Source organism: Aquabacter sp. DMC10, assembly GCF_056314145.1.
The window spans coordinates 1-57,671 of the sequence record NZ_JBQUYX010000009.1 but is presented as its reverse complement, the minus strand read 5'-3'; the positions used below and the strand labels follow the sequence as shown (position 1 = coordinate 57,671).

The 57,671-nt window shown below is 68.1% G+C and carries 40 protein-coding genes and 1 tRNA gene; 16 read left to right on the top strand and 25 right to left on the bottom strand.

Going from position 1 to position 57,671, the window contains the following annotated elements; genetic code table 11:
• Positions 1-180: 180 nt before the first annotated feature.
• The 4 genes from ACT54L_RS21450 to ACT54L_RS21435 form a co-directional block, all read right to left on the bottom strand.
• Positions 181-257, bottom strand: a tRNA-His gene (locus tag ACT54L_RS21450).
• A 153-nt stretch (positions 258-410) separates the two neighbouring features.
• The gene (locus ACT54L_RS21445) at positions 411-812 is read right to left on the bottom strand and encodes a DUF1398 family protein (protein WP_476087674.1); all 402 of its coding nucleotides are present in this window, start codon (positions 810-812) and stop codon (positions 411-413) included.
• A gap of 17 nt (positions 813-829) precedes the next feature.
• Positions 830-1,309, bottom strand: a complete 480-nt coding sequence (locus ACT54L_RS21440) for a MarR family winged helix-turn-helix transcriptional regulator (protein WP_476087673.1) — start codon at positions 1,307-1,309, stop codon at positions 830-832.
• 271 nt (positions 1,310-1,580) lie between these two features.
• On the bottom strand, positions 1,581-2,201 hold the full coding sequence (locus ACT54L_RS21435; RefSeq protein WP_476087672.1) for a TetR/AcrR family transcriptional regulator: 621 nt from the start codon (positions 2,199-2,201) through the stop codon (positions 1,581-1,583).
• Between the two features lie 71 nt (positions 2,202-2,272).
• On the opposite strand from ACT54L_RS21435, the gene ACT54L_RS21430 reads away from it, so the two are divergent.
• Complete coding sequence (locus ACT54L_RS21430) at positions 2,273-3,187, top strand: oxidoreductase (protein WP_476087671.1); 915 nt, start codon at positions 2,273-2,275, stop codon at positions 3,185-3,187.
• Positions 3,188-3,358: 171 nt separating this feature from the next.
• Positions 3,359-4,312, top strand: coding sequence for an AEC family transporter (locus ACT54L_RS21425; protein WP_476087670.1), 954 nt, complete (start codon positions 3,359-3,361; stop codon positions 4,310-4,312).
• A 9-nt stretch (positions 4,313-4,321) separates the two neighbouring features.
• Here the strand turns inward: ACT54L_RS21425 and ACT54L_RS21420 are convergent, their stop codons facing one another.
• The 5 genes from ACT54L_RS21420 to msrB form a co-directional block, all read right to left on the bottom strand.
• Positions 4,322-7,201, bottom strand: coding sequence for a DUF4114 domain-containing protein (locus tag ACT54L_RS21420; RefSeq protein WP_476087669.1), 2,880 nt, complete (start codon positions 7,199-7,201; stop codon positions 4,322-4,324).
• A gap of 722 nt (positions 7,202-7,923) precedes the next feature.
• On the bottom strand, positions 7,924-10,824 hold the full coding sequence (locus tag ACT54L_RS21415; protein ID WP_476087668.1) for a hypothetical protein: 2,901 nt from the start codon (positions 10,822-10,824) through the stop codon (positions 7,924-7,926).
• A 493-nt stretch (positions 10,825-11,317) separates the two neighbouring features.
• Positions 11,318-14,176 (bottom strand): hypothetical protein, encoded by a 2,859-nt coding sequence (locus tag ACT54L_RS21410; protein WP_476087667.1) that lies wholly within the window; start codon positions 14,174-14,176, stop codon positions 11,318-11,320.
• Positions 14,177-14,377: 201 nt separating this feature from the next.
• Positions 14,378-16,489, bottom strand: a complete 2,112-nt coding sequence (locus ACT54L_RS21405; protein ID WP_476087666.1) for a S9 family peptidase — start codon at positions 16,487-16,489, stop codon at positions 14,378-14,380.
• The gene (gene msrB / locus ACT54L_RS21400) at positions 16,482-16,907 is read right to left on the bottom strand and encodes a peptide-methionine (R)-S-oxide reductase MsrB (RefSeq protein ID WP_476087665.1); all 426 of its coding nucleotides are present in this window, start codon (positions 16,905-16,907) and stop codon (positions 16,482-16,484) included. The genes ACT54L_RS21405 and msrB overlap by 8 nt, the downstream gene beginning before the upstream one ends.
• A gap of 523 nt (positions 16,908-17,430) precedes the next feature.
• Between msrB and ACT54L_RS21395 the strand changes: the two genes are divergently transcribed.
• Positions 17,431-17,847 carry a Ros/MucR family transcriptional regulator gene (locus ACT54L_RS21395; RefSeq protein WP_209102498.1) on the top strand — a complete coding sequence of 139 codons (417 nt, stop codon included), beginning with the start codon at positions 17,431-17,433 and terminating at the stop codon, positions 17,845-17,847.
• A gap of 706 nt (positions 17,848-18,553) precedes the next feature.
• Positions 18,554-19,159, top strand: a complete 606-nt coding sequence (locus tag ACT54L_RS21390; protein WP_476087664.1) for a DUF6456 domain-containing protein — start codon at positions 18,554-18,556, stop codon at positions 19,157-19,159.
• Positions 19,160-19,202: 43 nt separating this feature from the next.
• On the opposite strand, the gene ACT54L_RS21385 is transcribed toward ACT54L_RS21390, so the two are convergent.
• The 5 genes from ACT54L_RS21385 to ACT54L_RS21365 form a co-directional block, all read right to left on the bottom strand.
• Positions 19,203-20,498 carry a four-carbon acid sugar kinase family protein gene (locus tag ACT54L_RS21385; RefSeq protein ID WP_476087663.1) on the bottom strand — a complete coding sequence of 432 codons (1,296 nt, stop codon included), beginning with the start codon at positions 20,496-20,498 and terminating at the stop codon, positions 19,203-19,205.
• Complete coding sequence (locus ACT54L_RS21380) at positions 20,498-21,802, bottom strand: ribulose-bisphosphate carboxylase large subunit family protein (protein ID WP_476087662.1); 1,305 nt, start codon at positions 21,800-21,802, stop codon at positions 20,498-20,500. Before ACT54L_RS21380 ends, ACT54L_RS21385 begins: the two co-directional genes overlap by 1 nt.
• A 9-nt stretch (positions 21,803-21,811) precedes the next feature.
• Positions 21,812-22,351, bottom strand: coding sequence for a VOC family protein (locus tag ACT54L_RS21375; RefSeq protein ID WP_476087661.1), 540 nt, complete (start codon positions 22,349-22,351; stop codon positions 21,812-21,814).
• Positions 22,352-22,370: 19 nt separating this feature from the next.
• Complete coding sequence (locus tag ACT54L_RS21370; RefSeq protein WP_476087660.1) at positions 22,371-24,254, bottom strand: TRAP transporter large permease; 1,884 nt, start codon at positions 24,252-24,254, stop codon at positions 22,371-22,373.
• 267 nt (positions 24,255-24,521) lie between these two features.
• On the bottom strand, positions 24,522-25,535 hold the full coding sequence (locus ACT54L_RS21365) for a TRAP transporter substrate-binding protein (protein WP_476087659.1): 1,014 nt from the start codon (positions 25,533-25,535) through the stop codon (positions 24,522-24,524).
• A gap of 174 nt (positions 25,536-25,709) precedes the next feature.
• Here ACT54L_RS21365 and ACT54L_RS21360 point away from each other — a divergent pair, with 174 nt between their 5' ends.
• The gene (locus ACT54L_RS21360) at positions 25,710-26,732 is read left to right on the top strand and encodes a LacI family DNA-binding transcriptional regulator (protein WP_476087658.1); all 1,023 of its coding nucleotides are present in this window, start codon (positions 25,710-25,712) and stop codon (positions 26,730-26,732) included.
• Between the two features lie 87 nt (positions 26,733-26,819).
• Positions 26,820-27,287: a YbaK/EbsC family protein gene (locus ACT54L_RS21355; protein ID WP_476087657.1), complete on the top strand. Its 468-nt coding sequence runs from the start codon at positions 26,820-26,822 to the stop codon at positions 27,285-27,287.
• 7 nt (positions 27,288-27,294) lie between these two features.
• Here the strand turns inward: ACT54L_RS21355 and ACT54L_RS21350 are convergent, their stop codons facing one another.
• A complete protein-coding gene (locus ACT54L_RS21350; RefSeq protein ID WP_476087656.1) occupies positions 27,295-27,789 on the bottom strand; it encodes an RrF2 family transcriptional regulator in 495 nt (164 codons plus the stop codon).
• A gap of 93 nt (positions 27,790-27,882) precedes the next feature.
• Here ACT54L_RS21350 and ACT54L_RS21345 point away from each other — a divergent pair, with 93 nt between their 5' ends.
• On the top strand, positions 27,883-28,335 hold the full coding sequence (locus ACT54L_RS21345; protein ID WP_476087655.1) for a carboxymuconolactone decarboxylase family protein: 453 nt from the start codon (positions 27,883-27,885) through the stop codon (positions 28,333-28,335).
• A gap of 11 nt (positions 28,336-28,346) precedes the next feature.
• On the opposite strand, the gene ACT54L_RS21340 is transcribed toward ACT54L_RS21345, so the two are convergent.
• Positions 28,347-29,576 carry an MFS transporter gene (locus ACT54L_RS21340; protein WP_476087654.1) on the bottom strand — a complete coding sequence of 410 codons (1,230 nt, stop codon included), beginning with the start codon at positions 29,574-29,576 and terminating at the stop codon, positions 28,347-28,349.
• Between the two features lie 71 nt (positions 29,577-29,647).
• On the opposite strand from ACT54L_RS21340, the gene ACT54L_RS21335 reads away from it, so the two are divergent.
• Positions 29,648-30,064, top strand: a complete 417-nt coding sequence (locus ACT54L_RS21335; protein ID WP_476087653.1) for a helix-turn-helix domain-containing protein — start codon at positions 29,648-29,650, stop codon at positions 30,062-30,064.
• Here ACT54L_RS21335 and solA read toward each other — a convergent pair.
• Positions 30,061-31,245 (bottom strand): N-methyl-L-tryptophan oxidase, encoded by a 1,185-nt coding sequence (gene solA, locus ACT54L_RS21330; RefSeq protein ID WP_476087652.1) that lies wholly within the window; start codon positions 31,243-31,245, stop codon positions 30,061-30,063. The genes ACT54L_RS21335 and solA overlap by 4 nt on opposite strands.
• Positions 31,246-31,785: 540 nt before the next feature.
• Here solA and ACT54L_RS21325 point away from each other — a divergent pair.
• Positions 31,786-42,090 (top strand): hypothetical protein, encoded by a 10,305-nt coding sequence (locus ACT54L_RS21325; RefSeq protein ID WP_476087651.1) that lies wholly within the window; start codon positions 31,786-31,788, stop codon positions 42,088-42,090.
• A 184-nt stretch (positions 42,091-42,274) separates the two neighbouring features.
• Here ACT54L_RS21325 and ACT54L_RS21320 read toward each other — a convergent pair whose 3' ends face one another.
• The gene (locus ACT54L_RS21320) at positions 42,275-43,135 is read right to left on the bottom strand and encodes a DMT family transporter (protein WP_476087650.1); all 861 of its coding nucleotides are present in this window, start codon (positions 43,133-43,135) and stop codon (positions 42,275-42,277) included.
• A gap of 119 nt (positions 43,136-43,254) precedes the next feature.
• Here ACT54L_RS21320 and ACT54L_RS21315 point away from each other — a divergent pair, with 119 nt between their 5' ends.
• Positions 43,255-44,658: an aminotransferase-like domain-containing protein gene (locus tag ACT54L_RS21315; protein ID WP_476087649.1), complete on the top strand. Its 1,404-nt coding sequence runs from the start codon at positions 43,255-43,257 to the stop codon at positions 44,656-44,658.
• Between the two features lie 6 nt (positions 44,659-44,664).
• On the opposite strand, the gene miaA is transcribed toward ACT54L_RS21315, so the two are convergent.
• The gene (miaA, locus tag ACT54L_RS21310) at positions 44,665-45,582 is read right to left on the bottom strand and encodes a tRNA (adenosine(37)-N6)-dimethylallyltransferase MiaA (RefSeq protein ID WP_476087648.1); all 918 of its coding nucleotides are present in this window, start codon (positions 45,580-45,582) and stop codon (positions 44,665-44,667) included.
• 21 nt (positions 45,583-45,603) lie between these two features.
• Here miaA and serB point away from each other — a divergent pair, with 21 nt between their 5' ends.
• The gene (serB, locus tag ACT54L_RS21305; protein WP_476087647.1) at positions 45,604-46,503 is read left to right on the top strand and encodes a phosphoserine phosphatase SerB; all 900 of its coding nucleotides are present in this window, start codon (positions 45,604-45,606) and stop codon (positions 46,501-46,503) included.
• A gap of 78 nt (positions 46,504-46,581) precedes the next feature.
• Here serB and ACT54L_RS21300 read toward each other — a convergent pair whose 3' ends face one another.
• The 6 genes from ACT54L_RS21300 to ACT54L_RS21275 all read right to left on the bottom strand — a co-directional run bounded on the left by ACT54L_RS21300 (position 46,582) and on the right by ACT54L_RS21275 (position 51,136).
• Positions 46,582-48,063: a DegQ family serine endoprotease gene (locus ACT54L_RS21300; RefSeq protein ID WP_476087646.1), complete on the bottom strand. Its 1,482-nt coding sequence runs from the start codon at positions 48,061-48,063 to the stop codon at positions 46,582-46,584.
• Positions 48,064-48,205: 142 nt separating this feature from the next.
• Complete coding sequence (locus ACT54L_RS21295; protein ID WP_476087645.1) at positions 48,206-48,394, bottom strand: DUF2065 domain-containing protein; 189 nt, start codon at positions 48,392-48,394, stop codon at positions 48,206-48,208.
• 7 nt (positions 48,395-48,401) lie between these two features.
• A complete protein-coding gene (gene hflC / locus ACT54L_RS21290) occupies positions 48,402-49,385 on the bottom strand; it encodes a protease modulator HflC (protein WP_476087644.1) in 984 nt (327 codons plus the stop codon).
• On the bottom strand, positions 49,382-50,512 hold the full coding sequence (hflK, locus tag ACT54L_RS21285; RefSeq protein WP_476087643.1) for an FtsH protease activity modulator HflK: 1,131 nt from the start codon (positions 50,510-50,512) through the stop codon (positions 49,382-49,384). The genes hflC and hflK overlap by 4 nt, the downstream gene beginning before the upstream one ends.
• Before the next feature lie 163 nt (positions 50,513-50,675).
• Positions 50,676-50,951 (bottom strand): ribbon-helix-helix domain-containing protein, encoded by a 276-nt coding sequence (locus ACT54L_RS21280; RefSeq protein WP_476087642.1) that lies wholly within the window; start codon positions 50,949-50,951, stop codon positions 50,676-50,678.
• Positions 50,948-51,136, bottom strand: coding sequence for a DUF4169 family protein (locus ACT54L_RS21275; RefSeq protein ID WP_476087641.1), 189 nt, complete (start codon positions 51,134-51,136; stop codon positions 50,948-50,950). Before ACT54L_RS21275 ends, ACT54L_RS21280 begins: the two co-directional genes overlap by 4 nt.
• Before the next feature lie 265 nt (positions 51,137-51,401).
• Between ACT54L_RS21275 and fumC the strand changes: the two genes are divergently transcribed.
• From fumC to fusA, 5 genes are all read left to right on the top strand, one after another.
• Positions 51,402-52,793 carry a class II fumarate hydratase gene (fumC, locus tag ACT54L_RS21270; protein ID WP_476087639.1) on the top strand — a complete coding sequence of 464 codons (1,392 nt, stop codon included), beginning with the start codon at positions 51,402-51,404 and terminating at the stop codon, positions 52,791-52,793.
• A gap of 228 nt (positions 52,794-53,021) precedes the next feature.
• Complete coding sequence (locus ACT54L_RS21265; RefSeq protein WP_209102460.1) at positions 53,022-54,005, top strand: malate dehydrogenase; 984 nt, start codon at positions 53,022-53,024, stop codon at positions 54,003-54,005.
• Positions 54,006-54,592: 587 nt separating this feature from the next.
• The gene (rpsL, locus tag ACT54L_RS21260; RefSeq protein ID WP_012171083.1) at positions 54,593-54,964 is read left to right on the top strand and encodes a 30S ribosomal protein S12; all 372 of its coding nucleotides are present in this window, start codon (positions 54,593-54,595) and stop codon (positions 54,962-54,964) included.
• Between the two features lie 17 nt (positions 54,965-54,981).
• Entirely contained in the window at positions 54,982-55,452 is a 471-nt protein-coding gene (gene rpsG / locus ACT54L_RS21255) for a 30S ribosomal protein S7 (RefSeq protein ID WP_209102458.1), read from the top strand.
• 20 nt (positions 55,453-55,472) lie between these two features.
• The gene (gene fusA, locus ACT54L_RS21250; protein ID WP_476087638.1) at positions 55,473-57,548 is read left to right on the top strand and encodes an elongation factor G; all 2,076 of its coding nucleotides are present in this window, start codon (positions 55,473-55,475) and stop codon (positions 57,546-57,548) included.
• Positions 57,549-57,671 lie beyond the last annotated feature (123 nt).

Below are 57,671 nucleotides of genomic sequence, written 5' to 3'. Positions count from 1 at the left end.
GTCGGTATCAACCGGGAAGGGCCGGCGGAGCGGGAGGTCCGGCGCCGGGCGGGATGAGTCTTATACAACACCCGCCGCCCGGCGCGAGCCTGTTGCGGGCGCGCGGGGCGGCTGCGGGCGCGGCGGATGGGCGCGCGCGGGAGGGCGATGGTCATTCAACGAGGGGAGGGGGAAATCCAATGGTACAGCTGGGTGGGCTCGAACCACCGACCTCCGGTTCCACAGACCGGCGCTCTAACCAACTGAGCTACAGCTGCACAGCGCGGCACCGCAAGGGGTGCCGGCGAGGACGCGGAACCTACGCTGAGCGCCCCAAGGTTTCAAGGGGGGCGGCGTCGATGTCTGCGCGGGGCTGTTGATAGTGGGGCGCGGGGCGCCTTGCAAGGGGCTGGAGGCAGGTCTGGCCCCACTCAACTGGGGAAGAGTTCCACATGGCTCTCGCCCGTGCGGCCCATATAGACCGCCCGCCGGCCGAGGAACGACACCAGATAGGAGGCGCAGCCCGCCGCAGCCACGGTGCGGCAGAAGCCCTGATAGCTGTAGCCTGGCGCCTTCCTCTGCGCCGCCTGGATGGCGGCCTGGATGGGGCCCACGTCGAATCTGTCGGCAACAGGGGTGTGGAACGCATGGGTCGGCAGGTCGAGCGTGCTGCCGTCGGGCCGGTAATAGGTGGCGCGGCCGGCGCGGAAATCCACCGCATACCCCTCGAATCCCGCCTCCATGAGGGCGCCGACCATCTCAGGGAAAGTCAGGGTGTCAGCCTGAGCGGCGGCAAGGCAGGCGCGGGCGGTCTCGATGTGCTTGGGGTCCATGGGGGCTTCCTGAAAGGTCATTCCACTGGCGTGGCGGTGATCCGGCAATGGGCGGCGATGCGGGCGAGCAGGTGTTCCAGGCTTGTCCGTTCCGCCGGGGTGAGGAGGCCGAAGCAATCGGCATCGTTGCGGTCGGCAAGCGCCGCGAGGTGCGGCACCAGGGCGAGGCCGGCGGGGGTCAAGGCGAGGGTCTGGGCGCGCTTGTCTTCGGCATGGGCGGCGCGGGTGAGGAGCGCCTTGGCGATGAGCCGGTCCGCCAGCTTGGTGATGGCGCCGCGCGTCAGGCCAAGACGCGCCGCCACCTGGCTCGGCGGGGTGGGCGGCGTGCCATAGAGGGCGCGCAGCACCACCCATTCGGCGGTGGTCACCCCCTGGCCCGCCAGCTTCGCGGCGAAGGCCTGGGACACATGGTTGGAAACCGCGCGCAGCCGGAAGCCCAGATGCGCATCAAGGTCGGACACCGGGGGAGGGGGGACGGGGGACACCGGAAGCCTCATCTGATTTACTAGGAAACTATCTGGATATGATTTCCTAGTCAACAATATCGAGCCGCCTGCCGGGGTGATCGCCGCCCTCGGAGGGCTTCCGGGACCCTGACGCGCGGTGGCGCCTCCCCGTGCGGATCGGCTGTGGGCGAGCAAGGCGGCGCGAGACCTCCGGCGGCACGAGCGGCCCGGCGCGGCCCGGCGTCCGGGGGGCGGGGCACACCGGGCCGCGGGGGGCGCGGCCTCCGACAAGGTGCGGGTGCCCAAAGGCGCCGGCGCCGGGCTAGGGATGAAGGCGCATTTCCTTGGCGGCGCTGCCGAAGATGTCTTCAAGAAGTTCGCGTATGGGCCGCGCGCCCTTCTCCTGGGAGAAGATATCGGACGCAAGGCGGAATGCCCCAACCGAGATCATCGCGACGGTGCGCAATGCGGTTGAGCGTTCCGGCTCAGGCCACCGCTCCTTGAGCGCGGCGTAGATTTCACTTTCCTGTTGCACGTAGAAGGCCTGCTTGCGGGCCTGAACGCTCGCGCTCGTCCGCATCAGCCGGTCCAGCTCAATCATGTCGTTGGCTGGAAGAGCGTCACAAACCCTGATGACGGCATCGCGCACCGCTTCGATGGGTGTAGAGCCTGCGGGAGCGTTTTTCACCGCATCACTCAGCTGCTCTCCCATCCCGCTGAGGAGGGAGAGCAGAATGTCGTCCTTCGAGGTGAAGTAATAGAAGAAGGTTCTGCGCGAAATGCCGGCCGCAGACGCAATGTCTTCGAGCGTTGTCTGCTCGATGCCGTGCTGAAGGAAAAGGGCGATGCCCGTCTCCGTGATGCGCCGCTTCGTGTCGCGCTTCTTCCGCTCCCGGAGGCCACCGCCTGCTTTGTCGACACGGTCGGACACCTTCAGCGCCACCCTCTTGAAAAATTACACTCGGTGTAATAATCATTTTACACCACGTGCAAAAATTCGCAAAGAGGCGCCAGATGACCCAGTGGACCGCCGCCGACATCCCCGATCAGCAGGGGCGCACCGCTATCGTGACCGGAACCGGCGGATTGGGGTTGGAGACGGCCCTCGCGCTCGCCGGGGCCGGATGTGACGTGACCATCGCCGGTCGCGACCCTCAGAAGGGGGACGAGGCGGTATCCCGCATCAAACAGGCGGTTCGCGGCGCGCGTGTTCAGTTCGGAAAGCTTGATCTGGCCGATCTGTCCTCGGTTGCCTCATTCGCGCGGCAAATGGAGAGCGAGAGGGCGAGCCTTGACCTTCTGGTGAACAATGCCGGGGTCATGCTCCCCCCGAAGCGGCGGGAGACCCGGGACGGCTTCGAGCTCCAGCTGGGAACCAACCATCTCGGCCACTTCGCCTTGACGGCGCGTCTGAAGGGGCTTCTGTCCAAAGGCAGGGACGCCCGCGTCGTTACGCTCTCCAGTCTGGCGGCCAATGGTGGACAGATTGATTTCGACGACATCAATCTTGCGAAGACCTATCGCCCGATGGCGGGCTACAGCCAGTCGAAGCTCGCATGCTTGATGTTCGCCCTCGAGCTTGATCGCCGCAGCCGCGCGGGGGGATGGGGCTTTTCGGGCCTGGCGGCCCATCCCGGCATCTCGCGGACCGATCTCATTCACAACACGCTGGGTCCGCGCAGCGTTGAGGGCGTGGCGCGGACATTTTTGTGGTTCCTGTTCCAGCCCGCAGCCCAAGGCGCGCTGCCCTCCCTCTATGCGGCGACGTCCGCCGAGGCGGAGGGGGGTGGCTATTACGGCCCCGACCGGCTTTTTGAAACCCGTGGGCATCCGCGTCCCGCGCGTCTTCCGGCGCAGGCGCTCGATCTTGAGGCTCGGCAAAGGCTCTGGGCCATTTCGGAAGTCATGACGGACGTGACGCTGTCCTGACATTCCGTCCCATCGGTCGTGTGCACGTGCGCCGGATGGCCCCTGCCGCGACGCGCCTTGCCGCCAGCGCATCGGCTTGGCCGCGTCCATGCCGGCGCGAGGGTTCTCCCGTGGCGGCGCTGCCGCTACCAATGGCGTCCCGCCCCGCCTGCGCCCGCCCCACAGGTTTCCATGTCGGACATTATCGGCCTTGCCTTGCCCTTCTTCGGGCTCATCTTTCTCGGCTATGGCTGCGGGCGGTTCGTGCGCCTGCCGGAAGAGGGGCTGGCCTGGCTCACCTTCTTCATCATCTATCTGGCGCTGCCGGCCCTGTTCTATCGCATCGTGGCGCAGACGCCCTTTTCCGAGCTGGTCAATCCGCGCTTCATCCTGGCGGTGGTGGTCTCCACCTCCCTGTGCGCGTTCCTGGCGCTGGGCATCGGGCTGTGGTTGCGGCGGGGCAATGTGGGGGAGGCGGCCATCGCCGCCACCGTCGGCGGCTATGCCAATGTGGGCTATATGGGCCCAGGCCTGACGCTGGCGGCGCTGGGCCAGGATGCGGCCACTCCCGCCGCCCTCATCTTCGCCTGCGACAGCCTGTTCTTCTTCACCCTCGTGCCGCTGCTCATGGCGGTGCAGCGGCGGGAAGGGCATATCGGCGCCACTTTGCTGCTGGTGGTGCGCCGCGTGCTCACCCATCCCTTCAACGTGGCGACGCTGCTCGGCATCGTCTCGGCCGCCTTCGAGTTCCGCGCGCCCGGCGCTGTGGAGCGGATGCTGGACTTCCTGAAGAATGCCGCCGCCCCCTGCGCCCTGTTCGCGCTGGGTGTCACGGTGGCGCTGCGCCCGCTTGGCCATGTGCCACGCGAATTGCCGCCGCTGCTGGCCCTCAAGCTGCTGGTGCATCCGGCCATCGCTTTGGTGGTGATGACCAGCCTCGGCACCTTCCTCGTGCCCTGGGTGCAGACGGCGGTGCTCATGGCGTCCCTGCCGCCGGCGCTCAACTGCTTCGTGCTGGCGCGCCAATACCGCATCTATGTGGAGGAAGCCTCCGCCGCCGTGCTGCTGGGCACGGCGGCCTCGGTGGTGACGGTGACCGGGGCGCTCTACCTCATCAAGAGCGGCCACCTGCCGCTCCTGCCCTGAGAGCGACCCTCACACCAGCCAGTCGTGGCCGGTGGCGGAGGTGAAGTCGAGCTGCACCACCAGGTCGTTGTAATCGTGGTCGCCGCCGCCATAGAGGTCTTCCCACCCGAAGGTGTTGAGGCCGTAGCTCCACAGATGGCCAACCGACTGCCCGTTCACCTGCTCATTGGCCTGGGAGAAGGCCCAATAGGTGTGGCCCGCTGACGTCAGCGACATGGCGATGATGTCGCCATGGTCGACGCCGGTGATCTCGCTCTGGCTGTATTGGCCATAGCCCGCGCCGGTGATGGAGGTGGTGCCGGTGTCGGTGTGATAGGCGCGCGAAGCCGCAGCCGCCGCATAGCCGGCCTGGCCGGGGGCGAGGCCACCGATGGTGCCGGAGAAATCGTCCACCTTGTAGAAGGTGACGGAACTCTCGTTCATGCCGTTCTGGCGCAGGCGCACCACCACGTCCATGTCATCCGCCGCGCCGGCGGTGAAGGCCACGGCCACCGGTCGGGCCACCTCCACCGCGCCATTGGCATTGGCAAACTCCATGAAGCCGTAGTCGGAGGTCAGCGCCGCCTGATAGGCGCTGGCCGCCGTGCCGCCGATGGAGACCGACACGTCCGTGCCGACAGCCACATGGGTCTGGTAGAGCGTGCCCTGGGCCTGGTGGTCGAACATGGTGACGAGCTCGGCCGAGAAGTCCGACTGCAGGCTCTGCTGGGCGAGTTGGCTGGTCCAGGCATAGGCGGCGGAGGCCGTATTGGAGGAGGTGTTGGGGATCTTGGTGAAATTGAGCGAGATTTCCTCGTCCCCCAGGCCCGTGGACTGGAACAGGAGGCTCTGCGAGGCGGAGGACACCCAATCGCTGCCCGAGGCCTCCAGCACCGGGGTGGGGTCGAAATACATCTGGGTGTGGGCGATGGCGGTGAGCGCGCGGGCGAGCAGCAGGCCGTTGGGCGTGCCAAGTCCCGAGATGAGGTCGAAGCCGGCGCTGGCCTCATAGCCATAGCCGGTGGGCGTGATCTGGGAGCCGGCGGATTCGTAGGCGCCGCCCATGTAGAAGCTGGACGTGTTGTTGCCCATGGTGATGTCGTTGAAGGCACCGGGCGCGATGGCCGAGGCCAGATAGACCAGGTCGTTCATGTAGCCGAGGTTCGGCAGGCCCTGGTCGGCGAAGATGGTGTTGAACTGGGTGATGAGCGAGGCCCAGACCGGGGTCGCCGCGCTGGTGCCGCCCTCGCCGGTGAGGCCGGTCATGTCGCCCTTCGGCGTCCAGTAGAACATGTTGCCGCCGGCATTGGCGGACACGTCGGAGACGGCGCGGCCGGGCAGGCCGCTCACCAGATCGGTGGAATTGAGGCCATAGTCGGTCTGGTAGCCGGGCTGCGGCTGGGTGGTGTCCACGCCGCCGGAGCTGGCATTATTGTCCAGATAGCCGCCATCCAGGATCTTGTTGGCGGTGGTCACGGTATATTCGTTCCACACCGTCTCGACGAAGGTGCTGACGCCGGAAAGGTCGGAATAGGGCGCCTTCAGCCCGCCCTGCACCAATTGCCAGATGGTCGCCATGTTCCCGGACTGGGCCGAGGCCAGGAGAGAGGCGAGGGTGGGGTCGTCGACGGCCGTCGCGGGGGTGGAGACCGAGGTGCCGCCCACCACCAGCGTGAAGGGGCTGGAGGCATTGGCTTCCACATTGGTGACGCCGTTGGCGGTCTCATTGCCCGATCCGCCGTCGCCCAGCGCGATCACCACCGTCTGGTTCTGCAGCGCCGCGTCGATGTAAAGCTGCCAATAGGCCCAGTAGAAGGGCGAGTTCGGCGACTGGATGTTCTCATCACCCCAGGATGAGGACACCACCTGCGGAAGCGTTCCGGCGGGAAGGCCCGTGGCGGTTTGCCAGAAGGCGCTCTGATAGGCTGTGTATGTGCCAGCCTCCGCCCAGCCATTATAGCCCGACCCCACATAGAGGGCGAGGTCGCTGTTGGGATTGATGGCGGTGGCGATGCCCACGTCCAGGGACCGCTCGCCGCTGCTGGTGGCGGGGGTCGCCCCCACCTCGCCCTGCGCATAGGCGGTCCCCGTGCCCGTGACGCCCACCGCGGCCCGATACTGCTCCAGCAGATCCTGGAAGCTGGTGGTGCCCGGCACGGAGGTGCCGATGCCCGGCTCGATGAAACCGATGAGCCCGGTCTGCACCGTCTCGCCGTTCAGCGGGAAATTATAGATGCCGGCGGCCACGTCCTGCGGGTCCACATTGGTGTCCGCCGTGGTGGAATTGCCGATGCTCTGCGGCCCCACCGGCAAGGTGGTGGAGGCGCCGCCCGACAGGTCCTGCGCGGTGGGCGGCCAGCTGCCATTGTCCGCCCACAGGCCGGCAATGCCGGGGGCGATGTTGGAGGGCAAGCTCAGATTGCCGTTCCAGAACAGGAAGTCATAGCCGCTGGAGTCGACCCCCGCCTTCATCAGCTGGGTGCCGAAGAGATTCTGGAACTCGGTGGCGTTCAGCGACAGCCAGATGGTCCGCGATTCCTGCGAGGTGACATAGTCGCCGGTGGTGGCCGCGTGGCTGCCGAGCACGTGGTAGTTCTGGCCCTGCAGCCACTGAAGCGCATTGCTATAAGTGGTCTGGTCCGCCCCATAGGTGCTCCAGAGCTGCTGCGGCGTCATGGAGGCCAGCGTCTTCTGGCGGGTGCCCCAGTCGCTTTCCAGCAGGGCGGTGGGATCGTTCGCGCGATCGAAGATCAGGGCGATATTGATGGAATTGCTGTCGTCCGCCGCCTGGACCTCGCTGTTGGAATAGCCATACGCCGCCTGAACCGTCGTGGTCCCCGGCTGGAGCAGGCCATAGGCGGCAAAGTCCAGATAGGAGGAGTTTGCGATCTCGGTGGTGGGGGCAGTCATCGTGCGAACCTATGGAGCAAAGCGGGAGACCGGCGGGCGGGGAGCGGGGCGGGACCACGGGCGGCGCGGGCATGCTGGCACAAGGGGCGACCCCGGCCACGCAAACACGGAACCATGGCACTCCTCCCCAAGACCGGGGGGCTCTTGCGGGCCCCCTTCCTGACACCACGGCGCACGCCCCTCGAAAGAGGTCGGCCCCGAAGAGGGCGCTCGGGCAGACGCGCCTCCGGCAAATGCCTTGGGTGCGCGCCGTCGATGCTCGCCTTCGGTGCGCGCCCTCGGGGTGCCTGCCCCGACTGCACCCTCCGCCACGCGGTTGATGCAGGCCCTGACGGGGCGGCGATGGTCGCCGTGATGTTGCTGAGTGTGTCGTGGCCGGGGGGCAACCGCAAGCCTTGGGATCGCCACAATTGGGCTAAACCCGCACTGTGACTGAAATTTAATGCGGGGCAGGCGGCCCCTGCGCAGCCACGTTCAAGCCTCGTGCATGTGTTCCTGTCGTCTGTTACCTCCCGCAGCGCTCGCCGCACCGCCATTGCCGGCGGGCGTCGGACCAGCCCGCCTCCCACCCGCCCGCCTGACGCCAGATGGAAAGGCAACCGAGAGGCCGTCGGCGGAACAGCCGTCGATGCCCGCGATCTGCACAATGCCGGTCGCCGCCATTGAGGTCGTCTCATCTGCGCCTCTGCGGGCCCGGGAGACGGCCGGCCGCGCGCTGCGGCTCACACCAGCCAGTCGTGGCCCGTGGCGGAGGTGAAATCGAGCTGGACCACTAGGTCGTTATAATCGGCATCGCCGCCGCCCGTCTGGTCTTCCCAGCCCCAGGTGTTCAAGCCGTAGCTCCAAAGGTGGCCGACGCTGACGCCATTCACCTTCTCGTTGGCGCTGGAAAAGCCCCAATAGGTGTGGCCTCCCGAAGACAGCGACATGGCGACAAGGTCCCCGTGATCGACGTCGGAGAGTTTCGCCTGGCTGAATTGGCCGTAGCCGGCGCCCGAAATGGCCGTGGCGCCGGTGTCGGTGTGGTAGGCGCGGGTGGCTGCCGCCGCCGCGTAACCCGTCTGGCCCGGGGCGATGCCGTTGATGGTGCCGGCATAGTCGTCCACCTTGTAGAAGGTGACGGCGCTGTCATTCATGCCGTTCTGGCGCAGCCGCACCACCACATCCGCGTCATCGGCGCCACCCGCGGTGAATGCCACCGCCACCGGACGGGCCACCTCCACCGTGCCATGGGCATTGGCGAAGTCCACAAAGCCATAATCGGAGGTCAGCGCCGCCTGATAGGCTGTGGCGGCGGCGCCGCCGATGGAGACGGAGACCGTGGCGCCGGCCTCCACATGGGCCTCATACACGCGTCCCTGCGCCTGGCGGTCGAACAGGGTGACGAGGTCGGACGAGAAGTCCGATTGCAGGCTCTGCTGGGCAAACTGGGCGGTCCAGGCATAGGCGGCCGCGCTGCCGCTGGTGACGGCGGTGGCCTGCGTGCTGAACTGCAGCGCGATGTCCGTGTTGGCCGGGCTCGTGGCCTGGAACAAAAGGCTTTGCGTCACGCTCGAGGTCCAGCCCGCGCCCGCCCCCTCCAGCACCGGGGTGGGATCGTAAGACATCTGGGTGTGGGCGATGGCGGTGAGCGCCCGGGCCAGCAGCAGGCCGTTGGGCGAGCCGAGGCCGGAAACCAAGTCATAGCCGGTTCCCGCCTCATAGCCATAGCCGGTGGGCGTGACGGCGGTCTGCTCGGAGGTGACGGGCTGCTTGGTGGTATAGGAGCCGCCCAAGTAGAAGCTGGACGTGTTGTTGCCCATGGTGATGTCATTGAAGGCCCCCGGCGCGATGGCGGCAGCCTGGTAGATCAGGTCGTTCATGTAGCCGAGGTTCGGCAGGCCCTGGTCGGAAAAGATGGTGTTGATCTGGGTGAGGAGGGCGGCCCAGACTGGCGCGGCGGCGCTGGTGCCGCCCTCAGACATATTCAGCGTCATGTCGCCCTGCGGCGTCAGGTAATACATGTTGCCGCCGGCATTGGCCGTGACATCCGGTACGCCGCGGCCGGGCAATCCAGAGACCAGATCGGTGGGCGTCAGGCCATAATCGATCTGGTATCGGGGGGTCGCCTGGGTGGTGTCCACTCCCCCCGAGGAGGTGTTGTTGGTCAGATAGCCGTTTTCGATCTTGTTGCTGGCGGTGACGTAATAATCGTTCCACACCGTCTCGATGAAGGTCATGACGCCCGACTGGTCCGACACCGGTGTCTTCAGACCGCCCGCAATCAATTGCCAGAGCGTTGCCAGCGTGCCCGCCTCGGCGGAGGCGAGCACGCTGGTCAAAGTGTTGTCCTCGTTCGCCGCCCCCACGACCGACACCGAGGTGCCGCCGACCACGAGCGTAAAGGCGCTGGAGGAATTGGCTTCCACATTGGTGACGCCATTGGCGCTCCCATTGCCCGATCCGCCGTCGCCCAAGGCCTCCACGACCGTCTGGTTCTGGAGCGCCGCGTCCTTGTAGAGTTCCGCATAGGCCCGATAGAAGGGGGAATCGGGCGCCTGGATGGTCAGGTCGCCCCACGACGAGGAAATGACGGCCGGCCGCGTGCCCCGGGTCAGACCCTCCGGTGTCTGCCAGAAGGCACTCTGATAGGCCGTATAGACGCTGCTATAGGCCATCCCGTTGTAGCCTGACCCTACATAGAGCGCGAGGTCGCTGTTGGGATTGATGGCGGTGACAATGCCCACGTCGAGCGACCGCTCCGTGCTGGTGGCACCCGTCTGCGCCCCGGCCTCGCCTTGGGTGTAGGCAACGCCCGTTCCGGTCACACCCACATAGTCCCAATATTGCTCAAGCAGGGTCTGGAAGCTGACCGTTCCGGGCACGGAGGTGCCGATGTTGGGCTCGATCAGGCCGATCATTCCAGTGTTGACCGTCTCGCCCGACAGCGGGAAATTGTAGATCCCCTTGGCGATGTCCTGCGGAAAGAAGTTGATGCTGTCGCTGTCCGCGTCGCTCCAGTTGCCGATGCTCTGGGCGCCCTGGGGCAAGGTGACACTGACATTGCCGGCCAGATTCTGGCCCGGCGGCGGGTTTTCTCCATCGTCCACCCAAAGGCCATCCACCGCCGCGGCGATGGTGGAGGGCAGGCTCAGATTGCCGTTCCAGAACAGGCAGCTGTAGCCGTCGCTGGTGATGCCGCCGACCATCAGGTCGGTGCCGAACAGCGCCTTGAACTGGCTGGCCGTCAACGAAAGCCAGATGGTGCGGGATTCCGCCGAGGTAACATAGTCGCCAGTGGTGGCGGGATTGCTGCCAAGGACCGTATAGCCGGAGTGCTCCAGCTCGGTCTTCACTTGGTCATAGGTGGTCTTGTCGGCGCCATACTTGGTCCAAAGCTCTTCTGAGCTCATGGATTGCAGGGTTTTCTGGCGCGTCCCCCAGTCGCTCTCCAGCAGTGCGGTGGGATCGGTCGCCCGGTGGAGCACCAGCGCCACATTGATCGAATAGGTGTCGTCCGCTGTTTCTACCTCGGAATCGCTGAACCCGAAGGCGGCGGCCACCGTATTGGTGCCGGGCTGAAGCAGGCCGTAGGCGGAGAAGTCCAGATAGGAGGAATGGGCGATTTCAGTGGTCGAGGTCATCGCACGTGGCCTGTTGCGCCGGGCAGCGCCGGCAAAAGGACGGAGGGAGAAGACGGGGACGAGCGCAAGCTTGCCTCAGACGGGGCTTGGCTGGAGGCGGGTGATGGGGCGGGACGGGAGAAGGCCCCATGCACGCCCGCGCCAAGGCCCTGGGGCTGGCCGTGGGAAGCGCTTGCCGGCCGGTCGGTGCCGCGCGCCGACGCACCGGCCGAACGTCCCCGCCGATCCCCGCTCCGGGCGCGGCGCTGTCCTGGCGATACCGATCCATGGCCCACCTTCCTCGGATCGCACCCAAAGAGCGCTCGAAGGTCCGCACCCGTCGCCTCCCGCTGGCGCGGCTCCCGCGCAGTCCGGTGCCCTGTGTGCGAGCGGCGCAAATCTGCCGGGACGCAGCGGCAGCCGCAAGACGGGCGGACCGCGCAACCCGCTGAAAAGCCGCTCTATGACTGAAATTTAACCTGGCCGCCGGAGACCCCGGCGGGCGCAGCCGGCCTCAGGCGAGCCACTCCTGCGCGTTCGCCAGCGTGTTCGCCGTATAGGCGCTGGAGAAGTCGAGCTGCACCACGAGGTCGTTATAATCGTGGTCGCCACCGCCATAGGTGTCTTCCCAGCCCCAGGTGTTGAGGCCGTAGCTCCACAGATGGGCGACGGACTGCCCGCCCACCTGCTCATTGCCCCCGGCAAAGGCCCAGAAGGTGTCCTTGCCGTTGAACAGGCGCATGGCGATGAGGTCGCCGGCATCCACGCCAAAGATCGCATCCCGGGCATAGGCGCCATAGCCCGCGCCAGCCACCCAGGTGTCGCCATCCGAGGTCAGGTAGGCCCGGGTCTGCGCCGCCGCCGCATAGCCGGCGGCGCCCGGGGCGAGGCCGGCTATGGTGCCGTTGAGGTCGTCCACCTTGTAGAACTGGACCTCCAGGTCGAACATGCCGTTCTGGCGCAGGCGCACGAGGGCGGTCTGGTCGTCGAGGCCGCCGGCGGTGGCGGCCACCGCCACGGGTCGCGCCACGTCCACCTCGCCCGCCGCCCCGGCAAAGCTGCCGAAGCCGAAGTCCGAGGTGAGGTCGACCTGGTGCCCTGCGGCCGAAGCACCGCCAATGTCCACGGACAGAAGCGCTCCCGCGGCCACGTCCATGTGCGTCACCGTGCCTTGCGCCTGCCGGTCGAACAGGGTGACCAGCTCCGGCGCGAAATTGGCCTGGAGCGACTTCTGCGCGAAGGCGGCGTTCCAGGCATAGGCATCGCCCATGGCGCCGGCGAAGGTGGAGGCGTGCCCGTCCACCGTCAGGCCGAAGCTGGTCGCCCGCGCGAGGCTCGACTGCACGATGAGGCTCTGGCTGGCGCCGGAGACATAATGGATGCCGTCCCCCGTATCCTCGACCAGGGCGGCGACGTGCGGATGCATCTGCGTCTGCCCGATGGTGGCGAGCGCGCGGGCGAGCAGCGTGCCGTTGGGCGTGCCGAGGCCGGTGGTCAGGTCATAGCCCTCACCCGCCTCATAGCCGAGGCCGGTGGGGGTGATGGTGGTGGTGCCACCGCCGCTGGTGTCGGTCACCAGCGTGCCGCCGGCCACGTAGGTGGAGATGTTGTTGCCCAGGCGCACGTCGTTGAAGGCGCCGGGGGCGATCGCCGCCGCGATATAGAGCAGGTCGTTGGACATGCCGAGGTTCGGCAGCAGCTGGGCCTCGAAGATGGTGTTCACCTGCAGCGCCAGCGAGGCCCAGAACGGGGTCGAGGCACTGGTGCCGCCACTCCCGTTTTCCGAGGTGAAGTCGGCGTTCGGCACCCAGTAGGAGAGATTGCCGCCCGAATTGGCTGATACGTCCGGCAAGCCGCGTCCGTTGCCGCCCATGGGGTTGGTGGGGGTGAGGCCGAACTGCGCCTGGTAGGAGGGAATCTCAAGGCGCGTATCCACCGCGCCGGCGCCGGCCGCATTCACCAGATAGCCCGGCAAGAGCCCGCTGCTGCGAAGGTCGTACTGGTTCCAGACCGTTTCGACGAGGGCATTGTAGGCATTCAGGGCGGTGGGTGCCATGGTGAGCCCGCCCTCCACCAGCATCTTGAGCGTGCCGAGATCCTCGGCTTCCACCGCTGCCAGCAGCCCGGCCAGGGTGGCATCCGTCTCCGCCGCCGGCACAAGGCTCAGCGAGGTGCCGCCCACGAGCGTCACATAGGGCGATGAGCTGGCGGCCTGGAAGTTGGGAAGTCCGGTTGCCAGCTCGCCGCCCGACCCGCCATCGCCCGATGCGATATAGATGGACAGGCCGCGCAGGGCGGCATCCACGAACAGCTCCTGGAAGGCGGCGAAGAAGGGCGAATCGGGCGCGGGAAGGGAAACGTCACCAAAGGACGAGGACAGGACCGAGGGATTGTGGGCCAGGTCCCAGATGGCGCCCTGATAGCTGGCGAACGTGGAGCCGCCCAGCAGGCCGGAGCCGGCGTAAAGGCCGATGGTGGAATTGGGATTCACCGCCGCCACCACGCCCACGTCCAGGGAGCGCTCTCCACCAAATTCCGAGCTGAATTCCTGCCCGCCATTGGCCACGGTGTAGGTCTGCGGCGTGCCGGTGACCTTGATCGACGCCAGATAATCCGCCACCGCTTGGTCGAAGGTGGTGGTGCTGCCCACGGTCAGGGCTGAGCCGATGACCGGCTCCACCAGAGCCACGGTCCCGGTCACGGAGGGGCTGCCGGTCAAGGGCAGATGGTAGACGTCGGCAATGTCCTGCGGCGGCAGGACGATGCCGGTGGCGGACGCATTGCCCGGACTCTGCGGTCCGGGCTCCAGCGTCACCGACGTGCCCGTTAGGGCCTCCACCGCTTCCCCGCCGGCTCCCTCGATATAGAGGCCCGTGGCGGGGATGGCGGCCGGCAAGGTCAGGTCGCCCTCATAGAAGACCTTGAAGTTGCCGGGCTCGTCATTCACCAGCAGCGGGGTGCCGAACAGCTGGTTGAATTGCGCCGGGGTGAGATTGACCCAGATGGTGCGCGAGGCTGCCGAGCTCACATGGCCGTCGGTCGCGTCCGCGTCGCCCACAACGGGAATGCCCATGCCGGCGAGGGCGGCCACGGCGGTGTCATAGGTGGCTTGGTCGGCGCCATAGGTGGTCCAGAGCGTGCCGTCCGCCTCCATCCTGGCAAGGGTGGATTGGCGCGTCGCCCAGTCGCTGTGCAGGAGGGCGGTCGGGTCGTTGGCGCGGGGCAGGATGAGCGCCACATTATAGATCGGCGCGGTGCCCAGATAAGGCTGGATGTTCGCCGGATCGAAGCCGTAGGCCTGCTGGACCGTGGTCGCCGAGGTGGTGCCCCAGCTTGTGAAATCCAGATAGCCCGAGTTCTCAAGCACGCTCATAAGCCAGGCCCCCGTCCGGCAATTCGCGATTTATTTCGGCTGGGAACTTAGTCAAGGCGCTGGAGTCGATCAATATGGTGGCGCGCTTTCCCCTGCGTTTTTTCTTTGTGTTACGAAGCCTTTCATCTCTTTCCGCTGTGTCGTTCCCATGTAATGGCCGGTCCCATTCAAGGCCTATCCATCACATGGGAAGACAAGAGCTCAGGCGATGTGACCTGTCACCTTCAGGGCGAACACATAAGTCAGCGCCACTTCCTCCAGCCGGTCGAACCGCCCGGAGGCGCCGCCATGGCCGGCGTCCATGTTGGTGCGCAGCAGGATTGGGTTCTTCGACCTATTGGCCACCCGCAGGCGGGCGATCCACTTGGCCGGCTCCCAATAGGTCACGCGGGGATCGGTCAGCCCCGCCAAAGCGAAGATGGCCGGGTAGTCCTGGACCCGCACATTGTCCACCGGGGAATAGGCCCGGATGCGGGCGAAGGCGTCCGCATCGGCAATGGGATTGCCCCATTCCGGCCATTCGGGCGGGGTGAGGGGCAAGGTGTCGTCCAGCATGGTGGTCAGCACGTCCACGAACGGCACTTCCGCGATGACCCCCGCGAACAGATTCGGCCGCAGGTTGGCCACCGCCCCCATGAGCATGCCGCCCGCCGAGCCGCCTTGCGCCACGATGCGGTCGGGCTTGGTGAAACCCTCTGCCACCAGATGGTCCCCGGCGGCGATGAAGTCGGTGAAGGTGTTGGTCTTCCCCTCCAGCTTGCCGTCCTGGTACCAGTGCCAGCCCTTATCGGTGCCGCCGCGCACATGGGCGATGGCATAGACGAAGCCGCGGTCCACCAGCGACAGGCGGGAAGTGGAAAAGCCGGCGGGAATGGTGATGCCATAGGCGCCATAGCCATAGAGCAGGCAGGGCGCGGAGCCGTCGAGCTTCAGGTCCGCCCGGTAGAGCAAGGTGACGGGAACGCTCTCCCCGTCGGGGGCGGGCGCGTGGATGCGGCGGGTCACATAGGCCTTGGGATCGTGCCCGCTGGGCACTTCCTGGCGCTTCAGGAGGTGGCGGCCGCGCGCATGCATGTCATAGGCCCACACCTCCGCCGGCGTGGTCATGGAGGCATAGGTGAAGCGCAATGCGTTGGTGTCGAACTGGTAGCCGCCATCCATGCCCAGCGCATAGGCCTCCTCGTCGAAGGCGATGGGATGCTCGTCGGAGGAAAAGACCGTGCGGATGACGATGCGCGGCAGCCCGTCCTCCCGCTCCAGCCGCACCAGGAAGCCCCGGAACGCCACATGGCTCAGGATCAGCCGGCCTCGGCGGTGGGGCACGAGGTCGGTCCAATGCTCCCGCGCCGGTGTGGCGGTGGGGGCCATGGCGATCTTGAAGTCTTCCGCCCCCTTCTCATTGGTCAGGAACAGCAGACGATCCTCGCCGCCGAGATCGGGATGGTGCTCCACGTCATAGCGCACGCCCACCTCGCGGGCGGCCACCAGGCGCGGCGGCGCGTCCGGCTCCGACAGATCGATCAGGTGCACTTCCGAGGTCTCGTGGTCGCCGCAGGCGATGAGGCCGAAGGCGCGGGACTGGGTTTCCCCCAGAGAGACGAAGAAGCCCTTGTCCGGCTCCTCATAGATCAGGACGTCGCTGGCAGGGTCGGTGCCCAGCACATGGCGATAGACCTTGGAGGGGCGGTGCTCCGCGTCGCGGCGGATGTAGAAGAGGCGCGTGCCATCGGCGGACCACAGAAGATCGCCGGTGGTTTCTTCCACCAGGTCCCGCAGGTCTTGCCCGGTGGCCAGATCCCGGACGCGCAGGGTGTAGAGTTCCGATCCCGCCTCGTCGACGGAAACGGCCAGGCGCGCATGGTCGGGCGAATGGCGGATGCCGCCCAGGTGGAAATAGGCCTTGCCCTCGGCTTCCTTGTCGCCGTCGAACAATATCTCTTCCGCGCCACCCTCCACTGTGGTGCGGCAATAGAGCGGATGCTGGCCGCCCTGGCGGTGGCGGGAGAGATAGGCATAGGGGCCATCGGGCGCGGGCACGGAGGAATCATCCTCCTTGATGCGCCCGCGCATCTCCTTCACCAGCAATTCCTGCAACCCCTTATGGGGGGCGAAATAGGCGTCCGCATAGGCGTTTTCCGCCTCCAGATAGGCGCGGATGTCGGGTGCGAGCACGGTCGGGTCGCGCATCACGTCGCGCCAGTTCTCGGCCTTCAGCCAGGCATAGTCGTCCTCCAGCGTGACGCCATGCACCTGCCGGCTGAACGGCTTGCGGGGCGCCACCGGAATGGCGGGGGCGGCGGCAACCTCAGTCATGGTCGGCGGACTCCGGGGCGAAGGACAGGGCGGTGCCGTTCATGCAGAAGCGCAGGCCTGTGGGCTGGGGGCCGTCGGGGAAGACATGGCCCAGGTGCCCGTCGCAGGTGGCGCAGCGCACCTCGATGCGACGCATGCCGTGGCTGACATCCTCGTGCAGGGCCACGGCCTCCCGGGAGACCGGGGCGAAGAAGCTCGGCCAGCCCGTGCCCGAATCGAACTTGGTGTTCGAGCCGAAGAGCTCGGTGCCGCAGGCGGCGCAGCGATAGCGGCCGGTGCGCTTCTCGTCCCAATAGGGCCCGGTAAAGGCGCGCTCGGTGCCGTTTTCGCGCAGCACGCGAAACTGCTCCGGCGTCAGGCACGATTGCCATTCCTGCTCGCTCTTGATGACCTTGCGTTCCGCGGTTTCGTCGGTCATGGCCACCTCCGTGGCGTGGTTAGATCGGGAAAATCCAGATGAAATCGCGGCGGGACAGGTGAAGGACAGGCGAGGGGGTGTTAAGTTGAGCCGATAGTCATTTCTGCGTGAAGGCGAACGTCTGAGCGCAGCGCTGGTTCCCTGTCCTGCCGAATGCCGTGGTGACACGTTCGACGGCTCACATATGCATCGGGATGCTGCGTCGCAAGGCGCCATTTTGGCGTCCAATGGTAATCCTTCCGGCAACATTCTCACGCTTATGGCCTGTGCGCGGCCTGTGCACTTGGATCGATGCTAGTGCAGAACGTGCGTTAGCGGGTTTCCTCAGGCGCCGGGAAGAATAAGGGTGAGGAATGGCAGAATGAACTTGCAATTCACTCTGCTTCAACATAACTACCTAACAACAGCGGTTATCGACTCACCGCAACTGTGTCACGGCGCTGATTTTTAGCGGACGCGAAAAAGGGGCAGCGCAGTCCATCTGGAATTCCGCCTCAGAGCTTCAAACCCTGAAGAAAGTCCAATGAGCGACGCAATGGAATCGACCTCCTATATCGAGCTGGCTGCGGATATCGTCTCTGCGTATGTCAGCAACAATTCGGTCGCGGCGGCCGATCTGCCGAGCCTCATCAATGAAGTCCACGCCGCTCTGCAGCGCGTGTCCAAGGGCGAGGCCGAGCCGGCGCCCGAGCCGCTGAAGCCGGCCGTGCCGCTGAAGAAGTCGGTGACGCCCGATTACATCATCTGCCTGGAAGACGGTAAGAAGTTCAAGTCGCTGAAGCGCCACCTGCGCACGCAGTACAATATGAGCCCCGAGCAGTATCGCGAGAAGTGGGGCCTGCCGGCCGACTATCCCATGGTCGCCCCCAATTATGCGCAGGCCCGCTCCGAGCTGGCCAAGCAGATGGGCCTCGGCCAGCAGCGCCGTCGCCGCCGCTGAGCGCACGCTTCCGCATTGCCGGACGTATCAAGGCGCCGCCCCCCGGGGCGGCGCCTTTTTGTTGACCGCCCGCCGCCCCCCCCCAGCCCCGGGGGCGCCTTTGGGCTCCTTCTACGCCGCGCCGCGCGGCGGGGGGCTTTGTTGTCCCCGGCCGCATCTCAGGACGGGGCTTTTCCCTTGAGCAGCCGCAGCAGCGCGGCATGGCGTCCGGGATCGCTGTGCCCGGTGGCGCTGAGGCGGGCCCGGCGCGCCGCCCGCAAGTTGGCCCGCAGCCCGTCAGCCGAGCCCCCAAGCGCCAAGCCCTCCATATGGCGCCGGATGTCCCCCTCCCGGTCGCCGGGCGCGAAGCCCACGATGGCGCCGCGTCGGCGTCCTCGGCCGGCCGATGGCGTCGGCGGTGGTGGACGAGAGGCTCTGGAAGCCTGCATGGGAAAATCTCCCTTGAAAAATGCCTGACAATGATCCTAATGTTGAGGGCGTCGACAGCGGCGCGTGCCGCCGGCTGCGGCACCCGGGTCTTGCGGTTTCTTGCGTGAGGATAAGAGGTTCGGCTCCGGTCGCGGACGCCAGCAAATCCGGCGTGTGTAGTAATAGGATAAATTACCTATTTTGGAGAATGCAAGATGGGTGGTGCGGAAAATTTTCAAGTCCCTTTGGTTGCGGTCCGAGGGGCCGCGGTCGTTCCGCCCCGCCGGGGGCGGCGGGCATGACGCGGCGCCTTTCACCCGCCACCCGGGAGCGGGCCGGTGGCCGTCGGGCGCGCCCCGCCCGCACTTCGGCGCGGCCCTTGGCGGCCCAGCGCATCCTGCTGAATGGGGCCGAGCATGAGGTTCAGGTGGATCTGGCGGAAAGCCCGCTGGCCTGGCTCGCCCAGCGCAAGGGGCGGGATGGCACCGCGCTCATCGATGCCGCCCAATTGGTGGCGGGGGAGCGCCTGCGCTCCGATTTCACCCGGGCCGGCCTCACCCCGCGCGTGACCACCAACTGGGACCCGGCCGGCGGCGCGGGCCCGGGGCAGGGCGGTCTTGCCTTCAGCGAGCAGGTGCTGGCCGCCAAGGGCCGCCTCGACCGCGCGCTCCAGGCGGTGGGGCCGGAACTGAGCGGCGTTCTGCTGGATGTGTGCTGCTTCCTGAAGGGCCTGGAAGCGGTGGAGCAGGAGCACGGCTGGCCGGCGCGCACCGCCAAGGTGGTGCTGGGCCTCGGGCTCAGCCGGCTGGCGCGCCATTATGGCCTTGCCGCCGCCGCCACCGGGCGCGCCCATGGCCCCGTTCGCGCCTGGCGGGCCGATGCGGCGGGCGAGGCGCCCGAGTGAAGAGGAGGTGTCCCTCCGGCACCCCCGCGGGCCGGAGGGACGTTCAGGCGCCGTGTCGCAGGCGCTCGAACAGATCCGGGGCGCCCATCTGGCCGCCCTTCAACAGAAGTTCCATGCCATCAAGGCGGGCATCGTCCGCATGGGCGCGGCAGAGGGCAACGCCCGGATCGGGGGCAGTGACATAGCTCAGGCCCCACAGGCCCAGCGCCTGCACGGCCCGGCTCGACGTATCGCCCCCCGCCACCGCCACCCGGCGCACCGGGCAGCGCGCCAGCACGCGGGCCAGCAGGGTGGCAGTGCGGGACGCGAGGGTGGCGGACAGGGCCGTGTCTGCGGCGGATGCATCGTCCGGCGCCGTCCAGGTGAGGACCGAGCGGCCGGCGGCGAGATGATCGGCAAGCGCTGTGGCCTGCGCCTCCCCATAGGCGGGATCGGCGGCGAGGCGGGCGCCGTCCAGCGGCACGCGGACGAAGGAGGTGGCGGTGGCCACTTGCCGGGCAGTGACGGGGGACAGACTCCCCGCCACCACCAGCAGCGGCCCATCGGCCGGCTTCAGGCGCGGCGGAGCACCCAAGGGCGCGCCGGCGTTCCAATGGCCGGCCACAGCCTCCGCCACGCTGGAGGCGCCGATGGCGAGCAGCGGGTGGGCCTGCGCCCGCGCCCACAGGGACGCGCCGATAAGCGGCAGGTGGGCCGCCTCCGTCACATCGAACAGAACCGGGCCGGCATCGCCCAAGGCGGCGAGGCGCGCCTCCAGCCCGGCGGCGCCGCTCGCATACGCCGGCAGATGCACGCCTTGCACATCGCCCAACCCCTGCGCGGCCAAATGCAGCCGCAGGTCCGCCTCCCCCATGGGGGTCACCGGATGGCGGGCCATGGTGGGGTGGCGATCGATGCGGTGGACGGCGCCGCCTGTGCCGGCGGCCGCGAACAGGGTGCTGAAGGCGCAATAGCGCCCGATGCTGGGTTGTCCGCCGATGAGGGGCAGGAGGGGATTGGGAAAGTGCCGCCCGAGCGTGCGCGCCGCCACTGCCACATTGCCCACATGGGGAGCGCTGTCGAAGGTGGAGCAGACCTTATAGTGCAGGAGCCGCACGCCCAATGCCGCGAAGAAGGCCCCCGCCGGCTCCAGCTCCGCCGCCATCTCGCCCGGCCCCATGGCCCGGGTGGCGCCTGCGATCCCCACCGCATCGAGGTCGCCCGCCCGCGCCAGATGCTCAGAGCGGGGTACGCCCAGGAACATCAGCGCCTTGAGGCCCGCGCGGGTCAGCGTCGCCAGCGTGTCGCTGGCGCCGGTGAAGTCGTCCCCATACCAGCCATAAAGCGGGCCGGGCGTCATCAGCCGCGCGCCCCGAAGAAAGCCAGCGCCGCCGAAAGCTCCGGCGCGCTGCGTGCCGCCTCTTGCAGCGACTGCCCCGCCGCCACCGCCGCGAAGGCCTGCCGGATGGAGGTGACGCCCGCCGCCGGCCCGCCGGGATGGGCCATGATGCCGCCGCCGGACATGAACAGCAGGTCGGTCTCGCCAATGGCATTCCAGGTGGCCGGCACGGTGCCCGCCCACTGGCCGGAGGAAAAGGCGGGCATCACCCGGTCGTCCACCGCGCCGGCCAGCCGCGTGAGGCTGGCGCGGGCACCGGAAATGACCTCCTCGTCCTCCTGCGCGAACTTTCCTTCCAGGCCATGCACATGCATGTGGTCGACGCCCGTCAGGCGCCAGAGCACTTGATAGGCATCATAGCCCATGCCCAGAAGCGGATGGCGCGAGAAGGCGCCGAAGCCGTTGCGGTGGCCGTGCAAGGCCAGGTCCGTGCTGCGCCGGAGGGTCTGGATGGCGGAAAAGCCGCACCAGTTCAGCGAGGCCATGACGCAGGAGCCGCCTTCCTTCGCCACCAGATCCGCATGCCGGCGCATGGCGTCGGTCTCGTCGGTGATGTTGAAGGCCACCATCACATGCTTCCCGGTGCGGTCCTCATGGGCGCGCACGCGGGCCATCACCGCGGGAATGCGATCTGCCAGGGGCGCATGGGCGGGGTTGGCGGAGATTTCGTCATCCTTGATGAAGTCGAGCCCGGCGGCGCAGAGGTCTCCCACCAGCGCGCCGGTCTCTTCCGCCGAGAGGCCCACATTGGGCTTGATGATGGAGCCCACCAGCGGCCCGTCCGCCACCCCCGTCAGCCGTCGCGTGCCGGCCACCCCCTGTCGGGGCAGGTCGAAGGCGGCGCGGAAGGCGGGGGGCAGGCTTACCGTCTCCAGCCGCAGGCCGGTGACTTCGCCGAGATCATAGAGATTGCCGGCGACCGTCGCCGCCAATGTCGGCAGGTTCGGCCCCACATTGGCGATGGGGAAGGACAGATGCACGCGGGCGCGGCGATAGGGGCCTTGGGTGCCGCGCTTGGTCAGATAGGCGTTGGGGAGGCTCGGTTCGGAAACCTGCCCCAAGTCCTCGATGGCCGTCACCTCGGCCCGGGCGCGTTCGCGCAGGGCATCCGTCTCGCCATGGACGCGGGTGAAGGTGCCGCAGGACTGCTCCCCGGCCATCACCTCGGCGACCTTTTCCGGCGCAAAGGGCGTCTCGATGAGATAGGAGGCGGAGAAGCGCGTGGCCTCCCCGCCGGCGCCGATCATGCGATCGGGGGCGCTCATGTCGGGGCCTCAGAGGGTGGCGAGATCGGGGAAGGGGCGCACCGGGTCGGTGCCGTCCCAGCCGATGGAGGCCTCGCGGATGAGCTTGAACAGCTTGCCCTTCGGCCCCGCCACTTCGGACAATTCGATCACCGTGCCCGGATGATACTCGGTGTCAAAATAGATGAAGCGGCCCTTCTCGCCCACTTCCCCGCTCATGGCCGGCTTGAAGCCCTGGGCGAGCAGGCGGGCAAGGTCTGCGTCGTAGTTTTCGGTCCAGTAAGCCACATGCTGGAGGCCGGTGCGCCCGGCCTTCAGGAAGTCGCGATACATGGAGGGCGCGTCGTTCCGGGTCTGGATCAGCTCCATCTGGAGCGGCCCGGAATTGGCCAGCGCCACCGAATTGTGCACCTCATAGGGTTCGCCATGATAGGTGTAGTTCACGATCGGCACGCGCGGATTGTAGAACCACGGGCCGATGCCCAGCACGCGGCTCCAATAATCCATGGCGGCCTCGATATCTTCCACCACATAGCCGGCTTGCCGGATCTCGCCGAAAAATCGGCTCATGACGCACCTCGAGGGTCGGTTAGAAACGCAGGAATCCGATGGAGATCCACGGCACGGCGGCGACGATCACCAGGCCCACCAGGAGCGCGGCCACATAGCCCCAGATGTGCTTGAGGCCTTCGTCGGGATGGATCTTGGAAATGGCGCAGGCGCCGTAATAGCCAACGCCAAAGGGCGGGGCGAAGAGGCCGATGCCCATGGCGAAGATGACCACCATGGCATAGTGCACCTCGTGGATGCCCACGGCCTTGGCGATGGGAAAGAGCAGCGGGCCGAACAGCACGATGGCGGGAATGCCCTCCAGCACGCTGCCCAGGATCACGAAGGCGACGATGGAAATGGCCATGAAGCCGGCGCTGCCGCCGGGAATGGACCCCATGGCCTTGGCCAGATTCTGGGAAAAGCCGGACTGGGTGAGGCCCCAGGCCATGGAGGTGGCGCAGCCGACGATGAAGATGATGGCGCCGGTCAGCGAGGCCGTCTCCACCAGCATGGGCTTCAGGCGCCGCCAGTCGAACTGGCGATAGAGCAGCAGACCGGCCAGAACCGCATAGACGATGCCGATGGTGGAGACTTCGGTGGCGGTGGCCACCCCTTCCACCACCGCCGCGCGGATGACGAAGGGTAGAGCGATGGCGGGCGCCGCGATGAAGGCGAGCTTGGCGATCTCCTTGGCCGGCGGCTTGCGGATATGGCTCAAGTCTTCCTTGCGATAGCGCCACCACACGACCGTGCACAGCGTCGCGCCCAGCACCACGGCGGGCAGCATGCCACCGGTGAAGAGGGCGGCGATGGAGACGCCCGTCACCGAGCCGATGGTGATGAGCACGATGGAGGGCGGGATGGTCTCGGTCTGCGCGCCGGTGGCGGAGAGCAGGGCCACCAGGTCGCCGGGAGGGGCGCCGCGCTTCTTCATTTCCGGGAACAGGACCGGGGCGATGGCCGCCATGTCGGCGATCTTCGAGCCGGAAATGCCCGACACCAGATACATCGCTCCGATGAGCACATAGGACAGGCCGCCGCGCACATGGCCGAGCAGGCTCGCCAGGAACTGGATCATGGCTTTCGCCATGCCGGTCATCTCGATGAGCGCGCCGAGGAAGATGAAGAGCGGCACCGCGAGCAGGATGAGATGGCTCATGCCCTCGTCGAGCCGGCCCACCATCACCAGCATGGGCGTGCGGGTGGTGAGCGCCAGATAGGCGAAGGTGGCGAGCGCGAAGGAAAAGGCGATGGGCACGCCGGAGAGCACGCAGGCCGCCACCAGCCCGACGAAGAAGATCACCAGGTTCCACTGGCCGAGCGGCTTCAGCAGCGGCCCCGCCAGCCAGAAGGCGGCGACGATGGCGGCGGTCAAGGCCAGCGCGGTCAGCACCATGCGGGGCGCGCGCAGCTTGATGAGCCGTATGAGGGTGACCACCAGCATCAGCCCCACCCCCACCGGAATGGCCGAGGCGCGCCAGGAATTGGAAATCTCCAGCGCCGGGGTGACGATGAAGCCTTCCTCCTGGGCATATTCGATGGCCGGGTGGAGGATCAGCAGCAGGAAGGCCAGCGGCGCGGTGAGGGCGGCCCCTTCCAGCAAGGCGGCGGTGCCGGCCTTCACGCGGGTGAGCAGCGCGGCCATGCGCATATGCTCGGAGCGGCGCAGCGCCACCACGGCGCCCAGCATGGACAGCCACAGGAACAGGATGGAGGCCAACTCGTCCGACCAGACGAGCGGGGCGTGCATGACATAGCGCGAGATGACGCCGGCCAGGAGGATGACGATTTCCGCCACCACCAGGGCTGCGACGACGGTCTCGAGCAGCAGTCCCAGGGCCCGGTCGAACAGGTCGATCAGGCCAAGGGCTCCGGTAAGGCGCACCTCGGGCGAGGTGGCGCCGGCATGGGGGCCGGACATGGGCGTCCTCCAGATTGATTGCTTCGGTTCTTAAGCGACGCTGCGTCTTAGAACCGGAGCCGACCAGATGGAAAGCACCTGATCGGAAAAGTCGCGCATGACGTTGGGGAAGATGAGGCGAAGCGTTCCAGACTGCGGACCTTCGCGCGCATTTCCCGTCACCCCGGCGCTTTCGGGGGCGTTATTGAAGAATGACCTAAGGGAAGGCCGGGCAATCTTGGCGGGGCGGCTCAGCCTTCGGCGAAGACTTGGCCCGCCCCCGCCGGATCAGAGCTTGCCCACCGCGCCTTCCAGGAGCGCCCAGGCCTCGTCGCCGAAGCGGCCCTTCCACTCGGTATAGAAGCCGTTGTCCCGCAGCTTCTGGCGGAAGCTCGACGGGTCCACCTTGTTGAAGGTCAGGCCCTTGGATTCCAGGTCCGACTGGACGTTCTCGTTCAGCTTCTTGATGTCGCCGCGCTGGGCAAGGCCGGCATCATTGATGGCCCCGGACACCACCTTCTGAAGATCCGCCGGCAGTTCGCGCCAGGCGCGGCCATTGGCGATGAACCAGTAGCCGTCCCAGATGTGGTTGGAGAGGGAGCAGTATTTCTGCACCTCATAGAGCTTGGCCACCTGGATGATGGGCAGGGGATTTTCCTGCGCGTCCACGATGCGGGTCTGGAGCGAGGAATAGACCTCGGAGAATTGCAGGCTGGTGGGCGAAGAGCCCAGCGCCTTGAACATGGAGATGGAGAGCGGGCTCACCGGCACGCGGATCTTCAGGCCGTCCATGTCCTTGGCGTCGGTGATGGGGCGGTTGGACGTGGTGATCTGGCGGAAGCCGTTGTCCCACATCTTCTCGAAGGCATAGAGGCCGGACTTGGCGATGGCGTTGCGCACCAGCGTGCCCACCGTGCCGTCCATGGCCTTCCAGACCTGGTCATAGTCGGCGAACGCAAAGCCCACCGCATTGATGGCCGCCACCGGCACCAGCGTCGCGATCACCAGCGCGGACGGGGTGAAGAAGGTGACACCGCCGGAGCGCACCTGCGCCAGCATGTCGGTGTCGCCGCCCAACTGGTTGTTGGGGAAAATCTTGATTTCCACCTGGCCCTTGGTCTCGGCCGCCACCCGCTCCGCCGCCTGCTGGGCGCGGATGTTCAGGGGATGGGAGAGGGGGAGGTTGTTGGCGTATTTCAGCTCATATTCCGCGGCGCGGGCGATGCGCGGCATGCCGATGGTGGCAGCGGCGGACAGAGCGGCGGCAGAGCCCAGGAATGCGCGGCGCGACAGCGGATACATCACAGCCTCCCGAATATTGGTGTTTTTTGATGGATTGTTCCGTCGATTTGATGGAACAATAGGTTTTGAGCTTATCCTGTCAAATCGAAAGACTGATGTGTTTTGATGTGTTCCGATCAAGTCGCGGCAGGAGTTGACGAAACGGCAGGGGGCGAGGACGCCGCCACCCGCCGCATGGCCCGCATTCCCGACGTGGCGCGGCGGGCGGGCGTGTCCACCGCCACGGTAGACCGCGTGCTCAATCGCCGCCCCGGCGTGCGGGCGGGCACGGTGCAGAAGGTGCTCCAGGCGGTGGCGGAGCTGGGCTATCCCGCCGATCTGCCGGCCCCGCTGCTGGGCCCGGGCCTGAAGCCCCTGCGCATCGTGGTGCTGCTGCCGGCGGGCACCAATCGCTTCATCACCATGCTCGGCCGCATGCTGGCGGAAAGCACGCCCATGCTGGAGGCGGCGCATATCACCTGCCGCGTCGAATACATCAAGAGCTTCAATCCCGAACTGCTCGCCCGCGCCTTGCTCCAGCACGGGCGCACCGCCGATGGCCTCGTCTTCATGGCGCTGGAGCATCCCGCCGTGCGCGAGGCGGTGAACCGGCTGGCGGAGAAGGGCGTGCCCTGCGCCACCCTCATTTCGGATGTGGCGGGCACGCGGCGCCTCGCCTATTTCGGCCTCGACAACCGCTCGGCGGGGCGCACCGCTGCCTATCTGATCGCCCGCTTCGTCGGCAACCGTCCGGCCAAGGTCGCCATGATCGCCGGCTCGCTCTCCTACCGCGCCCATGAGGAGCGGGAGATGGGATTCCTGCACCTCTTCCAGGAGATGTTCCCGCAGATCGAGGTGGTCGGCCTGCGCGAGGGGCAGGACGACGAGGCGCAGAATTATCGCCAGACCCGGCAATTCCTGGCCCAGCATCCGGACCTCTCCGGCCTCTACAATATTGGTGGCGGCGCGGCCGGTGTCGGGCGGGCGCTGAAGGAGACGCGGCGGGCGGGGGAGGTGGTGTTCGTGGGCCATGGCCTCACCCCCGACACCCGCGCCTTGCTGCTGGACGGCACCATGGACGCGGTCATCACCCAGAGTCCGCAAGGGGCGCTCGCCAGCATCGCCACGCTCTTTTCCAATGTGCGGGCGGGGCTTGATCCCCTGGCCGGGGTGGAGCCGCCGCGCATCGAGATCATCCTGCGGGAAAACCTGCCCTGACCTGTGCGCGCGGCGAATCGGGTAAGGACGGGCCAAGTCCTTGCCCGCGAAATCCTTGCCCGCGAAATCCTTGCCCGGAGCGTTTCCATGAGCCTTGAGAGCGTGCGCGCCTTTTTCGCCGAGCATGCCCCCGACATCCAGGTCGAGGTCCTGGAAACCAGCACCGCCACGGTGGCGGAGGCCGCCGCCAGCCTCGGCGTCGCGCCCGCCCAGATCGCCAAGACGCTCTCGCTGCGCATCGGCGAGGAGGTGGTGCTGCTGGTGGCGCGCGGCGATTCCCGGCTCGACAACAAGAAGGCGAAGGCTATGCTGGGCGCCAAGCCCCGCATGCTCGGCCAGGAGGAAGTGGCGGCGCTCACCGGCCATCCTGTGGGCGGGGTCTGCCCCTTCGGCCTGCCCGCGGGCCTCAAGGTCTATTGCGACGTGGCCCTTCGCGCCTTCGACGAGGTGATGCCCGCCGCCGGCGCCGGCAATGCCATGGTCCGCATCGCGCCTGAGCGCATGGCGGAACTGACTGGCGCCATCTGGGTGGATGTCTGCCAGACGGCGGAGTGACCCCCGCTCACCGCTGCTGCTTCTTCACATAGTCCTCCACCGCCGCCTTGTTCTCCGCGTCGATCAGCCGTTCCCCGTCGGCCAGAAGGTCCGCCAGCGTCTGCTGACGCAGGACCGCGCGCCAGGCCTCCTCGGCCGCGAGCATGCGGCTCTTGATGAAGCAGTCCACCTTGTAGACGCACGGATCGGTGGACTTGCCGGGCCCCCGCCTGCGGATTTCCCGGCACACGAAGGCGGGCTCGGCGCCGTCAATGGCCTCCACGATGTCGGCCAGCGTGGTGGCCTCCGGCGCGCGGGCGAGGCGATAGCCGCCCCGCGGGCCGGGCACGGCATCGATGAGCCCGGCGGCGGCGAGCTGCCGCAGGTGCTTCAGGAGATAGGTTTCCGAGACCCCGTGCATCTCGGCCAAGGCCTTGCCCGGCAACACCTTTCCCGCCGGCAGACCGGCCAGAACCAGCGCGCAATGCAGTGCCGCCTCCACCCCATCGCTCATGCGCCGCATGGGCTGCTCCCAGATTTGCGTTTGTCGTCCGCCAGAATCGTGGATAAGATTTATCCATGAATAGGGCTCAGGCCCACTTTAACGGAGGTTTCCATGTCGTCTCGCATGAACATTGCCGCCCTGGCGCCCGATCTCTACCAGGCCATGCGGGGGCTTGAAGGTGCGGTGTTGAAGACCGGCCTTTCCAAGCGCGATTTGCATCTCCTGAAGCTGCGCGCCTCCCAGATCAACGGCTGCGCCTATTGCGTGGACATGCATGTGAAGGAGGCGCTGGCCGATGGCCTCGATCCGCAGATGCTCCATCTGGTCTGTGCCTGGCGGGAATCGCCCTTCTTCGATGCCCATGACCGGGCGCTGCTGGAATGGACGGAGGCCGTGACGCTGGTCGCCGACACCGGCATCCCCGATGCCGCCTATGCCGCCGCCAAGGCGGAATTCTCGGACGGCGACATCGCCCGGCTGGTCGTCGCCATCGGCGCCATCAATCTTTGGAACCGCATCGCGGTGGCCTCCCGCATGCAGCACCCTGTGCCCGCCGCCCATTGAGGCGCGGGCCGTCAGCCCTTCCGGGCGGTGACGGCGAGGGCCGCGCCCACCAGGCCCGCCGCCGCCAGGAAGGTCAGCCGCAGTCCCTCGGACACGGCGGCAGGGGATGGGGTATCCAGCCCGCCGAGCCCCGCCTCTTGAGCGAACAGCGCGCCGAGGAGCGTGGCCCCCGCGATCAGGCCGAGATTGCGCGCAAGGCCCAGGAGCCCGGAGACCGTTCCCCGCCGCGCCGCCGGCACCTCTCCCAGGGTGCCGGTGGTGTTGGCGGCGAGGAACAGCTGGTAGCCGGGCGTGAGGAGGAGGAGAGCGGCCACATAGCCGCAGAGCCCGGCGATCGGCGGCAGCAGGGCCAGCAGCACGGCCCCCGCCGCCAGCAGGGTCAGGCCGCCCCGCGCCACGGGCGCGGCGCCGAACCGGTCCACCAATTGTCCCGCAGGGACGCCGCTCAGCATGGACAGCGCCGGCCCCACGGCCAGAACGAGCCCGATGGCTGCGTCCGCCAGCCCGAGCCCGAGGCGCAGATAAAAGGGCCCCACCACCAGCGTGCCCATCATCACCATGGCCACCAGCAGATTGGCCAGAAGATTGGGCCAAACGCGCGGCACCACCGGCCCGCCCGCTTCCTGCGGGTCACGGGACCCTCGCGGTGGCCGCGATCGGGGCACGGCGCGCCCGGCCAAGGCGAGGGCGACCACCGCCAGCGGCACGAGCAGCAGGAACAGGCCGCGCCATCCGCCGACGCCCAGCACCACGCCCCCGAGCGCCGGGCCGAGCGCGGTCCCCATGGCCGAGACCGTGCCCAAGAGCCCCATGGCCCGGCCCACAGCTCGCCCCGTGCGCGCCGCGCCGGCCGTCTCGCGCATGAGCGCCGTGGCCAGCGTCATCATGAAGGCGGCGCCCACCCCCTGGAGCGCCCGCGCCGCGATCAGCAGCGTGAGGCCCGGCGCCAGCGCGCACAAAGCGGAGGCGAGCGCGAACAGGGCAAGGCCCAGAAGCAGCATGGGCTTGAGCCCGAACCGGTCGCCCAGCCACCCGGCGAGGAGGGCGAAGACGGTCATCCCCGCCAGATAGGCCACCACCACCCCTTGAACCGCGCCGAATGGCGCCGCCAACGACTCTGAAAGCGCCGGAAGCGCCACATTGGCGATGCTGGTACCGAGCGCCGCCAGCAGCACCGCCAGCGCCAGGGCGGCGCCCGCGCCCCATCTTTGTCCTTCACCGTCTTCACGCGTCCCGTTCATGGCCTTGCCCCTTGCGTCAAAAGCGATCGCGGGCGAGGCTACGAATTCAAGTCCACTTGAGGTCAAGGGTCATGCTGCTGGACATTGGCGAGGTCTGCGCGCGCACCGGCGTGCGACCGTCGGCGCTGCGCTACTATGAGGAGGTGGGGCTGATTTCCGCCGCCGCCCGCCATGGCCTGCGCCGGCAATTCGCGCCGGAGGTGCTGGTCCAGCTCAAGCTGATTGCCCTGTGCCAGGGGGCCGGCTTCTCGCTCACCGACATTGCCGGCATGTTCGGCACCGGCGATGCGCCGGCGCTGGATCGCGCGGTCCTCCACCGGCGGGCGGATGAGATCGACCGGCAGATCGACGAGTTGACGGCCCTGCGCGAGACCTTGCGCCATGTGGCGGAGTGCCCCGCGCCCTCGCACATGGAATGCCCCACCTTCCGCCGCCTGCTGGACGGGGCCGTCCGCCGCCGCCCCCCGCGCCTCAAGCGCCCCGGCTAGCTGGCGCCCGTCAGCCGTCCGGCGGCGAAGGCGGGGCCGAGCGGCGTGCCCGGCTCCAGGAGATGGCGCGCCACCATCTCGCCGATGCCGGCGGAATGCTTGAAGCCGTGGCCCGAGCAGGCGGAGACCAGGAGCACGCGCGCCATGTCCGGGTGATGGTCGATGAGGAAGCCATTGTCCCGGGATGTGGTGTAGAGGCACACGACGGCGCGCGTGGCGCGCGGCGCGACACCGCCCAGTTTGCCGGCTATGTGATGGGCGTGCATCGCGGCCACCTCGGGGTCGCGGACGGTGCGGTCTACCGTGTCCGGGTCGCAGGAGGCGCCATATTGCTCGGTGGCGACCTTGATGCTGCCGGGGCTGGCGCTGGGCGGGAAGCCATAGAAATAATCCTCGTCCCCATCCCCATGCATCCAGATGAAGACCGGGCTGCCGGCGGGGAATAAAGCCGGCTCGGTAATCTCCAGCCAGTACAGCACTTGCCGCTGCACCTGGAAGGCGGGGGTGAGCGCCGGCCCGAGGAAGGCGTGCGCCCAGGGGCCGGCCGCCACCACCGCCTGGCCGGCGAGGATCGGCCCGTCCGCGGTCTCGATCCGCACCCCCGCGCCCTCCTGCGCGAGACCGGTCACTCTGGTGTCCGTCACCACCTGCGCCCCCAGCCTTTGGGCCTGTGTGATCTGGGTGCGGATGGCGGCCTCGGGGCGCACATAGCCGCCGCCGGGCTCGAAATAGCCCTGCTCGTCCCCGCGCAGGCCGATGAAGGCCGGGAAGCGGCGGCGGATCTCGGCGGCGTCGAGCACCTCATGGGCGACGGCATGGGAGGTCGCCACCTCCACCGTCCGGCGGAGGAAGTCCGGCTTGCCATGATGGGAATTGGGCGCCGAGGCGGAGGCCATCACCAGCGTCCCGGACGGCACCAGGAGGGATTCGCCCGTCTGCGCCTCCAGCTCCCGCCAGATTCGATGGGAGGCGCGCACGAGCGGGGCATAGGCCGCCCCTTCGCCCACCGCCTCCCGCGTGATGCGCGTGTCGCCATGGCTGGAGCCGAAGGTGTGGGGCGGCGAAAACCGATCGATGCCGATCACCCGCGCCCCGCGCTTCGCCAGTTGATAAAGCGCGGCGCTGCCCATGGCGCCAAGGCCGATCACCGCCACGTCGCAGGAGGGAAGGGGGGTGCGCATGAGGGATCTCCGGGAGGACGCGGCACGGCACCGCCATAAAGCAAGTCCGCGCGAAGGGGGAAGCGGCTTGCGGGGAGGGATGTGTCAGGACGAGGGGCCAGAAGGCGTCCGGCTTGCCCTGTCCAGCGGCCATCTTGCCCGTGAAAGACCCCCGGGTTCCAGCCAAACGCGGTGGCAAGGCGGGGCGCGGGCGGCCCTTCCCGTCAAATCACTCCATTTCGGAGGGATTTGCGGCGGCGCGAAAGCCAACGGCGGACGGTAGCGCGCGAACGCGGCCCAAAATCGGCCCGTGCGTTGCCCTGCTTTGCTTTTCTGCCCCAGGGCGGTCTCAGCGCGCGTTACTGTGTTACCGAATGTGGCTGAAGTTTGCACGCCTAAGTCGTAGGCACCGCCCGTTAAATGCTATCTCATTCCAAAATGGTCTTTTTTTGTCAATTGACCGGAACGGCCTTCGCTCCGACAGTGCAGGCTACGTTGCGAGATCTGCGTAAAATACAGGCAATCGAGCTGGTGTCAGGACACCGGCCTGTGGGGGGTCTCATGTCCGACTGCATGCCGGCTACGCGCCCCGTGGCGCGCCGCTCGCGCCAGCTGGCGCTCGCGCTTCTGGCCTCCTGTGCCATCCCTGCCTCGGCGCTGGCCCAAAGCAGCAATGCCACGGTCGGCCCCAACTACATCCACAATTACCAGCCGGCTGGGTCCAACGGCAGCGGCGGCTATGGGTGCCCGGACAGCAATGGCTACGAGGCCAATGTGGGCGGCGGCCATTCGGGCAGCAACGGCCCCACGGTTACCGAGACCTATTCCAACACGCTCTCCGGCGGCAGCTCGTATGACGGCACCTTCGTGCTGGCCGGGAGCATCGGCGGCAATGGCGGCAATGGCGGCAATTCGGACAATGCCGCCCTGTGCCTGGATGGCGGCGCCATCAATGGCGGCAATGGCGCCACCGGCAGCAATGGCGGCACCATCACCATCACCACCAATGGCGGATCGGGCAATTATTTCTCCGGCACGGCCATCGTCGTCTACAGCAAGGGCGGCAATGGCGGCGATGGCGGCTATTCCAAGACCGATGGCGGCTATGGTGGCTCCGGTGGCCAGGGCGGGCAGGGCGGCCAGGCGCAGCTCACCAATTCCACACCGATCACCACCACCTCCACGGGCGCAGCGGGCCTTGCCGTGCTCTCCGTGGGCGGCAATGGCGGGTCCGGCGGCAATGGCGCCACCGGCGGCAATGGCGGTGGCGGCGGCGCGGGCGGCATCGGCGGCGCGGTCATCCTGAGCAACACCGCCGCGGTAACGGCCCAAAACTCCATCGCCATCTACACTCAGAGCGTGGGCGGCACCGGCGCCGGCGGCGGGTCGGGCGGCGGGGGCTACTGGATCTTCGGCGGTGGCGGCTCGGGCGGTGGCGGCGGCTATGGCGCCGATGCCGGCACGGTCAACGTGACCAATTCCGGCACGCTCACCTCAAATTGGCTGGGATCGCGCGGTATCGAGGCCCAGTCGGTAGGCGGCGGTGGCGGCGATGCGGGCATCTCCAACGGCCTGAACGCGCTCGGCGCCAATGGCGGCCCGGCGGGTTCGGGGGCGCAGGTCACCGTTTCCAATTCCGGCGCCATCGTCCTCACCAATGGCTCGGCCATCGGCATTGCCGCCCAGTCCGTGGGCGGCGCCGGTGGCACAGGCGGCCTTGCCTATAGCAGCGGCATCACCGGCGTCATCGTCGGCGGTACTGACACGGGCGGGGATGGCGGCGGCGGCGGCAATTCCGGCACCGTGACGGTGAGCAATACGGGCAATATCTGCACCGGCAATTCCTGCAATGGCGGGGCCGCGCCCTCGTCCAGCGCCGGCGGGGCCATGGGCATCCAGGCCCAGTCCATCGGCGGCGGCGGCGGCACCGGCGGCTTCGGCGTCGCCACCTCCATCGTCGGCACCTCCTTCGCCATGGGCGGCAATGGGGGCGCAGGCGGCAATGGCGGGGCCGTCTTCGTCGACAATACCGGCTCCATCACCACCCAGGAGATCAATTCCCCGGCTATCCTCGCCCAGTCCATCGGCGGGGGCGGCGGGTCTGGCGGCGGCGCGCTTTCGCTGTCGCTGAGCGGCACCAGTGGCGCCTCCATTTCCCATGGCGGCGCTGGCGGCACGGGCGGCACGGCGAGCGCGGTCACCGTGAACTGCACCAGCGGCGATGCGGGCGCCAATTATGGCGCGGCCTGCAACACCTCGGGCGCCAACTGGCTGACCAGCCTCGGCAATGGCTCCATCTCCACCAATGGCACGGGCTCGCCGGGCATCATCGCCCAGTCGCTGGGCGGCGGCGGTGGCCATGGCGGCTATGCGGTGTCGCTGTCCGGCAGCGCGGTGGCGGCCTTCTCCCTGGCGGTGGGCGGCGCGGGCGGACCGGGCAGCGATGCCGGCAACGTGTTCGCCGGCACGGGTGGCCTCAACATCACCACCAATGGCACGGATTCCCCCGGCGTGGTCGCCCAGTCCATCGGCGGCGGCGGCGGCAATGCGGGGGCGAGCGTCGCGGGCGCCATCGCGCAGGGCGCCTCCATCGCGCTCGCCGTTGGCGCGCACGGCGGTTCGGGCGGCTATGGCGTGAATGCGGCGGCCATCAACCAGGGCAGCAACATCGTCACCTATGGCGATCGCTCGCCGGGCCTGCTCTCCCAGTCCATCGGCGGCGGCGGCGGCAATGGCGGCGCGGCCATCTCGGCCTCGGCGGGCGAGGTGGCGGCGGTCAATCTGACGCTGGGCGGCACCGGCGGGGCGGGTGGCACGGGCGGATGGGCCTATGCCTATAACAAGACCGACAGCGGCGCCGCCGGCAGCGCCAACATCACCACGACCGGCTATCAGTCGAGCGCGGTGGTGGTGCAGTCCATCGGCGGCGGTGGTGGCAATGGCGGCTACACCACGGCCCTCACCTTGTCGCTCGGCCCCTCGCTAGGCGCCAATATTGGCGGGCTCGGCGGCAGCGGCAATTATGCCAACACGGTCTTCTTCGAGAATACGGGCGGCACGCTGAGCGCGGCCGGCGGCGGCGCGGCGATCATTCTCGCCCAGTCCATTGGCGGCGGCGGCGGCAATGGCGGCTTCGTGGCCTCGGGCAATGCCAGCCTGGAGGGCTCGGCCACGCTGGCGGTGGGCGGTTCCGGCGGGGCGGGCTCATCCGCCAATACTGTGCAGGTCACCAATTACGGCGCGATCGTCGCGCCGAGCACGGTGACCACCACCACCACCACGGAAGTGGCCACCACGACGACCGAAACCCAACAGGTGCTCATCGGCTACAACCCGGTCTGGGTCTGCACCATCTACTGCTATGTGGAATACGAGCCGGTCTACACGACCGAGCAGATCCAGGTGACCACCTACACCCCGGTCACCACCACCCAGACGGTGGCAAGCGGCGCCGCCCTTTACGGCAATGCGCCGGGCATTCTGGCCCAGTCCATGGGCGGGGGCGGCGGCTCCGGCGGCTTCGCGGTGGGGGCCTCCATGTCGGGCGCCTATGATGCGAGCCTCGAAGTGGGCGGCTCGGCCGGCTCCGGTGGCTCTGGCGCCGCGGTCACGGTCTATAACGGCAACACCATCACCCTGGTCGGCCCCATGTCGGGCGGCATCGTCGCCCAGTCCGTGGGCGGCGCGGGCGGCACCGGCGGCTTCGCGGTGGGCGGGGGCCTCGAAAGCGGGGTGGCCGCCAATGCCACCATCGGTGGCGGCGGTGGTTCCGGCGGCTCAGCCTCCACCGTGTCGGTCACGCAGACCGGCGGCCCGCTTACCACCAATGGCTCGCAATCTCCCGGCATCACGGCGCAGTCCATCGGCGGGGCGGGCGGCGCGGGTGGCTGGGACGTGGCCGGCTCGCTGGCCGGCGGCGCCTCGGCGGCGGTGGCCCTGGGCGGCACCGGCGGCAGCGGCGGCACGGCGGGCGGCGTGACAGTGACGCAGAATTCCGGCGCCCCCATCACCACCGCTGGCCTCATCTCCCCCGGCATCGTGGCCCAGTCTATCGGCGGGTCCGGCGGCGCGGGTGGCTTCAGCGCCGGGGCGGCGGGCTCCATCGTGTTTGCGGCCGATGTGAGCCTTGCCGGCAATGGTGGCTCGGGCGGCGGCTCGGGCACGGTGAGCGTGACCTCCAACGCCCTCATCACCACCTCCTATGACCAGTCCATCGGCATTCTCGCCCAGTCTATCGGCGGCAATGGCGGCAATGGCGGCTTTGCGCTCAGCGGCGCCGGGTCCACCGGCGGCGGCGATGCCAAGGTGTCCGTGGGCGGGGCTGCCGCCACCGGCGGCTCGGGCGGCTCGGGCCAGACGGCGGGATCGGTGACCGTCAACGCCACCAATATCTCCACCCAGGGCTATGAATCCGTCGGCATTCTCGCCCAGTCCATCGGTGGCTCCGGCGGCAATGGCGGGTCGAGCCGGGCCTTCTCCGTGTCGGGCGCGGGCTCCGAGGTGGACGGCTATTCCGCCTCCGTGGCCATTGGCGGGGCGGGCGCCTCGGGCGGCTATGGCGGTGCGGCCGCGGTCTACCAGGTGGGCCAGGTGGTGGTGGGCACCAATACGGTCACCAGCGACCTCGCTCCTGGCATCTTCGCCCAGTCCATCGGCGGTTCCGGCGGCAATGGCGGCTCGGCCGATGCCAATGCCATCGCCAGCACGGCCTCCGTGTCTGTGGCGGTCGGCGGCGGCGGTGGCCAGGGCAGCAATGGCGGCACTGTCACCATTCAATCCAACAAGGGCCTTTCCACAGGCTCCGTGGCCACGTTTGGCGCGCAGTCGCCGGGCGTGATCGGCCAGTCCATCGGCGGCGGCGGCGGCAATGGCGGCTGGTCGCAGGCCACCGCCTCCTCCAACCAGTATGCGGCGGGCATCGCCATTGGCGGCTATGGCGCGGGCGGCGGCGCGGGCGGCACGGTGACGCTGGACGTGGGCGGCAACGTCACAACCTATGGCGCCCATTCCTCCGGCCTGTTCGCCCAGTCCGTGGGCGGCGGCGGCGGCAATGGCGGGGCGGCCTCCGCGACCACCACGGCCGGGCCGGGCAGCGAGCTGACGGGCGGCGTCACCTCGGTGGCGGGCGCGGGCGTGGCCAATGACGTGAACAACGTCAATTCCGCCCTCTCCAACACCAATTCCTCCGACAAGGGCGCCTCCACCGCCAGCAAGACGCAGCCCGACAATGGCATTGCGGTCTCTCTGGCCATTGGCGGCAATGCGGGCCAGGGCGGCGGCGGCAATACGGTCTCCGTCACGTCCACCGGCGGCATCATGACCTATGGCGACCTGTCCAACGGCATCTTCGCCCAGTCGGTGGGCGGTGGCGGCGGCAATGGCGGCTCGTCCAGCGGCAATGCGGACGGCAGTTCCTATGCCGCCTCCGTGACCCTGGGTGGCGGCGCCGGAACGGGCGGCACGGGCGGCGGCGTGACGGTCAATCTCGATGGCACCGTCGGTAACATCTATACGAGCGGCCAGCAGGCCTATGGCATCTTCGCCCAGTCCGTGGGCGGCGGCGGCGGCAATGGCGGCTCAGCCACCAACAGCGCCACCGGCGGCCAGGCGGCCGTGTCCTTCAGCCTCGGCGGCAATGGCGCCAATGGCGCGACCGGCGGCAGCGTGACGGTGGAAGGCAACGCAGCCTCCGTTATCAACACGCTGGGGGCAGGGGCCATCGGCCTGTTCGCGCAATCGGTGGGCGGCGGCGGTGGCTCCGGCGGCTCCAGCACCACGTCGTCTTCGGCGCCGGGCGTGCAGTCCGGCGGCGGGGGCAGCTCCTCCGCCTCCACGGGCAGCACCAGCGGCTCGGCCAGCTCCTCGCAGACGGCCTCCAGCGCCGGCAATAATGGCGGCACCAACGCGGCCCAGGCGGGTGCGGACGGCGGCAGCGGCACCAGCGGCGGCAATTCGCTGGCCATGAGCATGGGCGGCTCGGCCGGCACCGGCGGCGATGGCGGCAGCGTCACCGTCAATAACTACGCCCTCATCTTCACCGGCATCCCGCTGACCTCGCTCACCGTAACGGCCCCGCCGGACAATGCGCCGGCCCTGCTGGCCCAATCGGTGGGCGGCGGCGGCGGCAATGGCGGGTCGAGCACGTCCAACGCCTCGGCCAACGAGCATGCGGTCTCCCTGGCGCTGGGCGGCAGCGGCGGCTCGGGCGGCACGGGCGGGCAGGTGCAGGTCACCACGGTCGGCACGCTGCAGACGGCGGGCAACAATTCCGCCGCCCTCATCGCCCAGTCGGTGGGCGGCGGCGGCGGCAATGGCGGTTCTTCTTCCACCACCACCTCGACGGGCGGCACCATGTCCCTCGCCCTCGGCCTTGGTGGCAACGGATCGGGCGGTGGCGATGGCGGCACCGTCACTGTGACGGTGAACGCGCCGGTGTCCCTCAACGGGTTGAAGGGCATCGTCACCTCCGGCGCCAATTCCACCGGCATCTTCGCCCAGTCGGTGGGCGGGGGCGGCGGCACGGGCGGCGCCTTCATTTCCTCCGCCACCGGCGGCAGCAGCTCCAGTTCCTCCGGCAGCAACAGCGCCAGCGGCAAGGCGGGCGCCAGCTCGTCCTCGGCCTCCAGCGGCGTCGCGCTCTCCATGGGCCTTGGCGGCTCCGGCGGCGGTGGCGGCAGCGGCGGCGACGTCACGGTCAATGCGACCGCGCAGGTCAATACCAGCGGCGCCCAGTCCCACGGCATCTTCGCCCAGTCGGTGGGCGGCGGCGGCGGCGCGGGCGGGTCCAGCACCACCAATGCCAATAGCGGCAGCTATGCGGTGAGCCTCGGCCTCGGCGGCTCGGGCGGCACCGGCGGCGCGGGCGGCACCGTCTCGCTGACACAGAACGCCAACACCATCACCCAGGGCGCCATGTCCTATGGCCTGTTTGCCCAGTCGGTGAGCGGCGGCGGCGGCTTTGGCGGCGCCAGCAATGCCACCTCCGCCAGCGGCGGGGAGGCCAATATCGGCGTCGCCCTGGGCGGCTCCGGCGCCTCCAGCCTGCCCGGCGGCACGGTGACCATCACCGCCAATGGCGGCGTTCAGACCAACGGCGCCAACGCCATCGCCATTCTCGGCCAGTCCATTGGCGGTGGCGGCGGCGCGGGCGGCTCATCCACCTCCAGTTCGTCCAACGGCAACATTTCCGCCTCCCTCGGCCTCGGCGGCACGGGCGGCACGGGCAATGCTGGCGGCACGGTGACGGTCTCGGCCTATTCCGCGATCGAAACCTCCGGCGCCTACGCGTCCGGCCTGGTGGCGCAGTCCATCGGCGGCGGCGGCGGCATTGGCGGCTCCTCCACCGGCGGCGCGGGCGGCGGCGGGGATGTCACCGCCTCCCTGGCGCTGGGCGGCACCGGCGGGGCGGCGGGCGACGGCGGCGCCGTCAACGTGACCTATGACAATTACGGCTCCGGCACGAGCCTCACCACCTATGGCGCCTATGCCTATGGGCTGGTGGCCCAATCGGTGGGCGGCGGCGGCGGCATGGGCGGCTCCAGCAACGGCAGCGCCACCGGCTCCGGCGATGTGACGGCGACGCTCTCGCTGGGCGGCTCCGGCACCTCCGGCGGCGCCGGCGGCGCTGTTACCGTCAATACGGACAATGCCCACACCGTCACCTATGGCATCGGCGCGGTTGGCGTGCTCGTGCAGTCCATCGGCGGCGGCGGCGGCGCGGGCGGCACCAGCGACGTGACGGCGGCCGGCGGCAGCCTCACCAGCGGCGCCTATGCGGCGGGCCTCGCGCTCGGCGGCAACGGCTCCGGCGGCGGGGCGGGCGGCACGGTGCTGGTCAACAATTGGATGAGCACGGCCACGGCCGGCATCATGGCGCCGGCCGTGGTGGTGCAGTCCATCGCCGGCGGCGGTGGTCTTGCGGCGAGCAACACCGGTATTTCTGGCAATGCCAATACCAGTTCCGTCACCTTGACGCTGGGCGGCACCAATGGCCTCGGTGCCAATGCGGGCACGGTCACGCTGAACAATTACGGCCCCGTCCAGACCGGTGGCGTCGATTCCCACGGCATCATGGCCCAGTCCATCGCCGGCGGCGGCGGCTATGCCACCACGCTTCTGGATGGCAATGGCACCACTGCGGTCTCCGTGCCCTATGGCGCGACGCTGGGCGCGTCCGGCACCGGCAGCGGCGACGGCAACACCGTCTCCGCCCTCTATGGCAACAACATCCTGACCTCCGGCGCCCGCGCCATAGGCCTCATCGCCCAGTCCATCGGCGGCGGTGGCGGCGTCACCGGCCTGCCGTCCATCGACCAGTCCAGCAGCACCTATAGCGGCACGGTGACCCTGGGCGGCTCGGCCGGCGGCTCGGGCATGGGCGTGACGGTGCAGGGCGTGAACGGATGGTCCGTGAGCACCGCGGGCAATTTCGCCTATGGCCTGGTGGCGCAGAGCATCGGTGGCGGCGGCGGCGTGTCCACCATGCCGGCCTCGACCCTTGTCCTCGGCGGCAGCGGCGGCGGGGCGGGCGGCACGGTCAGCGTTTCCACCACCGGCAGCGTGACCACCACCGGCGGCGGCGCCATCGGCATCGTCGCCCAGTCCATCGGCGGCGGCGGCGGCATTGGCAAGGCAGACGGTGCGGTCCAGTTCGCCGGTGCCTCCGGCGATGCGGGCGCCGTCACCGTGACGGTGGGCGGCAACCTCAAGACGACGGGCACCAATGCGGTGGGCGTGCTCGCCCAGTCCATCGGCGGCGGCGGCGGCGCGGCGATCACCGACAACACCGCGCTGACCTACACCGGGCCGAGCGCCTCCGGCACCAGCGGGGCGGTGACGGTGAATGTGAACGCCAACATCACCACCACCGGGCAAGGCGCCTATGGCGTCATCGCCCAGTCGGTGAGCAATGGCGGCGGCCTCGTCATGAACGGCACCGCCATGGAGCTGGTGAACGGCAATTCCACCGCCGGCGGCAAGGTCACCTATAATCAGGCCAAGGGCGTCACGGTGAGCGCCACCGGCGCGGGGGCGACCGCTGTGTATACCCAGGGTCCCGCCGATCCGATCCTGAACATCGGCGCGGGCGCGCAGGTGATCGGCGGCGCGGGCGGCACGGCCATCACCTCCGATGGCGCGCAGACCACGCTCACCACGTATGGCGCGCTCTCCACCGCGGATGGCGCCGAGGGCCTGGCCATCCGCACGCTCAATGGCGTCGCCGCCGTGGTGAATGGCGGCACCATCACCGGCAACATGGCGCTGCAAACGGGCGCGGCGAACACGGTGATGAATCTCGCCGGGGGCACCATCGCGGCCGGCTCCTCGCTGGATCTGGGCGGGGCGGGCAACGGGCTCACCAATGCCGGCACCTTGCGCAGCGCCGCGCCGGGCCTCGGCACGGTGGTGCTCAATGGCAGCCTGGTCCAGACCACCAGCGGCATGCTGGTGGTGCGGGCCGACCAGATCAGCGGCCATGCGGACCATTATGAGGTCAAGGGCAGCGCGAGCCTCTCGGGCGGCGTGCTGGGCGTGGTCGCCAATCCCGCTTTGGCGAAGGCCGGCCATTACGAGGCCGCCTTCCTGAGCGCCGACGGCGGCCTGTCGGCGGCCGGCCTCGCGGTGCTCGGCGATACCGCCATGCTCGACTTCTCCGTGAACCAGGCGAGCGGCGGCCTGACGCTGGGCACCACCATCACCTTCACGCCGGCCGGCCTGTCGGCCACGGGCCAGGAACTGGGCGCCCTGGTGGGGATCATCCAGGCGCAGGGCTCCTCTTCGCTGTTCGAGGCCATTGTCCCGGCCTTGCTGGCGCAGCCCACCGTCGGGCGGCTGGAGCAAGCCTATCAGTCGGTGGGCGGTGGCGCTGTGTCGCTGGTGCCCATGACGATCCTGAACTCCGCCTCCGCCTCCATGGCGGGTATCACCACCCAGATGGACCTTTGGCGCATGGGCCTGCGCCCATCCTCCACCGCGCTGAGCTATGCGAGCGCGCCGGCGGCGAGCGGGTCCGGCTCCACTTCCGCCTCCACCTCCGGCGCGACCGGCAACCGCTATTTCTGGGGTTCACCGGTGGGCGCGGCGATCACGGGGGGCGGGCTGTCCGGCTCGTCCTTCGGCGGCACGGTGGGCCTTGATGGGGAGCTGGCGAACGGCAACACGCTGCTGGGCGCGGCGGTGAACTTCTCCACCACCAATGTGTGGGCGGACGATTACGGCGCTTCCGTCTCCACCTCCTATGGCGGGTTCAGCGTCTATGGCCTGCACCAGTGGGGGCCGGCCTATGTCTCGGCCATCGCGACGGTGGGCTATGGCAGCTCCAATTTCGACCGCAACCTCTATAATCTCGGCCTGAACCTCGCCACGTCCTCGGGCCTGGATGGCATGGTGCTCGGCGGGCGGATCGAGGTGGGTTACAGCTTCGCGATGGGCGGGGGCGCGCAGGTGACGCCGTTCCTGGCCTTCCAGCCGAGCCAATTGTGGCTGGGCTCCGGGTCGGAACTGTTCAGCCTCGGCCGTGGCTTGACCTACGACAGCAGCTCCATCACCGCGCTGCCGATCTATCTGGGCCTGCAATGGGACGGGCAGTGGACCCTGGGCAACGGCCAGCGCATCGCGCCTTATGTGCGCGCCGCCTGGATGCACGACTTCAGCCCCGACCGGGGCGTGTCGCGCAGCTTCGCCGAGCTGCCGGGGCTGACGTTTACCGGCTCGCCTATCCCGACCGTCACCGACGCGGCCGATCTCCATGCCGGGCTGCAATTCTCGGCCGGACCCAACACCGTGCTCTCCGCCGGCGTCGATGCCCAACTGGCGGACAGCTATTCCACCATCGGCGTGTCCGGCAGCTTCCGCGTGCGGTGGTGAGGGGTGAACCCCACACGGCCCCGGTCACCGACCGGGGCTGACGGCCCCAAGCCCGCGCGGCGTTTGAGCGAAGCCCGCTTGGCCCCGGTCACCGACCGGGGCTGATGGCCCCAAGCCCGCGCGGCGTTTGAGCGAAGCCCGCTTGGCCCCGGTCACCGACCGGGGCTGACGGCAAAACTCCCCCTCAGGCGAACCGCTTGGCGCCGGCGACGCAGCCCATGACCAGGGCGGCGGTGGCCACCATGGTCCAGGCCACCGGCTCGCCCAGCACCAGGGCGGCCAAGGCGAGGCCGAAGAAGGGCTGGAGCAGCTGCAACTGCCCCACCCGCGCGATGCCGCCCAGTGCCAGGCCGCGATACCAGAAGACGAAGCCGATCATCATGGAGAACAGGGCCACATAGCCAAGGCCGAGCCAGGCCGGACCCTGGATTTGCCCGAAGCCGTCCGGCCGGGTGGCGAAGGCCAAAGCGGCCATGACCGGCAAGGAGAGGACCAGCGCCCAGGAGATCACCTGCCAGCCGCCCAGCCGCCGGGAGAGGCGCGCGCCTTCCGCATAGCCGAGGCCGCACACCGCCACTGCCGCCAGCATGAGCAGGTCGCCCTTGGGCGAGAGCGTCCCGCCGCCGCCCAGTGCGAACCCCGCCACCGCCGCCGCCCCCGCCACCGAGAACAGCCAGAAGGCCGGGCGCGGCCGCTCCCCCGCCCGCGCCACCGCGCACAGGGCGGTGGCCAGCGGCAGGAGGCCAATAAAGACGATGGAATGGGCGGAGGTGACGTGCTGCAGGGCCAATGCCGTCAAGAGCGGGAAGCCCACCACCACCCCGAGCGAGACAATGGCGAGGGGAATGAGGTCCTGTCGTTCCGGCCGTCTCTGCTTGAAGGCAAGCAGCAGCAGCCCGCCCAAGAGCGCGGCGATGACGGCGCGGGCGGAGGTGAGGAAGAGAGGCGAGAAGCCCTGGACGGCCACGCGCGTTGCCGGCAGCGAGCCGCTGAAGATGAGGACGCCCGCCAGGCCGCTCAGCCATCCCTCGTTTCCGCGCGCCATCCTGGTCTCCGATCCTGTCCGCGCCCCCGCAGCCAAGGACATAGGCCCGCGCGGTTGGCGTCCCCAGCAACGGAGCGGTACAGTTGAATCAAACTGTATGGATGCGATGAGGCACACAGTTGAGCGCGCAGGGCCAAAGCACTGAGGGTCACACGGAGAGCCAGACGGGGCGGGCCATCGCCGCCATCCGCCGCCGCATGACGGGCCGCATGCTGGCCAGCGGGGAGAAGCTGCCCTCCATTCGCGCCCTCGCGCGCGAGTTGGCGGTCTCTCCCTCGACGGTGGTGGAAGCCTATGACCGGCTGGTGGCGGAAGGCGTGGTGCGCGCCCGCCCCGGCTCCGGCTTTTATGTGGCCGGGCCGGTGGCGCCCTTTGCCCTCTCCGAGGCGGCGCCGCGCGTGGACCGGGCGGTGGACCCGCTCTGGGTGTCCCGCCAGTCGCTGGATGCCCCTTCCGATGCCCTCCGCCCCGGTTGCGGCTGGCTTCCGGCCGACTGGATGCCCCAGGAGGCCCTGCGTCGGGCCATCCGAGGCCTCGCCAAGGCGCCGGACGCGATGCTGACGGATTATGGCGGCAGCCGGGGGGCGCTCACGCTGCGCCAAATGCTGGTGCGCCAGTGCGCGGCCGAGGGGATAGAGGCGGGGGCTGACCAGGTTCTGCTCACCGCCTCCGGCTCCCAGGCGCTGGAACTGGTGTGCCGCTTCCTGCTCCAGCCCGGCGACACGGTGCTGGTGGACGATCCCTGCTATTTCAACTTCCAGGCCCTCTTGCGCGCGCACCGGGTGAAGCTGGTGGGCGTGCCCTACACCGCCAGCGGACCGGATACGGACCGCTTTGCCGAGGCGCTCGCGGCCCATCGGCCCCGGCTCTATCTGACCAATTCCGCCCTCCACAATCCCACCGGGGCGAGCCTCGCCTTCCCGGTGGCCCATCGCCTCCTGACCTTGGCGGCGGCCCATGACCTGACCATCGTGGAGGACGACATTTTCACCGACCTGGAGCCCGATCCCTCGCCCCGCCTCGCCGCGCTCGACGGGCTGGCGCGGGTGATCCGGGTGGGGAGCTTTTCCAAGACGCTCTCGGCTTCGGTGCGCACAGGCTATGTGGTGGCGCGGCGGGACTGGATCGAGAGGCTGGTGGACCTCCAGGTGGCCACCAGCTTCGGCGGGCCGAGCCCGGTGGCGGTGGAGATCGTCTCCCGCGTGCTGGCGGATGGCAACTATCGCAAGCATCTGGCGGCCCTGCGCCCGCGCCTCGCCCGCCGCCGGCGGGAGGTGGCGGCGCGGCTCGCGGGGCTTGGCGTGCGGCCGGCGGTGGAGCCGCGCGGCGGCTTCCTGCTCTGGTGCCGCCTGCCGGAGGGGCGCGACGGCGCCGTGGTGGCCAAGCGCGCGCTGGCGGAGGGGATGGTACTGGCGCCGGGCAATGTCTTTTCCGTCAGCCAGACCGCCGCCGGCCTGATGCGCTTCAACGTGGCGCAGATGGGCCCCGAGACCTTCGACATCCTCGCCCACGCGCTCGGCTGACCGGCCTCAGGTGCCGGACACGGCGGCCAGGAGATGATCGAGCGCCGCCTCGGGCCGGGCGCGGGGCCAATCCGCCATCTGGTGGCGGAACCAGGTGACCTGCCGCTTGGCATAGCGGCGGGTGTCGGCCTGGCCCTCGGCGACGGCGTCCGCCCGGCTCATCTGCCCGGCCAGGTGCCGCGTGAGGGCGGGCACGCCATGGGCCTTCAGGATCGGCCGATCGGGAGACAGGCCACGGGCGGCGATCGCGGCCACTTCGTCGAGGGCACCGTCGGCCATCATGGCCGCGAAGCGGGCATCGATGCGGGCGCGCAAGGCCTCCCGCTCCACCTCCAGCACCAGGCGGACGCAGCGCTCCGGGGGCAGGGGCGCCGGGCCTTGCTCCTGCTGCCAGGCCGCCAGGGGCCGGCCGGTGGCCTCCACCACCTCCAGCGCCCGCAGCACCCTCTGCCGGTCGGCGGGGGCAAGGCGCGCCGCGCCCTGCCCGTCGCGGGCGGCAAGGCGCTGGTGCAGCTCGGCGTCGCAAAGCCCGTCCGCCTCGGCGCGCAGGGCTTGGCGCAGCTCTGGCGGGATGGCCGGCACGGCGGCCAGACCCTGGGTGAGCACCCGGAAATAAAGGCCCGTGCCGCCGATGAAGATGGGCAGCCGCCCCTCTGCCTGCGCATCGGCCAGCGTGGCGCGGGCATCGTCCAGCCAGCGGCCGGTGGAATAATCGGTCTCCCCCGCCACATGGCCATAGAGGCGATGGGGCACGCGGGCCTCTTCGGCCACCGTCGGGCGGGCGGTGATGATGCGCAGATCGCCATAGACCTGCATTGAATCGGCGTTAATGACGACCCCGCCCGTGCGCTCGGCCAAGGCGAGGGCGACGGCGGACTTGCCGCTGGCCGTTGGACCTGCGATGAGCACCGCCACAGGCTTCAAGGCTGCCTCACTGGATCTGCCATGGTTTATGTCGCGACCCTTATCTCAAATCCCGCCGACGCGCTGCTCTCGCGCGACATTCTGATCGCGGCCCGGGCGGTTCTGCCGGAAGCCGGAGAGGCCCATGTCCTGGAGCCGGACGTGGCCGCCGACATCCCCTTCGACCCGGAGCTGGGCGCCTCGCCCCGCCTGCTGGCCGAGAGTGTGCGCGCGGCGCTCGACGGCGCGCCCATCGACGTGGTGGTGCAGCTCGCCGCCGACCGGCGCAAGCGCCTGTTCATCGCCGACATGGATTCCACCATGATCGGCCAGGAGTGCATCGACGAGCTGGCCGATGTGGTGGGCATCAAGGCCCATGTGGCTGCCATCACGGAACGGGCCATGCGGGGCGAGATCGCCTTCGAACCCGCTTTGCGCGAGCGCGTGGCCCTGCTGAAGGGCCTCGCCACCGACGTGGTGAAGGACGTGCTCGCCGAGCGCATCCGCCTCACCCCCGGCGGCCCCGTGTTGGTGGCCACCATGAAGGCCCATGGCGCCTATGCGGCGCTCGTCTCCGGTGGCTTCACGCTGTTCACCGGGCCGGTCGCGGCGATGATCGGCTTCGACGAGAACCGCGCCAATGTGCTCGACGTGGAAGAGGGCAAGCTGACCGGTCGGGTGGCCGAGCCCATCCTGGGCCGCGAGGCCAAGACCGCCACCCTCATCGAACTGCGCGACCGCCTGCACCTTGCCCCCTCCGAGACCATGGCGGTGGGCGATGGCGCCAATGACCTGGGCATGCTGGGGGAGGCCGGGATCGGCGTCGCCTTCCACGCCAAGCCCAAGGTGGCGGAAGCCGCCCACGCCCGCATCGATCATGGCGACCTGACCGCCTTGCTCTACATGCAGGGCTATACCCACGAGGAAATCCGCCGGGGCTGAGGGCCTCGCCGCATATCCCAAAACAAAACGCCCGGCTGCACGCGCAGCCGGGCGTTTTTTGTTGTGGGGCTCTGGCAATCAGTTCAGCGGCACGGCGGCGAACTGCATCTGGCCATCGGGATTGGCCACCAGGAGCAGCACCGACTTCTTGTCGCCCTTGCGCAGGCCGTCCAGGCGCTTGGCCACATCCTCGGGATTGACCACCGATTCCTGGCCCACTTCCACCAGCACCTGGCCGGGCTTGAGGCCCTTTTCGGCGGCGGCGGAGGTGCGGTCCACGTTGAGGATGACGACGCCCTTCACGCTGTCCTTGATCTTGAAGCGCTTGCGCAGGTCGTCGGTGAGCGGGGACAGTTCCATGCCCAGCACCCGCTTCAGGTCCGCCTTGGGCGCATCGGGGGCCTTGCCTTCGGCGGCGGGCTTCTCGTCCTCGGGCATGCGGGCGATGGTGACCTTCAGGGTCTCTTCCTTGCCCTTGCGGATCACCACCACGTCCACCTGCTTGCCCACCGGCGTGTCGGCCACGAGGCGAGGCAGGTCGCGCATTTCCTTCACGTCCTTGCCGTCGAAGCGGATCACCACGTCGCCAGCCTTGATGCCGCCCTTGGCGGCCGGGCCGTCATCGCTGACCCCGCCCACCAGGGCGCCGCGCGCCTTGCCGAGGCCGAGTGTCTCGGCGATCTCATCGGTGACCGCCTGGATGCGCACCCCGATCCAGCCGCGCCGCACTTCCTTGAACTGCTCAAGCTGGGCCAGCACCGGGGCGGCAGTGGAGGAGGGCACGGCGAAGCCGATGCCGATGGAGCCGCCGGAGGGGGAGATGATGGCCGTGTTCACGCCGATCACCTCACCGTCCATGTTGAACAGCGGGCCGCCGGAATTGCCGCGATTGATGGCGGCGTCGGTCTGGAGGAAATTGTCGTAGGGACCGGAATTGATGTTGCGGTTGCGGGCGGAGACCACGCCCACGGTCAGCGTGCCGCCGAGGCCGAACGGATTGCCGATGGCCATCACCCAGTCGCCCACCCGCATCTTGTCGGAATCGCCGAACTTGACGGCGGTCAGCGGCTTCTCGGGCTTCACCCGCAGCAGGGCCAGGTCGGTCTTCTGGTCGCGGCCCACCAGCTCAGCCTTGAGCTTGGTGCCGTCGTTGAAGTTCACATAGATCTCGTCGGCGTCGGCGATCACGTGATTGTTGGTGGCGATCAGGCCGGCGGGGTCGATGACGAAGCCCGAGCCCAGGGAGGAGACCCGGCGGGAGCGGTTCTGGGGGGCGTTGTCGCCATCCTCCTGGCCGCGCTTCTTGAAGAATTCGTCGAACAGGTCCTCCAGCGGCGACCCCGGCGGCAATTGGGGCGTTGGCACGGAGCGGGAGGCGGCCACGTTCTGCGAGGTGGAAATGTTCACCACCGCGTCCATCACCTTCTCGGCGGTGTCGGCGACGGTGTCGGGGCCCTTGGTGGCGGCGGCGAGGGCGCCATGGGGCACCGCCCCGGCCAGGAGGCCGACCACCAGAGCGGGGGCCAGGAGCGCGGACAAAGCGCGGAATCCAGTGGGCATGACCTCTCCTCGCAGAGCGCGAAACAGTTCCAATATAGACCGTCTCTCACGGACGGGCAGGGGCGGGAAGCAGAAACGGGCGGCCATGCCGCCCGCTCCCCTCATGTCTTCGGCGCATCCCGGCTCCGGGGCTGGGCCACCTTCAGGCGCCGCGCACCAGCCAGACCACGATGACACCGACGGCGCCGACCACCAGGCCGGCGACGCGCAGCGGTGTCTCGGGTGCCTTCATCACCGCCTGGATGGCACTGCGCCATGCGCTGGGGAAAGCGGCAAGGCACAATCCCTCGATCACGAGCACAAGCCCGACGGCGGCGAGCAGATCCCGCATCGGTTCCTCAGCGGGCCGGCGCGGGCAGAGCCGGCGCAGGCTGGGCCGGGGCCAAGGAAGGCGCCAGGGAAGGCGCGGCAGGGGACGGCGCCGCCTGGGGCGGCGTGGGCAGCCGCGTTCCGCCGAACGGGTCGGTGAGATAGCGGAAGAAGGCGGTGCTTTCCGGCGCCACCAGCATCCGCGTATCGCCGGCCTTCAGGCTGGCATCATAGGCCTGCATGGAACGGTAGAAGCCGAAGAAGTCGGGATCGCGTCCATAGGCGTCGGCGAAGATGCGGTTGCGTTCCGCATCGCCTTCGCCGCGCACCTGCTCGCCCTTGGAATTGGCCTCGGCGAGCACGATGGTGGCCTCGCGGTCGGCCCGGGCGCGGGTGCGCTGGGCCGCCTCGTTGCCCTGGGCGCGGATCTCGGCCGCTTCCCGCTGGCGTTCCGTCTGCATGCGCTGGAACACCGCCTGGCTGTTGGCCTCCGGCAGGTCGGCGCGGCGGATGCGCACATCCACCACGGTGATGCCGAAATTGGCCGCCTCGCGGTTCACCTGCTCGCTGATGCGGTGCATCAGACCCTCACGGTCGTCGCGCACGACGGTCATGAAGTTGCTTTCGCCGAGCACGCGACGGAGCGCCGAGTTGAGCACGGTGGCGAGGCGCGAATTGGCCGCCTCCACGGTGCCGGCGGCCTGGAAGAACTTCAGCGCATTGGTGATGCGGTAGCGCGCGAACGCATCCACCACCAGGCGCTTCTGGTCGGAGGCGATCACTTCCTGGGAGGGGTTTTCCAGGTCCAGGATGCGGTTGTCGATATAGACGACGCTATCGATGAACGGCACCTTCCAGTGCAGGCCCGGCGTGGTGATGGGCGGCAGCGGATTGCCGAGCCGCAGCACCAGGGCCTGCTGGGTCTGGTTGACGGTGAAGGCGGAGGAATACACGCCGACCACGAGGATGGCGGCGAGGATGGCGAGCACGCCGCCGAAGACGGAGTTTTTCATCGGGCGGCTCCCTGCGGCTGGGCGCCTGCGGCGGGGGCCGCGGGCCGGCGGGACAGTTCGTTCAGGGGCAGGTAGGGCACGACGCCGGTCTGGCCGCCGGCCTGATCGACAATCACCTTGTCCATGCCGCCGAGCACGCGTTCCAGCGTCTCGAAATACATGCGCTGGCGGGTCACGTCCTTGGCCTTCACATATTCATCATAGATCTTGAGGAAGCGGGCCGCCTGACCGCGCGCCTCGACCACGGTCCGCTCGCGATAGGCCTGGGCGGCATTCTCGATGCGGGAGGCCTCGCCGCGCGCCTCGGGGACGACGCGGTTGGCATAGGTCTGGGCTTCGTTCTGGGCGCGCTCGGCATCGGCGCGGGCGGCCTGAACGTCACGGAAGGCATCGATGACCTGGGACGGCGGGTCCACCTTCTGGAGCTGCACCTGGGTCACGCGCACGCCCACGCCATACTGGTCGAGGGTCTTCTGCATGAGGTCGTGCACGCCGGTCTCGATGCCCTGGCGGGCGCCGGTGAGGATGGGCTGGATGTCGGTGCGGCCGATCACCTCGCGCATGGCGCTTTCCGCCACCGCCTTGATGGTGCCCTCGGGGTTTTGGACGTTGAATAGGAAATTCTCGGCGTTCGAGATCACCCAGAAGACCGCGAAGTCCACGTCGACGATGTTCTCGTCGCCGGTCAGCATCAAGCTCTCTTCGGGCACGTCGCGCACCACGGTGGAGCCCCGGCGGGGATCGTCGGTGAGGCGCATGCCGATGTCGAGGCGGTTCACGCGCGTCACCTTGGGGGTGAGCACGGTCTCGATGGGGTAGGGCAGGTGGTAGTTCAAGCCGGGCTGCGTGACCTGCACGAAGCGGCCGAAGCGCAGCACCACGCCCTGCTCATCGGGCTCGACCCGATAGAAGCCGGACAGCAGCCAGCCGCCGATCAGGAGCGCCACCAAGAGGATGATGCCCTTGCTGCCCATGGAGCCGGGCACCATGTGGCGCAGGCGATCCTGGCTGCGGCGGATCAGGTCTTCGATGTCTGGCGGCGTTGGACCAGAGGAGGACGGCCCCGAACCCCAGGGCCCCCTTGGCCCGCTCCCCCACGGACCACCACTCTGATTTTTCCACGACATCCGTTGTCTCCCTCGGGGCGCAGCCGCAGCTGCCGCTCCGCGTGTCACCCTGTGCCGCCGACCCGCGAACGCGCTCGGGGTAGCGGGTTATAGAAAGGCACGCGTCACGTTTCAACGCGCCGCGTGCCTGCCTAGCTTCGCTCACATAGGGATGGCTGCAACCTTACGCAACGGGAGCGCCGGCCCCCGAACGTTCGGAATGGCCATGGCCGCGGGCCGTGGCGGCATTCTCCCGGTAATGGTCGAGCACGAACAGGCGGATGGCCGAGGACAGATTGCCCTGCGTCCGCGAGGAATCGATGGTCGCGACCAGGTCGGAAAGCGTCAGCCGCCGGCTCGCGGCGATTTCCTTGAGCGCGTCCCAGAACGCATCCTCAAGGCTCACGCTGGTCTTGTGACCGGCGATGACGATGGATCTCTTCACCACGGGGCTTTTCATTTTCCATCCCTCTCAGTGAGCGCATGGCCTTCGTGAGTCTTTTCCATGAGCCGACGCTCCGCCGCCTGGGCGAGACGCTCGGCCTTGGTGCGGCCGAAGCGCACCCGGTTCTCGGTGGCGGTGGCCTGCGCCTCCTCCCGAGCCCGCTGCTTCTTCACGCGCCTGAGATTCACGATCTCGCCCACGTCGGACCTCTACGAGCGGACCGGTTCCCCCGAAACCGGGCCAAATGACGGGTGCTGCGTCCGCTAGATCCCCACATCCATCGTCGCAGCGGTGATCGTTGCAGTAAATGCCTGATCCGGGGCGAAGCTATGGCAAATCGCACCTCTTGCTTCCACCACCCACTACCGCCACGGAACTATTTTACGGTTTCGTGGCGCTCACAGCCCTGGTTCGGCTGTGATAGAAGGCCGCCGACCGCTTCAACATGTGGAAAGGCGACGCAGGATGACAGCCACCCGCACAGAGACCGATACGTTCGGCCCCATCGAAGTCCCGGCGGACCGTTATTGGGGCGCCCAGGCGCAGCGGTCGTTCGGCAATTTCAAGATCGGCTGGGAGCGTCAGCCCTTGCCGGTGGTCCGGGCGCTGGGCATCGTCAAGCGCGCCGCCGCCGAGACCAATATGGGCCTTGGCCGTCTTGATCCAAAGGTGGGCGCCGCCATCGTCGCCGCCGCCCAGGAAGTGATCGACGGCAAGTTGGACGATCATTTCCCCCTGGTGGTCTGGCAGACCGGGTCCGGTACCCAGTCCAATATGAATGCCAATGAGGTCATCTCGAATCGCGCCATCGAAATGATGGGCGGGGAAAAGGGCTCCAAGAAGCCTGTTCATCCCAATGACCACGTCAACATGAGCCAGTCGTCCAACGACACCTATCCCACCGCCATGCATGTGGCGTGCGCGGAGGAGATCGTCCACCGACTGCTGCCGGCCCTGCGCACCCTGCACGGCGCGCTGGCGGACAAGGCCAAGGCGTGGACGTCCATCATCAAGATCGGCCGCACCCATACCCAAGACGCCACCCCGCTCACGCTCGGCCAGGAATTCTCCGGCTATGCCCAGCAGGTGGAGAACGGCATCGCCCGCATCGAATCGACCTTGCCGGCGCTGATGCAGCTGGCCCAGGGCGGCACGGCGGTGGGCACCGGGCTCAACGCGCCGGTGGGCTTTGCCGAGAAGGTGGCCGAGCACATCGCCGCCATCACCGGCCTGCCCTTCACCACCGCGCCCAACAAGTTCGAGGCGCTGGCCGCCCACGACGCCATGGTGTTCTCGCACGGCGCGATCAACACGGTGGCGGCCTCGCTGTTCAAGATCGCCAACGACATCCGCTTCCTTGGCTCGGGCCCGCGCTCCGGCCTCGGCGAGCTGTCCCTGCCGGAGAACGAGCCGGGCTCGTCCATCATGCCGGGCAAGGTGAATCCCACCCAGTGCGAGGCGCTCACCCAGGTGTGCGTGCAGATCTTCGGCAACAATGCCGCGCTCACCTTCGCCGGCAGCCAGGGTCATTTCGAGCTGAACGTGTTCAACCCGGTGATGGCCTACAATTTCCTGCAGTCGGTGCGTCTCATGTCGGACGCGGCGCTCAGCTTCACCGAGCATTGCGTGGTGGGCATCGAGCCGCGCGAGGACAACATCAAGGCGGCGCTCGAGCGCTCCTTGATGCTGGTGACCGCACTGGCGCCCAAGATCGGCTACGACAACGCCGCCAAGATCGCCAAGACCGCGCACAAGAACGGCACCACGCTGCGCGAGGAGGCCGTGGGCGGCGGCTATGTGACCAATGAAGAGTTCGACGCCGTGGTGCGTCCGGAGAAGATGATCTCCCCCGGCTGACGCCTAGCGCGCCCTGTCTCACCCAAGCCAGACCGACGCCCGGTGCGACACCGCGCCGGGCGTTCGCGTTCAAGGGTTCGGTGCCGGCGGCGCGGCGCATAAAAAATCAGCGCAGGCGAGCCCGTGGGGGCAGATTCGCGCGCTTCCCTTCTGCCGCAGGTCACACTAGATTGCGCGCCGCGGGACCCACCCCCGCGGGTGGGGCCCCTTGGCATAAGGGCATTTCTCATGACCAAACCCGCCGTTCGCGTCGCTGTTACGGGCGCCGCCGGTCAGATCTGTTATTCGCTGCTGTTCCGCATCGCCAATGGCGACCTCTACGGCAAGGACCAGCCGGTCATCCTGCAACTGCTCGATCTGCCTCAGGCTCAGGCGGCGGTCGGTGGCGTGGTGATGGAGCTCGAGGACTGCGCGTTCCCGAACCTCGCCGGCGTCGTCATCACCGACGATCCCAAGGTGGCGTTCCGCGACATCGACGCGGCCTTCCTGGTGGGCGCCCGTCCCCGCTCCAAGGGCATGGAACGCGCCGACCTCCTCCTCGCCAATGCCGAGATCTTCAAGGTCCAGGGCGCGGCGCTGAACGAGGTGGCCAAGCGCGACGTGAAGGTGCTGGTGGTCGGCAACCCCGCCAACACCAACGCCTATATCACCGCCAAGTGCGCGCCCGACCTGCCGGCCAAGAACATCACGGCCATGCTGCGCCTCGACCACAATCGCGCGCTGTCGCAGTTCGCCGCCAAGGTGGGCGTGTCCTCCGCCGACATCGAGAAGATGGTCGTGTGGGGCAACCACTCCCCCACCATGTATGCCGACTACCGCTTCGCCACCGCCAACGGCAAGCCGCTCCCCGAGCTGGTCAATGACGAGGCCTGGTATCGCGATGTGCTGATTCCCAAGGTCGGCAAGCGCGGCGCCGCCATCATCGAGGCCCGTGGCCTGTCGTCCGCCGCCTCCGCGGCCAACGCGGCCATCGACCATATGCATGACTGGATCCATGGCACCAATGGGGGCTGGGTCTCCATGGGCGTGGCCTCGGATGGCTCCTACGGCATTCCCGAGGGAATCGTTTACGGCATGCCGTGCGTGTGCGCCAACGGCGCCTACGAGGTGGTCAAGGACCTGCCCGTGGACGACTTCTCCCGCACCATGATGGACAAGACGCTGCAGGAGCTCACCGACGAGCGCGACGGCGTGAAGGCCATCACCGGCTGATCCAAAAGGGGCCCGGGCAAGGTGTCCGGGCCCGCTTTCTTGGCGATCCTTTTAAGATCCTGTCATAGTTTTGCGCTTTATTACGTCTTGCGCAGGATGGGCCGGAGGCCGGTCCGCTTTGCCGGGTCCTCACCCCCGGCGAGACGCGAGCGAAGCGGGCAGGAAAGCCCAAAATACCTTGCTTCTGCCTGTCCCCGCCCTTGACGGGGCGCGACTCTGCGGTTAGAAGCAGCCCACTTTCGCGGCAGGCGATCGGCGTCTGGCACTGAAGGAGCTGTTCCGGTTCACCGGAACGCCCGGCCAGCAACGCAGAAACGCTGCCAGGAACAGCACTACGAGATTTGGGTGCACGATCGCGGCGCCAGGCTCCTCGGAGTCGAGAGTTCCGCGATCCTCTGTCGCGAATTGGCGTGCAAGCTGCGCAAGCGGTTTGCGACGCCCTTTCTGCGTGGTGCCATCGGCGGGTGACTGCCGGTGCAAAACTGTTTCACGGCGGCCAAGGCCGCCCCATCGTGGTGATCCCCCAAAAGGGGTCGCAGAACTCAAAATTGCGGCGCAAGCCGCAGATCAGGACGAGGCGAAGGCGTATGCCTACGATCAACCAGCTGATCCGGAAGCCGCGGGAAGCGCAGAAGGCGCGGGACAAGGCTCCTGCTCTTCAGTCGAGCCCCCAGAAGCGTGGTGTCTGCACCCGCGTCTACACCACGACCCCGAAGAAGCCGAACTCGGCGCTTCGTAAGGTTGCCAAGGTGCGGCTGACCAACAGCTACGAAGTGATCGGTTACATCCCCGGCGAGGGGCATAACCTTCAGGAGCACTCCGTGGTGATGATCCGCGGCGGCCGCGTGAAGGACCTTCCCGGCGTGCGTTACCACATTCTCCGCGGCGTGCTGGATACCCAGGGCGTGAAGAACCGCAAGCAGCGTCGTTCGAAGTACGGCGCCAAGCGGCCGAAGTGATCTGAGGAGAGCCGAGCATGTCTCGTCGTCATAAGGCCGAGCGCCGCGAAGTCATCCCGGATGCCAAGTATGGCAACCTCGTGCTGAGCCGCTTCATGAATTCCGTCATGCGTGACGGCAAGAAGTCGGTGGCCGAGTCCATCGTGTATGGCGCCCTCGAGACCGTCGAGGCCAAGGCCAAGCACGATCCGGTCGAGGTCTTCATCCAGGCCCTGGAGAATGTCGCTCCGGCCGTTGAAGTCCGGTCGCGTCGCGTCGGCGGCGCCACCTACCAGGTCCCGGTCGAGGTGCGCACCGAGCGTCGCCAGACCCTCGCGATCCGCTGGCTCATCGCCTCGGCCCGCGCCCGCAATGAGAAGACCATGGTGGAGCGTCTCTCCGCCGAGCTTCTCGACGCGGCCAACAATCGCGGCAACGCGGTGAAGAAGCGCGAGGATACGCACCGTATGGCGGAAGCCAACCGTGCCTTCTCGCATTATCGCTGGTGATCGGAACCGAGGACTGAGCTATGCCGCGCAGCCACGCGATCGAGGACTACCGCAATTTCGGCATCATGGCCCACATTGATGCCGGCAAGACCACGACGACCGAGCGGATCCTCTACTACACCGGCAAGAGCCATAAGATCGGTGAAGTGCACGACGGTGCCGCCACCATGGACTGGATGACGCAGGAGCAGGAGCGTGGCATCACGATCACCTCTGCTGCGACGACCGCGTTCTGGAACGGCAAGCGTCTGAACATCATCGACACTCCCGGGCATGTGGACTTCACCATCGAGGTGGAGCGCTCCCTGCGCGTGCTGGACGGCGCCGTTTGCGTGCTGGACGGCAACCAGGGCGTCGAGCCGCAGACCGAGACCGTGTGGCGTCAGGCGGACAAGTACAACGTGCCCCGCATCGTGTTCGTCAATAAGATGGACAAGATCGGAGCCGACTTCTACCGCTGCGTCGAGATGATCATCGACCGCGTGGCCGGCAACCCCGTGTGCTGCCAGCTGCCCATCGGTTCCGAGAACAACTTCAAGGGCATCATCGACCTCGTCCGCATGAAGGCGGTCGTGTGGGAAGACGAGGCCCTGGGCGCGAAGTTCCACGACGAAGAGATCCCTGCGGATCTCGCCGACAAGGCTGCCGAGTATCGCGGCAAGCTGATCGAGGCCGCCGTCGAGATGGACGACGATGCCCTCGCCAACTACCTCGATGGCGTCGAGCCGGACGAGGCGACCCTGAAGTCGCTCATCCGCAAGGCCGTCATCGGTCGCAAGTTCAACCCCGTGTTCTGCGGTTCTGCCTTTAAGAACAAGGGCGTGCAGCCGCTTCTTGACGCGGTGGTCGACTATCTGCCGAGCCCCATCGATCGCGGCGCGATCAAGGGGATCGACTTCAAGACCGAAGAAGACACCGTTCGTAATCCCTCGGACAACGAGCCCCTCTCGGTGCTCGCGTTCAAGATCATGGACGACCCCTTCGTCGGCACCATCACCTTCTGCCGCATCTATTCGGGTGTGATGGAAGCTGGCATGGGCCTGCTCAACTCGACCCGCGACAAGCGTGAGCGCGTGGGTCGGATGCTGCTCATGCATGCCAACAACCGCGAGGACATCAAGGAAGCCTATGCCGGCGACATCGTCGCTCTGGCGGGCCTCAAGGAAGTGCGCACCGGCGACACGCTGTGCGACACCGCCAAGCCTGTGATCCTCGAGAAGATGGAATTCCCCGAGCCGGTCATCGAGATCGCGATCGAGCCCAAGTCCAAGGCGGACCAGGAAAAGCTCGGCATCGCCCTCTCCAAGCTGGCGGCGGAGGATCCCTCCTTCCGCGTGTCGACCGACCACGAGAGCGGCCAGACCATCCTCAAGGGGATGGGCGAACTGCACCTCGACATCAAGGTCGACATCCTGAAGCGCACCTACAAGGTCGAGGCCAATGTGGGTGCTCCGCAGGTGGCCTACCGCGAGACGCTGACCAAGCGGACCGAGGTGGACTACACCCACAAGAAGCAGACCGGTGGTACCGGCCAGTTCGCCCGGGTGAAGTTCATCGTGGAGCCGAACGAGGTCGGCAAGGGCTTCGCCTTTGAGAGCGCCATCGTCGGCGGCGCGGTGCCGAAGGAATATATCCCGGGCGTCCAGAAGGGCCTCGAGAGCGTTCTCGGCGCTGGCGTGCTCGCCGGCTTCCCGGTGGTGGACGTGAAGGTGACGCTCATCGACGGCGCCTATCACGAGGTGGACTCGTCGGCTCTGGCCTTCGAAATCGCCTCTCGCGCCGCCTTCCGCGAGGCGCTGCAGAAGGGTGGGGCCATCCTGCTCGAGCCGATCATGAAGGTCGAAGTGGTGACCCCCGAGGATTACACGGGCTCGGTCATCGGCGACCTGAATTCCCGGCGCGGTCAGATCCAGGGCCAGGACATGCGCGGCAATGCGAACGTCATCAATGCGATGGTGCCGCTGGCCAACATGTTCGGCTACGTGAACACGCTGCGGTCCTTCAGCCAGGGCCGCGCCACCTTCACGATGCAGTTCGACCACTACGAGCAGGTTCCCTCGAACGTCGCTCAGGAGGTTCAGGCGAAATACGCCTGATCCTCACTCCACCCGTAACGCTCATTCTCGCCAGAGAGACCCAACGGAGAGTCCCATGGCCAAAGAGAAATTCAACCGCTCGAAGCCGCACTGCAACATCGGCACGATCGGTCACGTTGACCA

Excerpts from the sequence above, each read along its gene's own strand:
- ACT54L_RS21445 (WP_476087674.1), bottom strand. The coding sequence starts at position 812 with ATGGACCCCAAGCACATCGAGACCGCCCGCGCCTGCCTTGCCGCCGCT.
- ACT54L_RS21440 (WP_476087673.1), bottom strand. The coding sequence starts at position 1,309 with ATGAGGCTTCCGGTGTCCCCCGTCCCCCCTCCCCCGGTGTCCGACCTT.
- ACT54L_RS21430 (WP_476087671.1), top strand. The coding sequence starts at position 2,273 with ATGACCCAGTGGACCGCCGCCGACATCCCCGATCAGCAGGGGCGCACC.
- ACT54L_RS21425 (WP_476087670.1), top strand. The coding sequence starts at position 3,359 with ATGTCGGACATTATCGGCCTTGCCTTGCCCTTCTTCGGGCTCATCTTT.
- ACT54L_RS21420 (WP_476087669.1), bottom strand. The coding sequence starts at position 7,201 with ATGACTGCCCCCACCACCGAGATCGCAAACTCCTCCTATCTGGACTTT.
- ACT54L_RS21415 (WP_476087668.1), bottom strand. The coding sequence starts at position 10,824 with ATGACCTCGACCACTGAAATCGCCCATTCCTCCTATCTGGACTTCTCC.
- ACT54L_RS21410 (WP_476087667.1), bottom strand. The coding sequence starts at position 14,176 with ATGAGCGTGCTTGAGAACTCGGGCTATCTGGATTTCACAAGCTGGGGC.
- ACT54L_RS21405 (WP_476087666.1), bottom strand. The coding sequence starts at position 16,489 with ATGACTGAGGTTGCCGCCGCCCCCGCCATTCCGGTGGCGCCCCGCAAG.
- msrB (WP_476087665.1), bottom strand. The coding sequence starts at position 16,907 with ATGACCGACGAAACCGCGGAACGCAAGGTCATCAAGAGCGAGCAGGAA.
- ACT54L_RS21395 (WP_209102498.1), top strand. The coding sequence starts at position 17,431 with ATGAGCGACGCAATGGAATCGACCTCCTATATCGAGCTGGCTGCGGAT.
- ACT54L_RS21390 (WP_476087664.1), top strand. The coding sequence starts at position 18,554 with ATGACGCGGCGCCTTTCACCCGCCACCCGGGAGCGGGCCGGTGGCCGT.
- ACT54L_RS21385 (WP_476087663.1), bottom strand. The coding sequence starts at position 20,498 with ATGACGCCCGGCCCGCTTTATGGCTGGTATGGGGACGACTTCACCGGC.
- ACT54L_RS21380 (WP_476087662.1), bottom strand. The coding sequence starts at position 21,802 with ATGAGCGCCCCCGATCGCATGATCGGCGCCGGCGGGGAGGCCACGCGC.
- ACT54L_RS21375 (WP_476087661.1), bottom strand. The coding sequence starts at position 22,351 with ATGAGCCGATTTTTCGGCGAGATCCGGCAAGCCGGCTATGTGGTGGAA.
- ACT54L_RS21370 (WP_476087660.1), bottom strand. The coding sequence starts at position 24,254 with ATGTCCGGCCCCCATGCCGGCGCCACCTCGCCCGAGGTGCGCCTTACC.
- ACT54L_RS21365 (WP_476087659.1), bottom strand. The coding sequence starts at position 25,535 with ATGTATCCGCTGTCGCGCCGCGCATTCCTGGGCTCTGCCGCCGCTCTG.
- ACT54L_RS21360 (WP_476087658.1), top strand. The coding sequence starts at position 25,710 with ATGGCCCGCATTCCCGACGTGGCGCGGCGGGCGGGCGTGTCCACCGCC.
- ACT54L_RS21355 (WP_476087657.1), top strand. The coding sequence starts at position 26,820 with ATGAGCCTTGAGAGCGTGCGCGCCTTTTTCGCCGAGCATGCCCCCGAC.
- ACT54L_RS21350 (WP_476087656.1), bottom strand. The coding sequence starts at position 27,789 with ATGCGGCGCATGAGCGATGGGGTGGAGGCGGCACTGCATTGCGCGCTG.
- ACT54L_RS21345 (WP_476087655.1), top strand. The coding sequence starts at position 27,883 with ATGTCGTCTCGCATGAACATTGCCGCCCTGGCGCCCGATCTCTACCAG.
- ACT54L_RS21340 (WP_476087654.1), bottom strand. The coding sequence starts at position 29,576 with ATGAACGGGACGCGTGAAGACGGTGAAGGACAAAGATGGGGCGCGGGC.
- ACT54L_RS21335 (WP_476087653.1), top strand. The coding sequence starts at position 29,648 with ATGCTGCTGGACATTGGCGAGGTCTGCGCGCGCACCGGCGTGCGACCG.
- solA (WP_476087652.1), bottom strand. The coding sequence starts at position 31,245 with ATGCGCACCCCCCTTCCCTCCTGCGACGTGGCGGTGATCGGCCTTGGC.
- ACT54L_RS21325 (WP_476087651.1), top strand. The coding sequence starts at position 31,786 with ATGTCCGACTGCATGCCGGCTACGCGCCCCGTGGCGCGCCGCTCGCGC.
- ACT54L_RS21320 (WP_476087650.1), bottom strand. The coding sequence starts at position 43,135 with ATGGCGCGCGGAAACGAGGGATGGCTGAGCGGCCTGGCGGGCGTCCTC.
- serB (WP_476087647.1), top strand. The coding sequence starts at position 45,604 with ATGGTTTATGTCGCGACCCTTATCTCAAATCCCGCCGACGCGCTGCTC.
- ACT54L_RS21300 (WP_476087646.1), bottom strand. The coding sequence starts at position 48,063 with ATGCCCACTGGATTCCGCGCTTTGTCCGCGCTCCTGGCCCCCGCTCTG.
- ACT54L_RS21295 (WP_476087645.1), bottom strand. The coding sequence starts at position 48,394 with ATGCGGGATCTGCTCGCCGCCGTCGGGCTTGTGCTCGTGATCGAGGGA.
- hflC (WP_476087644.1), bottom strand. The coding sequence starts at position 49,385 with ATGAAAAACTCCGTCTTCGGCGGCGTGCTCGCCATCCTCGCCGCCATC.
- hflK (WP_476087643.1), bottom strand. The coding sequence starts at position 50,512 with ATGTCGTGGAAAAATCAGAGTGGTGGTCCGTGGGGGAGCGGGCCAAGG.
- ACT54L_RS21280 (WP_476087642.1), bottom strand. The coding sequence starts at position 50,951 with ATGAAAAGCCCCGTGGTGAAGAGATCCATCGTCATCGCCGGTCACAAG.
- fumC (WP_476087639.1), top strand. The coding sequence starts at position 51,402 with ATGACAGCCACCCGCACAGAGACCGATACGTTCGGCCCCATCGAAGTC.
- ACT54L_RS21265 (WP_209102460.1), top strand. The coding sequence starts at position 53,022 with ATGACCAAACCCGCCGTTCGCGTCGCTGTTACGGGCGCCGCCGGTCAG.
- rpsL (WP_012171083.1), top strand. The coding sequence starts at position 54,593 with ATGCCTACGATCAACCAGCTGATCCGGAAGCCGCGGGAAGCGCAGAAG.
- rpsG (WP_209102458.1), top strand. The coding sequence starts at position 54,982 with ATGTCTCGTCGTCATAAGGCCGAGCGCCGCGAAGTCATCCCGGATGCC.
- fusA (WP_476087638.1), top strand. The coding sequence starts at position 55,473 with ATGCCGCGCAGCCACGCGATCGAGGACTACCGCAATTTCGGCATCATG.